The sequence below is a fragment of the Guyparkeria sp. WRN-7 genome, assembly GCF_001641825.1.
In the GTDB taxonomy this organism is placed as follows: Bacteria; Pseudomonadota; Gammaproteobacteria; order Halothiobacillales; family Halothiobacillaceae; genus Guyparkeria.
Genome location: NZ_LRFH01000014.1, coordinates 1 through 57,141 on the forward strand (window position 1 = coordinate 1; position 57,141 = coordinate 57,141).

At 67.8% G+C, this 57,141-nt stretch carries 52 protein-coding genes (1 of these 52 only partly in view); 22 read left to right on the top strand and 30 right to left on the bottom strand.

The window, feature by feature from the left end:
• Positions 1-214: 214 nt before the first annotated feature.
• On the bottom strand, positions 215-1,390 hold the full coding sequence (gene tyrS / locus AWR35_RS04590) for a tyrosine--tRNA ligase (RefSeq protein ID WP_058574780.1): 1,176 nt from the start codon (positions 1,388-1,390) through the stop codon (positions 215-217).
• 114 nt (positions 1,391-1,504) lie between these two features.
• On the opposite strand from tyrS, the gene AWR35_RS04595 reads away from it, so the two are divergent.
• Both AWR35_RS04595 and AWR35_RS04600 read left to right on the top strand, forming a co-directional pair.
• Positions 1,505-3,079 carry a peptidoglycan DD-metalloendopeptidase family protein gene (locus AWR35_RS04595; protein ID WP_058574781.1) on the top strand — a complete coding sequence of 525 codons (1,575 nt, stop codon included), beginning with the start codon at positions 1,505-1,507 and terminating at the stop codon, positions 3,077-3,079.
• Positions 3,069-4,229 (top strand): anhydro-N-acetylmuramic acid kinase, encoded by a 1,161-nt coding sequence (locus AWR35_RS04600; protein ID WP_282096949.1) that lies wholly within the window; start codon positions 3,069-3,071, stop codon positions 4,227-4,229. The genes AWR35_RS04595 and AWR35_RS04600 overlap by 11 nt, the downstream gene beginning before the upstream one ends.
• 15 nt (positions 4,230-4,244) lie before the next feature.
• Here the strand turns inward: AWR35_RS04600 and AWR35_RS04605 are convergent, their stop codons facing one another.
• The 3 genes from AWR35_RS04605 to argC all read right to left on the bottom strand — a co-directional run bounded on the left by AWR35_RS04605 (position 4,245) and on the right by argC (position 6,990).
• The gene (locus AWR35_RS04605; RefSeq protein WP_058574782.1) at positions 4,245-5,399 is read right to left on the bottom strand and encodes a citrate synthase; all 1,155 of its coding nucleotides are present in this window, start codon (positions 5,397-5,399) and stop codon (positions 4,245-4,247) included.
• Positions 5,400-5,468: 69 nt separating this feature from the next.
• Positions 5,469-5,843, bottom strand: a complete 375-nt coding sequence (erpA, locus tag AWR35_RS04610; RefSeq protein WP_197408133.1) for an iron-sulfur cluster insertion protein ErpA — start codon at positions 5,841-5,843, stop codon at positions 5,469-5,471.
• 115 nt (positions 5,844-5,958) lie between these two features.
• Entirely contained in the window at positions 5,959-6,990 is a 1,032-nt protein-coding gene (gene argC, locus AWR35_RS04615; protein ID WP_058574783.1) for an N-acetyl-gamma-glutamyl-phosphate reductase, read from the bottom strand.
• Positions 6,991-7,156: 166 nt separating this feature from the next.
• On the opposite strand from argC, the gene AWR35_RS04620 reads away from it, so the two are divergent.
• The 5 genes from AWR35_RS04620 to AWR35_RS04640 all read left to right on the top strand — a co-directional run bounded on the left by AWR35_RS04620 (position 7,157) and on the right by AWR35_RS04640 (position 13,986).
• A complete protein-coding gene (locus AWR35_RS04620; protein WP_058574784.1) occupies positions 7,157-9,106 on the top strand; it encodes a chloride channel protein in 1,950 nt (649 codons plus the stop codon).
• A 91-nt stretch (positions 9,107-9,197) separates the two neighbouring features.
• On the top strand, positions 9,198-9,752 hold the full coding sequence (locus AWR35_RS04625; protein ID WP_058574785.1) for a TlpA disulfide reductase family protein: 555 nt from the start codon (positions 9,198-9,200) through the stop codon (positions 9,750-9,752).
• A gap of 112 nt (positions 9,753-9,864) precedes the next feature.
• Positions 9,865-10,623 carry a type I methionyl aminopeptidase gene (gene map / locus AWR35_RS04630; protein WP_058574786.1) on the top strand — a complete coding sequence of 253 codons (759 nt, stop codon included), beginning with the start codon at positions 9,865-9,867 and terminating at the stop codon, positions 10,621-10,623.
• Positions 10,624-10,627: 4 nt separating this feature from the next.
• Positions 10,628-13,324: a [protein-PII] uridylyltransferase gene (gene glnD / locus AWR35_RS04635; protein ID WP_058574787.1), complete on the top strand. Its 2,697-nt coding sequence runs from the start codon at positions 10,628-10,630 to the stop codon at positions 13,322-13,324.
• On the top strand, positions 13,321-13,986 hold the full coding sequence (locus AWR35_RS04640; RefSeq protein WP_066185076.1) for an RluA family pseudouridine synthase: 666 nt from the start codon (positions 13,321-13,323) through the stop codon (positions 13,984-13,986). Before glnD ends, AWR35_RS04640 begins: the two co-directional genes overlap by 4 nt.
• Here AWR35_RS04640 and AWR35_RS04645 read toward each other — a convergent pair.
• A complete protein-coding gene (locus tag AWR35_RS04645) occupies positions 13,983-14,375 on the bottom strand; it encodes a VOC family protein (protein ID WP_058574788.1) in 393 nt (130 codons plus the stop codon). The genes AWR35_RS04640 and AWR35_RS04645 overlap by 4 nt on opposite strands.
• Before the next feature lie 118 nt (positions 14,376-14,493).
• Between AWR35_RS04645 and dapC the strand changes: the two genes are divergently transcribed.
• Both dapC and dapD read left to right on the top strand, forming a co-directional pair.
• The gene (gene dapC, locus AWR35_RS04650; protein ID WP_058574789.1) at positions 14,494-15,702 is read left to right on the top strand and encodes a succinyldiaminopimelate transaminase; all 1,209 of its coding nucleotides are present in this window, start codon (positions 14,494-14,496) and stop codon (positions 15,700-15,702) included.
• A 166-nt stretch (positions 15,703-15,868) separates the two neighbouring features.
• Positions 15,869-16,693, top strand: coding sequence for a 2,3,4,5-tetrahydropyridine-2,6-dicarboxylate N-succinyltransferase (dapD, locus tag AWR35_RS04655; protein ID WP_197408158.1), 825 nt, complete (start codon positions 15,869-15,871; stop codon positions 16,691-16,693).
• 72 nt (positions 16,694-16,765) lie between these two features.
• On the opposite strand, the gene AWR35_RS04660 is transcribed toward dapD, so the two are convergent.
• Genes AWR35_RS04660 through phoB form a run of 3 tightly spaced genes read right to left on the bottom strand, consistent with a single transcriptional unit; the run spans position 16,766 to position 19,562 of the window.
• Positions 16,766-17,365 (bottom strand): class I SAM-dependent methyltransferase, encoded by a 600-nt coding sequence (locus tag AWR35_RS04660; RefSeq protein ID WP_058574791.1) that lies wholly within the window; start codon positions 17,363-17,365, stop codon positions 16,766-16,768.
• Between the two features lie 56 nt (positions 17,366-17,421).
• Positions 17,422-18,840: a phosphate regulon sensor histidine kinase PhoR gene (gene phoR / locus AWR35_RS04665; RefSeq protein ID WP_058574792.1), complete on the bottom strand. Its 1,419-nt coding sequence runs from the start codon at positions 18,838-18,840 to the stop codon at positions 17,422-17,424.
• 35 nt (positions 18,841-18,875) lie between these two features.
• Positions 18,876-19,562 carry a phosphate regulon transcriptional regulator PhoB gene (gene phoB / locus AWR35_RS04670; protein WP_058574793.1) on the bottom strand — a complete coding sequence of 229 codons (687 nt, stop codon included), beginning with the start codon at positions 19,560-19,562 and terminating at the stop codon, positions 18,876-18,878.
• Between the two features lie 167 nt (positions 19,563-19,729).
• On the opposite strand from phoB, the gene nadC reads away from it, so the two are divergent.
• Positions 19,730-20,566, top strand: a complete 837-nt coding sequence (nadC, locus tag AWR35_RS04675; RefSeq protein WP_058574794.1) for a carboxylating nicotinate-nucleotide diphosphorylase — start codon at positions 19,730-19,732, stop codon at positions 20,564-20,566.
• 15 nt (positions 20,567-20,581) lie between these two features.
• Here nadC and AWR35_RS04680 read toward each other — a convergent pair whose 3' ends face one another.
• Positions 20,582-20,908, bottom strand: a complete 327-nt coding sequence (locus AWR35_RS04680; protein WP_058574795.1) for a hypothetical protein — start codon at positions 20,906-20,908, stop codon at positions 20,582-20,584.
• 143 nt (positions 20,909-21,051) lie between these two features.
• Between AWR35_RS04680 and AWR35_RS04685 the strand changes: the two genes are divergently transcribed.
• Entirely contained in the window at positions 21,052-21,396 is a 345-nt protein-coding gene (locus AWR35_RS04685) for an ArsC family reductase (RefSeq protein WP_058574796.1), read from the top strand.
• Positions 21,393-22,547 carry a succinyl-diaminopimelate desuccinylase gene (gene dapE, locus AWR35_RS04690; protein ID WP_058574797.1) on the top strand — a complete coding sequence of 385 codons (1,155 nt, stop codon included), beginning with the start codon at positions 21,393-21,395 and terminating at the stop codon, positions 22,545-22,547. Before AWR35_RS04685 ends, dapE begins: the two co-directional genes overlap by 4 nt.
• Positions 22,548-22,594: 47 nt before the next feature.
• On the opposite strand, the gene proB is transcribed toward dapE, so the two are convergent.
• The 5 genes from proB to AWR35_RS04715 all read right to left on the bottom strand — a co-directional run bounded on the left by proB (position 22,595) and on the right by AWR35_RS04715 (position 27,029).
• Positions 22,595-23,713, bottom strand: coding sequence for a glutamate 5-kinase (proB, locus tag AWR35_RS04695; protein WP_058574798.1), 1,119 nt, complete (start codon positions 23,711-23,713; stop codon positions 22,595-22,597).
• Positions 23,714-23,715: 2 nt separating this feature from the next.
• Positions 23,716-24,786 (bottom strand): Obg family GTPase CgtA, encoded by a 1,071-nt coding sequence (gene cgtA, locus AWR35_RS04700; RefSeq protein WP_058574799.1) that lies wholly within the window; start codon positions 24,784-24,786, stop codon positions 23,716-23,718.
• A gap of 121 nt (positions 24,787-24,907) precedes the next feature.
• Entirely contained in the window at positions 24,908-25,165 is a 258-nt protein-coding gene (rpmA, locus tag AWR35_RS04705) for a 50S ribosomal protein L27 (protein ID WP_058574800.1), read from the bottom strand.
• Positions 25,166-25,197: 32 nt separating this feature from the next.
• A complete protein-coding gene (gene rplU / locus AWR35_RS04710) occupies positions 25,198-25,509 on the bottom strand; it encodes a 50S ribosomal protein L21 (RefSeq protein WP_058574801.1) in 312 nt (103 codons plus the stop codon).
• Positions 25,510-25,622: 113 nt separating this feature from the next.
• Positions 25,623-27,029 (bottom strand): hypothetical protein, encoded by a 1,407-nt coding sequence (locus AWR35_RS04715; protein WP_058574802.1) that lies wholly within the window; start codon positions 27,027-27,029, stop codon positions 25,623-25,625.
• A 326-nt stretch (positions 27,030-27,355) separates the two neighbouring features.
• Here AWR35_RS04715 and AWR35_RS04720 point away from each other — a divergent pair, with 326 nt between their 5' ends.
• From AWR35_RS04720 to AWR35_RS04740, 5 genes are all read left to right on the top strand, one after another.
• Positions 27,356-28,444, top strand: a complete 1,089-nt coding sequence (locus AWR35_RS04720; RefSeq protein WP_058574803.1) for a PQQ-dependent sugar dehydrogenase — start codon at positions 27,356-27,358, stop codon at positions 28,442-28,444.
• A 46-nt stretch (positions 28,445-28,490) separates the two neighbouring features.
• On the top strand, positions 28,491-28,832 hold the full coding sequence (locus tag AWR35_RS04725; protein ID WP_058574804.1) for a hypothetical protein: 342 nt from the start codon (positions 28,491-28,493) through the stop codon (positions 28,830-28,832).
• Positions 28,833-28,959: 127 nt separating this feature from the next.
• Complete coding sequence (locus AWR35_RS04730; RefSeq protein ID WP_058574805.1) at positions 28,960-30,204, top strand: TolC family protein; 1,245 nt, start codon at positions 28,960-28,962, stop codon at positions 30,202-30,204.
• Positions 30,201-31,943 (top strand): efflux RND transporter periplasmic adaptor subunit, encoded by a 1,743-nt coding sequence (locus AWR35_RS04735; RefSeq protein ID WP_058574806.1) that lies wholly within the window; start codon positions 30,201-30,203, stop codon positions 31,941-31,943. Before AWR35_RS04730 ends, AWR35_RS04735 begins: the two co-directional genes overlap by 4 nt.
• 12 nt (positions 31,944-31,955) lie before the next feature.
• Positions 31,956-35,231, top strand: coding sequence for an efflux RND transporter permease subunit (locus tag AWR35_RS04740; protein WP_058574807.1), 3,276 nt, complete (start codon positions 31,956-31,958; stop codon positions 35,229-35,231).
• A 73-nt stretch (positions 35,232-35,304) separates the two neighbouring features.
• Here the strand turns inward: AWR35_RS04740 and AWR35_RS04745 are convergent, their stop codons facing one another.
• The 6 genes from AWR35_RS04745 to AWR35_RS04770 all read right to left on the bottom strand — a co-directional run bounded on the left by AWR35_RS04745 (position 35,305) and on the right by AWR35_RS04770 (position 42,509).
• Positions 35,305-35,781: a DUF302 domain-containing protein gene (locus tag AWR35_RS04745; protein ID WP_082663914.1), complete on the bottom strand. Its 477-nt coding sequence runs from the start codon at positions 35,779-35,781 to the stop codon at positions 35,305-35,307.
• Between the two features lie 68 nt (positions 35,782-35,849).
• Complete coding sequence (locus tag AWR35_RS04750) at positions 35,850-37,487, bottom strand: FMN-binding glutamate synthase family protein (protein ID WP_058574808.1); 1,638 nt, start codon at positions 37,485-37,487, stop codon at positions 35,850-35,852.
• A gap of 107 nt (positions 37,488-37,594) precedes the next feature.
• Positions 37,595-39,145 (bottom strand): DNA recombination protein RmuC, encoded by a 1,551-nt coding sequence (gene rmuC, locus AWR35_RS04755; protein ID WP_156413935.1) that lies wholly within the window; start codon positions 39,143-39,145, stop codon positions 37,595-37,597.
• A complete protein-coding gene (gene ribF, locus AWR35_RS04760; RefSeq protein ID WP_058575243.1) occupies positions 39,142-40,137 on the bottom strand; it encodes a bifunctional riboflavin kinase/FAD synthetase in 996 nt (331 codons plus the stop codon). The genes rmuC and ribF overlap by 4 nt, the downstream gene beginning before the upstream one ends.
• Positions 40,138-40,169: 32 nt before the next feature.
• A complete protein-coding gene (gene murJ / locus AWR35_RS04765; protein WP_058574809.1) occupies positions 40,170-41,756 on the bottom strand; it encodes a murein biosynthesis integral membrane protein MurJ in 1,587 nt (528 codons plus the stop codon).
• 78 nt (positions 41,757-41,834) lie between these two features.
• The gene (locus tag AWR35_RS04770) at positions 41,835-42,509 is read right to left on the bottom strand and encodes an arylesterase (protein ID WP_058574810.1); all 675 of its coding nucleotides are present in this window, start codon (positions 42,507-42,509) and stop codon (positions 41,835-41,837) included.
• Between the two features lie 4 nt (positions 42,510-42,513).
• Here AWR35_RS04770 and AWR35_RS04775 point away from each other — a divergent pair, with 4 nt between their 5' ends.
• Positions 42,514-43,245, top strand: a complete 732-nt coding sequence (locus tag AWR35_RS04775) for an ATP-binding cassette domain-containing protein (protein ID WP_058574811.1) — start codon at positions 42,514-42,516, stop codon at positions 43,243-43,245.
• Positions 43,242-45,707: an FtsX-like permease family protein gene (locus AWR35_RS04780; protein ID WP_058574812.1), complete on the top strand. Its 2,466-nt coding sequence runs from the start codon at positions 43,242-43,244 to the stop codon at positions 45,705-45,707. The genes AWR35_RS04775 and AWR35_RS04780 overlap by 4 nt, the downstream gene beginning before the upstream one ends.
• A gap of 12 nt (positions 45,708-45,719) precedes the next feature.
• Here the strand turns inward: AWR35_RS04780 and AWR35_RS04785 are convergent, their stop codons facing one another.
• The 7 genes from AWR35_RS04785 to AWR35_RS04815 form a co-directional block, all read right to left on the bottom strand.
• Positions 45,720-46,463, bottom strand: coding sequence for a ParA family protein (locus AWR35_RS04785; protein WP_058574813.1), 744 nt, complete (start codon positions 46,461-46,463; stop codon positions 45,720-45,722).
• 89 nt (positions 46,464-46,552) lie between these two features.
• On the bottom strand, positions 46,553-47,998 hold the full coding sequence (ntrC, locus tag AWR35_RS04790) for a nitrogen regulation protein NR(I) (RefSeq protein ID WP_058574814.1): 1,446 nt from the start codon (positions 47,996-47,998) through the stop codon (positions 46,553-46,555).
• 7 nt (positions 47,999-48,005) lie between these two features.
• Positions 48,006-49,112, bottom strand: a complete 1,107-nt coding sequence (gene glnL, locus AWR35_RS04795; protein WP_058574815.1) for a nitrogen regulation protein NR(II) — start codon at positions 49,110-49,112, stop codon at positions 48,006-48,008.
• Positions 49,113-49,324: 212 nt separating this feature from the next.
• The gene (locus tag AWR35_RS04800) at positions 49,325-49,951 is read right to left on the bottom strand and encodes a DUF4124 domain-containing protein (RefSeq protein WP_058574816.1); all 627 of its coding nucleotides are present in this window, start codon (positions 49,949-49,951) and stop codon (positions 49,325-49,327) included.
• Positions 49,952-49,979: 28 nt separating this feature from the next.
• A complete protein-coding gene (locus AWR35_RS04805) occupies positions 49,980-51,173 on the bottom strand; it encodes a 5-(carboxyamino)imidazole ribonucleotide synthase (protein ID WP_197408134.1) in 1,194 nt (397 codons plus the stop codon).
• Positions 51,174-51,177: 4 nt separating this feature from the next.
• Positions 51,178-51,675: a 5-(carboxyamino)imidazole ribonucleotide mutase gene (gene purE / locus AWR35_RS04810; protein ID WP_058574817.1), complete on the bottom strand. Its 498-nt coding sequence runs from the start codon at positions 51,673-51,675 to the stop codon at positions 51,178-51,180.
• Entirely contained in the window at positions 51,672-52,088 is a 417-nt protein-coding gene (locus AWR35_RS04815) for a SirB2 family protein (RefSeq protein ID WP_058574818.1), read from the bottom strand. Before AWR35_RS04815 ends, purE begins: the two co-directional genes overlap by 4 nt.
• A 137-nt stretch (positions 52,089-52,225) precedes the next feature.
• Between AWR35_RS04815 and AWR35_RS04820 the strand changes: the two genes are divergently transcribed.
• Positions 52,226-52,894: an energy-coupling factor ABC transporter permease gene (locus tag AWR35_RS04820; RefSeq protein WP_058574819.1), complete on the top strand. Its 669-nt coding sequence runs from the start codon at positions 52,226-52,228 to the stop codon at positions 52,892-52,894.
• A 218-nt stretch (positions 52,895-53,112) separates the two neighbouring features.
• Positions 53,113-53,454, top strand: coding sequence for a c-type cytochrome (locus tag AWR35_RS04825; RefSeq protein WP_058574820.1), 342 nt, complete (start codon positions 53,113-53,115; stop codon positions 53,452-53,454).
• Between the two features lie 91 nt (positions 53,455-53,545).
• On the opposite strand, the gene fetB is transcribed toward AWR35_RS04825, so the two are convergent.
• From fetB to AWR35_RS04840, 3 genes are all read right to left on the bottom strand, one after another.
• Entirely contained in the window at positions 53,546-54,346 is an 801-nt protein-coding gene (gene fetB / locus AWR35_RS04830; protein WP_058574821.1) for an iron export ABC transporter permease subunit FetB, read from the bottom strand.
• Entirely contained in the window at positions 54,333-54,935 is a 603-nt protein-coding gene (locus AWR35_RS04835; protein ID WP_058574822.1) for an ATP-binding cassette domain-containing protein, read from the bottom strand. The genes fetB and AWR35_RS04835 overlap by 14 nt, the downstream gene beginning before the upstream one ends.
• Positions 54,936-55,039: 104 nt before the next feature.
• Positions 55,040-56,218: a c-type cytochrome gene (locus AWR35_RS04840; RefSeq protein WP_156413936.1), complete on the bottom strand. Its 1,179-nt coding sequence runs from the start codon at positions 56,216-56,218 to the stop codon at positions 55,040-55,042.
• A gap of 90 nt (positions 56,219-56,308) precedes the next feature.
• Between AWR35_RS04840 and recG the strand changes: the two genes are divergently transcribed.
• Positions 56,309-57,141, top strand: the start of a protein-coding gene (recG, locus tag AWR35_RS04845) for an ATP-dependent DNA helicase RecG (RefSeq protein ID WP_082663916.1). 1,294 nt of this gene lie beyond the right edge of the window; 833 of the gene's 2,127 nt are visible here — the first part of the coding sequence; it begins with the start codon at positions 56,309-56,311; its stop codon lies off the right edge, out of view.

The window sequence follows — 57,141 nt, forward strand, 5'->3', positions numbered from 1 at the left end:
CTTACGCTCGTCGTGTCACCTGTCAAGACCTGTTTTCGATCTTTTTTGGTGACTCCCGGTGCGGCGTTTTGCCGTCGGGAGGAGCGAGCATTCTACGCTCGCTGCAGCGTCCGTCAAGTGCTTTTTAATGCCTTTTTGGAGCTGCCCTCCGGGCGATGGCGCTTGGCCTGTGCCCCGTGAGGAGGAGCGCATCTTACGCGCTTTGGCGGGGGCGTCAACCCCCCGCGACGATGATTTTTGCCAGGCGCCGCTTACCCACCTGAACGACCGACTCGCCCGCCGGCAGGATCAACCCCCGATCGTCGACCCGCTCACCGTCGAGCTTCACCGCACCGGCCTTGATATGCCGAAAACCCTCGGAGTTCGACTGGATCAGCCCGGCCCGGTTGAGTGCCTCGACGATCGCCACCCCTTCCTCGAGCTGCACCTCGGGCATGTCGTCCGGCAGCTGCTTTTTCTGGAAGCGGGCGACGAAGGCATCGCGCGCCTTCTCGCCCGCGCCCTTGCCGTGGAACCGGTCAACCAGCTCCACCCCAAGCTCGAACTTGATGTCGCGCGGGTTGCGCCCGGCGTCCATTGCCTCGCGCAGGCGCGCGATCTCTTCTAAGGGGCGGAACGACAGCAACTCGAAGTAGCGCCACATCAGATCATCGGAAATGGACATGAGCTTGCCGAACTGCTCGTCGGCCGGCTCCTCGATGCCGATGTAGTTGTTGAGCGACTTCGACATCTTGTTGATGCCGTCGAGGCCCTCAAGGATCGGCACGGTCATGACGACCTGCGGCTTCTGGCCGTACTGCTTCTGCAGTTCGCGCCCGACCAGGAGATTGAACTTCTGATCGGTGCCGCCGAGCTCGACATCGGCCTCGAGCTCGACCGAGTCGAACCCCTGGATCAGCGGATAGAGGAATTCGTGCACCGCGATCGACCGGTTCTCGCTGTAACGCTTGTGAAAGTCATCGCGCTCGAGCATGCGGGCGACCGTATAACGACTCGCCAACTGGATCAGGTCGGCGGCACTCTTCTTCCCCATCCAGTCGGAGTTGAAGACGATGCGCGTCTTGTCGGGATCGAGAATGCGGAAGATCTGGCGCTCGTAGGTGCGCGCGTTCTCCTTCACAGCCTCCGGAGTGAGCGTGGGGCGGGTGGCATTCTTGCCGGTGGGATCACCGATCATGCCGGTGAAGTCACCGATCAGAAAGATGACCTCGTGACCGCGCTCCTGGAACTGGCGCAGCTTGTTGATCAACACCGTGTGCCCCAGATGGAGATCCGGCGCGGTCGGGTCAAAACCGGCCTTGATCCGCAGCGGCCGCCCTTCGGCCAGCCGCTCGACCAGCTCCTCGCGGACCAGCACCTCGTCGGTTCCCCGACACAACTCCGCCAGCATCTGCGCTTGCTCCTGAGACACGATTCACCCTTCCAAGAATTACGTTGAATGGCTGCTGAAAGCCGGTTATGTTACCGGTTTTACGCGATATTTTTCTGCCAGGTTTATACATCCATGCAACAGCGCCCTCTTTTCAACCGCAAGCGCCGGCCGACGCGCCTGATTCGGCGCACGCTTCTGGTCGGTCTCGGCACTTTCGCCCTGACCGCCGCCATCTGGCAGATCCTCCCCGAGGACGAGACGAACGCCGTTCAGACCAGACAGGGCAGCGCCGCCGGCAACGAGATCCCGCTGACGCTCGAGGCGATCGATGCCCCCCCCAGCCACGCAAGCCAATCGGCGACCGGCTCCAGCACCGCGGCCAAAGCGGGCAACGCGCCGAAACAACCGGCATCCGCCCAGACCGTGAGCCTGGAAAGCCGCCCCAACTTCGACATCCCGGGCAAGAAGGAGGCGCTCGAGGCGATCGAGCAGCCCGAAAAGAACACCGCGGCCATCGATGCGCCGAGCGCCGACGCCGCGATGCCGGAAGCAGATCCGATCGAGGAGCACACGGTCACCGTCCACTCCGGCGACACGCTCTCGACCATCTTCGAGAAGGCCGGGCTGGGCTACAGCGACGTACTGCGAGTACTGGACCTGGGTGACGATGCCAAGCGCCTCGAGCGCCTGCGTCCGGGCGAGACGCTCGTCCTGATGACCGACGAGGCAGACGAGTTCGCCGGGCTGAAATACGAGCTGGATGCCGAGAGCGAGCTCAACATCTTCCGTGACGACGCCGACAGCCTGGTCGCGAAGATCGACGCCCTGCCCAGCGAGAAACGACTGGTCTCGGCCGGAGGCACCATTCGCGGCTCGCTGTACCAGTCGGCGATTGCCACCGGCGTTCCGCCGGCCCAGGTGATGCAGCTCGCCGAGGTGTTCGGCTGGAAGGTCGACTTCCTGCGTGACGTCCGTGACGGCGACCAGTTCCGCCTGATCTACGAGGTGCGCGAGCGCGAGGGCGAACGGCTGGGCACCGGCCAAATCGTCGCCGCCGAGTACGTCAACCGCGGCGAGCGTTTCAAGGCGGTCCGCTACACCTCACCCGATGGCACCACCGGCTATTACGAGCCGGACGGCAGTAGTCTGGAGCGCGGGTTCCTGCGCTACCCGGTCGAGTTCTCGCGCATCAGCTCGAGCTTCAATCCCAAGCGGCTGCACCCGATTCACAACACGGTCCGCCCGCACAACGGCGTCGACCTGGCCGCGCCGACCGGCACCCCGATCAAGTCCGCCGCCACGGGTCGGGTCACCTTCGTCGGCTGGAAGCACGGCTACGGCAAGGTGGTCCAGGTTCGTCACGACAGCAAGAACGAAACGCTCTACGCCCACCTGTCGGGCTTCAAGGCCAACCTCAAGCGCGGCGTAAAGGTCGAAAAAGGCGCGACCATCGGCTACGTCGGCATGACCGGCGCGGCGACCGGCCCGCACCTGCACTACGAATTCCGCGTCCACGGCAAGCCACTCAACCCGCTTAAGGTCGAACTGCCGGAAGCCAAGCCGATCGCCTCCGCGAACCGTCAGGATTTCCTCAAGCAGACGCGCGATCCGCTCGATCAGCTTGCCCGCATCCAGATCGACGTCGAGGGTGAGCAGCCGGTCCACCTCGCGAGCAACGAGCGCACCGCCGACTCGAGTGGCGACTGATTCGCGCGCGACCAGCCCCGAGCTTTACATCGGGGCGATGACCGGGACGAGCATTGACGGGCTCGACCTCTGCCTCTGCGACTTCGCGTCCAGCCCGCGACTGGTGGCCCATCACCAGCAACCGCTGGACGAGCCGCTCGCCACCACCCTGCGACAGCTCGCCCGCGGCGACACGGCCGGGCCACAACCCGCCCCTGCCCATGACGCGATCGATCGGCTCGGCATCGCCGACCGGCAGCTCGCCGAAGCCGTGGCGGCCGGCGTGGAGCAACTGCTTGCGGCGGCCGGCGTGGCGGCAGCTGACGTACATGCCATCGGCTCACACGGACAGACCGTCCGCCACCGCCCGAACTGGGGCGCGGCGACCTTCACCCTGCAACTGGGCGACCCCAGCCGCATCGCCGAACTGACCGGCATCACGGTGGCTGCCGACTTCCGTCGCCGCGACATCGCCGCCGGCGGCCAGGGCGCACCACTCGCCCCGCCGGCCCACGCCGCGCTGTTCCCACCAGACGATGCCGGCCGGATCGTGATCAACCTCGGCGGCATCGCCAATGCCTCGATCCTGCAGGCCGGTGCCGAACCGCTCGGCTTCGACACCGGGCCGGCCAATACCCTGATGGATGCCTGGCACGCCCACCACCGACACGAACCCTTCGATCGCGACGGACGCTGGGCCGCCAGCGGGCGGGTCAACCTGTCGCTGCTCGAGGCACTGCTTGACGACCCGTTCTTCGCCGCCGACGCACCGAAGTCGACCGGGCCGGAGCACTTTCACCTCGACTGGCTCCGCACACGCGGCGGCCCGCAACTGAACGTGCTGCCGCCCGAGGACGTCCAGGCAACCCTGCTGGAACTGACGGTCGAAAGCATCGCCGGCGCCATCGCGCCGTGGCTGGAAGATCGACCGGAGATGCCGGTCACCCTCTGCGGCGGTGGCGCCTACAACCAGCAGCTGGTCGCGCGGCTGCGCGAGCGGCTGGGGACGTCGGTGGACAGCAGCGCGGCACTGGGGATCGCGCCGGAATGCGTCGAGGGTGCCGCCTTCGCCTGGCTGGCGCGGCAGCTGCTCAGTGGCAAGCCCGGCAACGCGCCGGCGGTGACCGGCGCGGCCGGGCCGCGGGTACTGGGTGGGATCTACCCCGCCTGACGGCGGGAGGGCCGATCAGCGAGCGCCGATCGAGCGGTATTCACGCGGGCTTTCGCCGACGTAAACCTGGGTGGGGCGGTAGATGCGGTTGTTCGCGATCTGCTCCTTCCAGTGCGCCAGCCAGCCGGCCGTGCGCGAGATGGCAAAGATCGGCGTGAACTGGTCGCGGGGGATGCCGAGCTCCGCGTAGAGCAGCCCCGAGTAGAAATCGACGTTCGGGTAGACGCCCTTGCCGGAAAGCCGCTCGGCCGCCTGCGTCTCGAGCTCGCGGGCAATCTCGTACAACGGCGAGAGCTGGCCGCCGCGGTGCTCGCGCAGCTGCTCGAGCAGCCCCTGCAGGATGTCCGCGCGCGGGTCCTTGACCTTGTACTCGCGGTGACCGAAGCCCCAGATCACTTCCTTGTTGGCAAGCTTGGCTTCCAGCCACGGCTCGACGTTCTCCACCGAGCCGATCTCGTCGAGCATGTTGAGCACCCGCTGGTTGGCGCCACCGTGCAGCGGGCCGGCCAGGGTGCCGATCGCCGAGGCCACCACCAGGTTGGGCGGCGCGAGGGTCGAGCCGCAGACGAGCGAGGCGAACGTCGAGGCGTTCAGCGTGTGCTCGGCATGCAGGATCAGGCAGGCGTCCATGATGCGCGCCTCGATCGGGTCCGGCTCGCGCTCGGTCATCATGTAGAGGAAGTTCTCCGCGTAGGAGAGATCCGCGCGCGGCTGGACCGGGTCGTCACCCTTGCGGATGTGCTCCCACATCGCCACCAGCGTCGACATGCTGGCGAGGATCTTGATGATCATCTGCTCGACGAACTCGCTGTCGGCGTTGACGCCGTTCGCCGTCATGCGCTCCTGACCCGGGTAGAACATGCCCAGGCTCGCCACGCAGGTCTGCAGGGCCTCCATCGGATGCCCGTCGATGGGCAGGAACTTCATGATGTCGCGGACGTTGTACTTCACGCGACGGTTGCGGCGCAGCTCGGCATCGAACTCCGCCAGCTCGAGCGCTGTCGGCAGGTCGCCGTGAATCAGCACCCACGCGGTTTCCTCGAACGTGCTCTGGCGGGCCAGATCCACGATGCGGTAGCCACGATAGGTCAGGAGACCGGCCTGACCGTCCAGATATGAAATGGCAGACTGCGCCGCCGGCACACCCTGCAAACCCGGTACGAAATCCATCGACAACGCCTTGTTAAAACCCTGGAAACGCAAGACGCGGGCACTGCCCGCGTCCTGACCCAAACGGAATCAGATCGAGAACGACGAACCGCAGCCGCAGGTGGTCGCGGCATTGGGGTTGCGGATCACGAACTGCGCGCCGGAGACGTCCTCCTTGTAGTCGATCTCCGCGCCCTCGAGATACTGGATGCTCATCGGATCGACCAGCAGGGTCACCCCGTTGCGCTCCACGGCCGTGTCGTCCGGCTGGGCCTCTTCCTCGAACATGAAGCCGTACTGAAAGCCCGAGCAGCCGCCGCCGGTGATGAACACGCGCAGCTTCAGACCGGGATTGCCTTCCTCCTCGATCAGAGACTGGACCTTGCGCGCCGCATTCTCGGTAAAGACCAGCGGCGTGGCGTCGGCGGCCGGTTCGGCCACCATGGTATCGGTTGCGTCAGCCATCGCGTTCACCTCAATCGATTGCGCGCCCGGTCGGCCGGGACCACCCCGCTCGACCGGCAAACCCACAGTCTATCAGACCATTGGCCGATTCATGTCAGCCTGCCAGGGCCCTCGCTCAGGGCGAGAGCGCGACCAGGTCCAGCCCGGCCGTTTCCGGGCAGCCGAGCATCAGGTTCATGTTCTGCACCGCCTGCCCGGCCGCCCCCTTGACCAGGTTGTCGATCACGCTCGACACCACCAGCATCGGCCCATCCAGCGGGCGATGCACGGCCATCCGGCAGAGGTTGTTGCCGCGTACGCTGCGGGTCTCCGGGTGGCTGTTCGGCGGCATCACGTCGACGAACGGCTCCTCGGCGTAGTAACGCTCGTAGCGCTGCTGCAGGTCGTCCGGCTCGCCTGCCAGGGGCAGATAGACGGTCGATTCGATGCCACGCACCATCGGCACCAGGTGCGGCACGAACGTCAGGCCGATCTCGCGCTCGGCCACCGCGGTCAGTGTCTGGCGGATCTCCGGCTGGTGGCGGTGACCGGCCGCGGCGTAGGTGCGCACGCTCTCGCCGGCCTCGGCCATCAGGGTGTGCACCGCCGCCGAACGGCCGGCACCGCTGGCGCCCGACTTGGTGTCGGCGACGATCCGGTCGTGCTCGACCCACTCGGCACCCATCACCGGCAGGATCGCCAGCGTGGTGGCGGTGACATGGCAGCCGGGATTCGCGACCAGCTGCGCCCCGCGGATCTCGTCGCGATAGAGCTCGGGCAACCCGTAGGCGGCCTGCGCGACCCAGTCGGGCGAGGCATGCTCCATGCCGTACCAGCGCGACCAGACATCCAGATCCTTGAGGCGGAAGTCGGCAGCCAGGTCGATCACCCGCACGCCCTGCTCGAGCAGCGCCGGCGCCTCGCGCATCGCGATGCCGTTGGGCGTGGCGAAGAACACCAGGTCGCAGGCCGCCAGATCCGCCTGCCCCGGCTCGCTGAAGACCAGGTCGGTATGGCCGCGCAGGCTCGGGTAGAGGTCATCGACCCGACGCCCCGCCTCGCCGCGGGAGGTCATGGCCACCACCTCGACGTCCGGGTGATGGGCCAACAGGCGCATCAACTCGACCCCGGTGTAACCGGTGCCGCCGACGATTCCGATCTTCTTCATTGCTTTGCTCGACTCCTGGTACGTGAGACCTCGGGTCGGGCGCCGCCGAGCGGGCGGCGGCGTTCGAACCCGGCCGGTAATCGTGGCATATTAGCAGGCCCGTGCGGCGTGCCATTCGTCGCGACCGACCGTTCATCGCTCTTTCTTCCTTCGGGAGGCCCGGCCCGTGACCGCTCTGCTCGCTCGCATCCAGGACTGGCTCGGCCGACCGTTGAGCCGGTTCATCGAGCGATTGCGGCTGCGACTGGCCCAGCCCGACGCGCTGCTGCAAGTCACGGTACTGGGCCTGCTCGCCGGCCTGGTCGCCGCCCTGATGGTGGTCGCCTTCCGCCTCGCCCTCGAAGGCCTGCAGGTCTACGGCCTCGGCCTGCCCGGCGCCGAACGCTACGAATCCCTGCCCGCCGAATGGCGGCTCCTGCTCCCCGTCGCCGGCGCCCTGCTGCTGGGGCTCGCCTTCCACATGCTCCCCTTCGGCATGCGCAACGTCGGCGTGGGCCACGTGATCATCCGCTTCCACCGCTTCGGCGCCAACCTGCCGTGGCAGAACGCCATCGTGCAGTTCTTCGCCGGGATCTGGGGGCTGCTGATCGGCCTGACCGGCGGGCGCGAAGGGCCGGGCATTCACCTGGGTGCGTTCGGCGGCAGCCTGATCGGCCACTCGCTCGGTCTGCCGAACAACAGCGTGCGTACCCTGTCGGGCTGCGGCGTGGCTGCCGCCATCTCGGCGGCCTTCAACACGCCACTGGCCGGGGTGATATTCGCCCTCGAGGTGGTGATCAAGCAGTACACGCTCGCCAGCTTCCTGCCGGTCATCCTCGCCTCCTCGATGGGCGCGCTGCTCGCGACCACCGTGTTCGGCCCGGAAACGGTGTTCAATATCGAGATCCATCACCAGATGTCGTTCTGGGAGGTGCCGACGCTGCTGGGCCTGGGGCTCGTGATCGGCGCGATGGCGGCCGGCTATATCCAGATCGTCGAGGGCACCATCGCCAGGAGCTGGAAGTGGCCGGTCTGGGCGCGCTTCACCGCCGCCGGCGTGGCCACGGGGTTGATCGGCCTGTGGGTGCCGGAGGTGCTTGGTATCGGCTATGACACCACGGCGCTGGTCGCCGCCGCCGAACTGACGCTCGGCGCCCTGCTGGTGGTGGCGCTGGCCAAGTGGCTGCTCGCAAGCATGACCGTCGGGCTGGGGTTGCCGGTGGGCACCATCGCCCCGATCCTGATGATCGGCGCCATGGTCGGCGGCACCCTCGGCAGCCTGCTCTACCACCTCGAACAGATCCCGCTGGCCGACGTCGCCTTCTATACCGTACTGGGCATGGGCGCGATGATGGGGGCGACCCTGCAGGCACCGCTCGCCGCACTGGCAGCCGTCCTGGAGCTGACCAGCGACACCGGCGCGATCCTGCCGGCGATGATCACCATCGTCGTCTCGGGGCTGGTCAGCCGCATGGTCTTCGGCAAGGACGCGCTCTACGACGCCATGCTGCGGGCCAACGACCAGCAGATGCCGGGGCCGTCACTATGGTTCAACGGCGACAACATCGGCGTCTCGAGCGTGATCGAACGCCGGGTCGCCGAGGTGGCCTGCCCCTGCAACCTCGCTCGCTTCGGGCAAGCGCTGGAGGACAAGCCGGCGTGGATCGTCCTGCGCGACGAGGAGCGCAACGCCATCGGGGTGATCCGCTACGCCCCGGCCCGCGCGGCCTACGACCACCTGTTCAACCAGGCACTGTTCGACGCACAGGCCGAGGCCGACCGGGCCGCCAAGGAGGACGAAGCCGAGACGCGGGCGACCGACGAGACGCCGCCAGCCGTCGAAGGCGCGCCCGAACCGGCCGCGGCCCAGACGGAGGAGACAGCGACGGGCGAGGAAGATGCCGAGGCCCTGGCCCAACGGGTGCGCGAGAACGTCATGCTCGACCCGGCCGACATCAGCGGCTTCTATCGCGCCGCCGACGTGGAGGTGGGCTACACGCTCACCCAGGCACAGCGCGTGATGCGCGAGCAGGATGTCGGCGTCCTGGTCGCCCGCCGCATGATCGGATCGAAGCAGGCACGCACGCTGGGCGTGATGACCGCGGCGATGCTCGAGCAGGCGATCGTCGAACGTTGACGCAACGCCTTCGGCCATCGAAACTTTGCCCGCGGCCACGGGTCCATTATTACCGGGCCGATGCCCGCTCACTGCCACACGAGGGTTCGACATGACGCATCGCAGCCACCACAGCCGAATCGACGACACCACCACCGGCATCGATGCCGGTCGTCGCCGCCTGCTGCTCGGCGGGACCGGCGCGCTGCTGTCGCTGGGGCTAGCCGGCTGCTTTTCCGAACCCAGCATCGCGCTCGAAGGCGTAACCGTGCAGGACCTCGACGGCAATCCGGTCGCCCTGGATTCGATCAAGGGCAAGCCCACCGTGATCACCTTCTGGGCAACCACCTGCCCGGGCTGCGTCAAGGAAATCCCCCATATCCAGGAACTGCACGACAAGTACGCCGACCGCGGCGTCAACGTGGTGGGACTGGCGATGAGCTACGACCCGCTCGACCAGATCAACGCCATGGTCGAGCAGAAGGACATGACCTACACCATCTGGCAGGACAAGAGCGGTCGCGGCGCCGAGGTCTTCGGCCCGGTGCGGGTCACGCCGACCTTCTTCATCCTCGACCGCGAGGCGCGGGTGGCCTACCAGAAGATCGGCCTGATCGACATGGACCGGGTCGAGGGGATCATCCAGGGCCTTATCGAGTCGGCGTAATCCTTCGCCCCGACGACGCCCCGCGAGCCGGGGCGTTTTTCGTTACACTGTGGGTCTTTGCGCGCCGCGGGATGCGGCGGCGAACACAGTCAGGGGAGCCCGTTTCCAGGTCATGAACATTTCCATCAAGACCCCCGAGGAAATCGAGAAGATCCGCATCGCCAGCCAGCTCGCCGCCGAGGTGCTGGTGCTGCTGCGCGAGCACGTGCGTGCCGGCGTGACCACCGGCGAGCTCAACGAGATCGCCCACAAGCACATCACCGAGGTGCAGGGCGGCACGCCGGCCACGCTCGGCTACCACGGCTTCCCCGCCTCCATCTGCACCTCGCTCAATCACCAGGTCTGCCACGGTATCCCGGCCGACAAGACCCTGCGCGACGGCGACATCCTCAATATCGACGTCACCGTGATCAAGGACGGCTGGCACGGCGACACCTCGGCGATGTACACGGTCGGCAAGCCGTCCGTGCGCGCCCAGCGCCTGATCGACGTCACTTACGAGGCGATGATGAAGGGCATCGAGACGGTGCGCCCCGACGCCACCCTTGGCGACATCGGCCACGCCATCCAGACGCATGCCGAGGCGAGCGGCTTTTCCGTGGTGCGCGAATACTGCGGTCACGGCATCGGCCGCAACTTCCACGAGGACCCGCAGGTGGTCCACTACGGCAAGCCCGGCGAGGGCGTGCGCCTCAAGGAAGGCATGGTGTTCACCATCGAGCCGATGATCAACGCCGGCAAGAAGGAGATCAAGCTGCTGGGCGACGGCTGGACGGTGGTCACCAAGGACCACTCCCTGTCCGCCCAGTGGGAGCACACGGTCGCCGTGACCAGCGACGGGGTCGACATCCTCACCCAGCCGCCCGCCTGATCCCATGCATCCTGCCCCTGAAGGCCGCTTCGCCGACCAGATCACCTTTCCCGCCGACCGACCACTCGCCCGCCAGCTCGAGGCGCTGAATCAGCACTGGGCCGACGCGCTGGCCGACGAGAACAGCGCGTGCGACTTCATCAACGAGGTCACCGCCCGGGTCGATAGCGCGCTGCGCGCCCTGTGGGACGACAAGCTGGCCGACACTCCCTGTGCGCTGGTGGCCGTCGGCGGCTACGGCCGCGGCGAGATGTTCGTCCACTCGGACATCGACATCATGGTGCTCACGCCGGACCACGCGCACGACGACGCGGTCCAGGCGTTCCTCTACACCCTGTGGGATACCGGCCTGTCGATCGGCTACGCGGTGCGCAGCCTCGATGAATGCCTCGAGGCCGCCGAGGACGCCACCGTCTACACCAGCCTGATCGAGTCCCGCCTGATCGCCGGCAACCGGGAACTGCTGACACGACTCGATGCGGCCATCCGCGACGACAACCGCTTCGATCCGGCCTGGTTCTTCGCCGAGAAGCTCGACGAACAGCAGGCCCGCTACGAGTCGCACGACAACGTCGGCACCAAGATCGAACCGCACATCAAGGAAGGCCCGGGTGGCCTGCGCGACCTGCACACCATCCGCTGGCTGGCCAACCGCATCGACGGCGCACCCACCCTTGCCGGCATGCACCGGGCCGAACTGCTGCGCGACGACGAGTTCCAGGCGCTGGCGCGTGCCGAGTCACTCCTGTTCCGCATCCGCATCGGGCTGCACGGCCTGGCCGAGCGTGCGGAGGAGCGCCTGCTGCTCACCCACCAGAAGACGCTCGCCGGTGCCTTCGGCTACCAGGGTGAGCAGGACGGCAACCTCGCGGTCGAGCGCTTCATGCAGCATTTCTTCCGCGCCACTATCGAGGTCGAGCGCCTCAACCAGCTCCTGATCCAGCGCTGGCGCGAACGGCTGCACCCGGAGATCCTCGAGCCGGTCGAGCCGCTCAACCCCCGCTTCATCATGCGCGGTCGGCTGATCGAGACCCGCGATGCGCAGGTGTTCATGCGCTCGCCTACCGCGATCCTCGAGCTGTTCCTGCTGCTGGCCGAACACCCGGAGCTCGAGGGCATGACGGCGGCGACCGCCCGCCAGCTGCGTGCCAACCTGTCGGTGATCGACGCCGGCTTCCGCGCCAACCGCCAGGCCAAGACCCTGTTCCTGCGGCTACTGCGGGCGGACCGCGGCGTCTACCTCGCGCTGCGCAACATGAACCTCACCCGGGTGCTGGCCGCCTACATCCCGGCATTCGCGCCGATCGTCGGCCTGATGCAGTTCGACCTTTTCCACGCCTACACGGTCGACACCCACACGTTGCTGGTGATCCGCAACCTGCGCCGGCCGGCCCTGCCCGAATACCGCGACGAGAACCCGACCGCCGCCGAGGCCTTCGCCCGCATTCCGCACCCCGAGGTGCTTTACCTGGTGGGTCTGTTCCATGACATCGCCAAGGGCCGCGGCGGCGATCACGCGGAGCTGGGGGCGGTCGACGCGCGCGAGTTTGCCCGCGAACACGGCCTGTCCCGCGCCGACATCGATCTGGTCGGCTGGCTGGTCGAGCAGCACCTGCTGCTGTCGTTCACCGCCCAACGCCAGGACATCGAGGACCCGGAAGTGATCCGGCGCTTCGCCGAGCAGGTGGGCACGCCGGAACGGCTCGACTACCTCTACCTGCTGACGGTGGCCGACATCCGCGCCACCAACCCGCAGTTGTGGAACTCCTGGCGCGACACGCTCTTGAAGCGCCTGTTCGAGCTTACCCACCAGCACTTCGCCGAAGGGGTGCGCTCCTCGGCACAGATCGTCCGCGAGACCCGCCGTGACGCCAATCGCCAGGGGTCGAGCGAGGGCATGGATGCCGGCAAGCTGGCCGCTTGGCTCTCCGGCATGCCGGAGGAATACTTCCTGCGCAACGAGATCGACAACATCCTGCGTCACTCGCGGGTGGCGGTCGACGCCGACCTGCCGGCACTGACGATCAACGACGACCCGCAGCACCAGGCGACGCAGATCCTGATCCTCGCCCAGAACCACCCGGCGCTGTTCGCCCACGTGGTCGCGGGCATCGACCGCGAGGGGCTCAACGTCCAGTCGGCCAACATCACGGTCATCCCGCGCCCGCTGGTCACCGAGAGTGGCCTGAATGCGGTCGACGATGAGGGCAATCGCGAGCAGCTGCCCGAATCCGAACTGATTCTGCTGGAGTTCTTCGTCCTCGACCGCGAGGGACATGCGGTCAGCGACCCCGGTGCCATCGAGGCGCTGCACGAACGACTCGAAGGCGTGATCCACCGCCCCGAGCGCGCCCTGTCGGTGACGCGCCGGCGCACCCCGGCCCAGCTCTCCAGCCTCGACGTCGACACGGAGGTGGAGTTCGTCGCCGACGTCGCCCGTGCCCGCACCATGATCCAGGTGCTGGCCAAGGACCGCCCCGGCCTGCTCGCCGACCTCTCCGACACGCTGTGGCGCATGGGGGCGATCCTGCTGCACGCGCGCATCGCCACGCTGGGCGAACGCGCCGAGGATGCCTTCTTCGTCGTGGACCAGAACGGCCACCCGATCAACGACCGCGACCACCAGCAGGCGATCGCCGAGGCGCTGATCCGCGCGGCCAAGGGCAGCCAGGGCCAGCAACAGGGCGAGAAGCAGGCATGAGCCCGATCGACCACACTGCAGCGGCAAACCAGCCGGTGGGCGACTGGGCGCTGCTCGACGAGCGACGCGACTTCCTGGTGGTGGCCAAACCCGAGCAGATGCTCTCGGTGCCCGGCATCGGTCCGGACAAGCAGGACTGCCTGATCACGCGGGTGCAGACGGAATTCCCGGAGGCGCGCATCGTCCACCGGCTCGACTGGGACACCTCGGGCCTGCTGGTGCTGGCACGCAATGCCCGCGCCCACTCGTTCCTCTCCAAGGCCTTCGCCGAGCGACGGGTGGACAAGACCTACGTGGCACTGATCGACACGCCACTGGAGCCTGCCGAAGGGCTGATCGACCTGCCGATCGGCAAGGACCCGGAGCGCCGGCCGCGCTATCGCATCGACCCGGAACGCGGCCGGCCGTCGCAAACGCGCTACCGCATGGCAGACAGCGACGAAACAGCCGCGCGGGTGATCCTCGAACCGATCACCGGCCGCTCGCACCAGCTACGCGTGCACCTGCTCGCCCAGGGGCGGCCGATCCAGGGCGATACGCTCTATCACCCCGAGGGCGGCCGCCACCGGCGCCTGATGCTGCACGCCACCCGGCTGGCCTTTCCCGACCCGGAGCATCCCACCGACCCCGCGGTCGACTACGAGCTCGACGCGCCGTTCTAACCAGCCCCCAGCAACTCGACGGCATTGCCGTCCGGGTCGCGGAAGAACAGCGCGTCCCGCCCCGAGCGTGAGCGGGTAAAGGCGATCCCGGCTTCGGCGAGACGCTCGGCGAAGGGCGCCGTTGCCGTCACCCGCAGGGCGAAGTGCCGGTCGCGCCCGCCGTGCTGCGGACGTCCGTCGCGCGGATCGGGATCCGGCAGCTCCAGCAGGTGCAGGGCCTGACCGCCGCCCAGCGACAGCCATGCCCCGGGGAAGCCGAGGTCGGGCCGGGGCAAGACGGCCAGGCCCAGCACCTCGGCGTAGAATCGGCAGGCCGCATCGGCATCGCCCACCAGCAGGCTCACATGGTCGATGCCGCAGACGTCGCGGCGGTTGTTGGCGTCACTCATCACGAACTCCCCGGTTCGGTTCTCGCAGCGATGGGACCGGCAGCCTATAATGCCCGGCCGCGCCGGGAAACCTCGGCGCGCATCCGCCGCCACTCCGCAAGATTCGACGACTTCCGGCATGAACTCCAACCTCGACCGACTGCACCCCTACCCCTTCGAGAAACTGGCCGAGCTCAAGGCCGGCGCCGAACCGCCGGCCGACCGCGCTCACATCCCGCTGTCGATCGGCGAGCCGCGCCATGCCCCGCCGGCGATCGTCCTCGACACCCTGCGCGAGGCCCTGCCGGAGATCGCCCGCTACCCGGCCACGAAGGGCGAACCGGCGCTGCGCGAGGCGATGGCCGGCTGGCTGAGCCGGCGCTTCAACCTGGCCGAGGGCCTGCTCGATCCGGAAGCCAACGTGCTGCCGGTCGCCGGCACCCGCGAGGCGCTGTTCGCCATCGCCCAGGCGGTGGTCGATCGCGACACCGGCGACCAGCCGCCGGTGGTGCTGATGCCCAACCCCTTCTACCAGATCTACGAAGGCGCGGCCCTGCTCGCCGGTGCCGAGCCCTACTACTACCCGACGCTGCCGGAAAACGGCTTCCTGCCGGATTTGGATGCCATCCCCGAATCGATCTGGCAACGTGCGCAGCTCCTGTACGTCTGCTCGCCGGGCAACCCCAGCGGGGCGGTGATCGATGCGCCGCGCTATCAGGACCTGCTGGCGAAGGCCGCCCGCCATGAGGTGGTCGTGGCCGCCGACGAGTGCTACTCCGAGATCTACTTCGACGAGTCCGAGCCGCCCACGGGCCTGCTCGAAGTGGCCGCTTCCCGAGGTGGCGAGACGCCGTTCGCGAACGTGGTCGTCTTCCACAGCCTGTCCAAGCGCTCCAACCTCCCGGGACTGCGCTCCGGGCTGGTGGCCGGGGATGCCGCCGTGCTCAAGCGCTTCCTGCGCTACCGCACCTACCAGGGCTGCGCCCTGCCGCTGCCGACCCAGCAGGCCAGCATCACGGCGTGGAACGACGAGGCGCACGTGCGCGCCAACCGCGGCTTCTACCGCGAGAAGTTCGACGCGGTGCTCGAACTCCTCGAGCCGGTCGCCGGCATCGAGGTGCGGCGGCCCGACGCCGGCTTCTACCTGTGGGCCGGGGTCGAGGGCGACGAACGCGACTTCGCCCGCCGCCTGTTCGCCGAACAGAACGTCACCGTGCTGCCGGGGCGCTTCCTCTCGCGCGAGACCGACGGGGTGAACCCGGGCGCGGGCTTCGTGCGCATGGCGCTGGTGGCCGAGCTCGAGGATTGCGTCGAGGCGGCCAAGCGGATTCGGACCATGCTGGGCTGACGCCCCCGGCGGTCGAAAGCGCATGGCACGCGCCCGGAGGGAGTCGTCACAACGTCACCGACGAACTGTTGTTACAATAACCGCCAGCAACGCATCCCTTTTCCCGGCCGGCCTGCACAGGTCGGCCGCTCGTTTTTCCAAGCATTTTCAGGAGCATCCGATGGACATCAATGCCATTCGCGACACCATCGAGTCGGCCTTTGAGCGCCGCGCCGAGATCAACCCGTCCAACGCCCCGGCCGACGTGGTCGAGGCGGTCGAGACCGCACTGGCCGGGCTGGACGACGGCTCGCTGCGCGTGGCCGAGCGCCGCGGCGTGGGGGACTGGCAGGTCAACGAGTGGCTCAAGAAGGCCGTGCTGCTGTCGTTCCGCCTGCGCAACAACGAGGTGGTCTCCGGCGGCGACGTGAACTACTTCGACAAGGTGCCGACCAAGTTCGCCGACTGGGACCAGGCACGCTTCGAGGCCGCCGGCATGCGCGTGGTGCCGAACGCCGTCGCCCGCCGCGGCAGCTTCATCGCCAAGAACACCGTCCTGATGCCCTCCTACACCAACATCGGCGCCTACGTCGACGAGGGCACCATGGTCGACACCTGGGCGACCGTCGGCTCCTGCGCCCAGATCGGCAAGAACGTGCACCTCTCCGGTGGCGTGGGCATCGGCGGCGTACTCGAGCCGCTGCAGGCCGCTCCGACCATCATCGAGGACAACTGCTTCATCGGCGCGCGCTCCGAGATCGTCGAGGGCGTGATCGTCGAGGAAGGCGCGGTGATCTCGATGGGCGTCTACATCGGTCAGTCGACCAAGATCTACGACCGCGAGACCGGCGAGATCCACTTCGGCCGCGTCCCGGCCGGCTCGGTGGTCGTCTCCGGCAGCCTGCCGTCGAAGGACGGCAAGTACAGCCTCTACTGCGCGGTGATCGTGAAGAAGGTGGACGAGAAGACCCGCAGCAAGGTCGGCATCAACGAGCTGCTGCGCGACGTGTAACCACAACCGGGACAACCGGCTGGTGACGAAAAAGGCCCGGGGGATCCCGGGCCTTTTTTTGTGCGCGGAGGATCAGTCGCCCCGCCGGCCCACGCCGTGGGTGACGAATCCCGGGCCGTTGTGACCAGGCCCCTCGTCGAGCAGCACCTTGCCCTCGGCGAGGATCAACCACTCGACCCCGGACAGGTCGTGAGCGAGATCGCTGGCACGCACCAGCATGTCGGCCCGTTTGGGCCCGCCGCTCTGGTAGGCCAGCTGGCGGGGGTGGAACAGTTCGACGATCAGCAGGCCACCCGGGCGCAGGGCCGCCACGGCCCGCCGGTAGACCTCGCGCCGCGCCTCCGGCTCGAAGTGCAGGTAGATCAGCACCACGGCGTCGAAACCGTCCTCCTCCCAGTCCCACTCGGTGAGATCGGCACAGTGGACGGCCAGACTGACGTCGCGCTCGTCGGCCAGCTGGCGGGCCTTGGCGCAGCCGACCGTCGAATAGTCGACCGTGGTGACGTCGAAGCCCTTGTCGGCCAGCCAGACGCCGTTGCGTCCCTCGCCGTCGCCCAGCACCAGCACGCGCGCCCCCGGCGTCAGACGATAGATCTGGCTGACCAGGAACTCGTTGGGATGGGTCCCGTAGAGGAAATCCACCTGGCCGTACTTCTCGTTCCAATCAATCATCGCCGTTCCAGGGTTCCGACATTGTTACGTCCGTGTGCAGGGAAGGAGGTCGCAGTCTAGCAGGCGGGCGCCGAGTCCGCGTCGGCCGGGAAGATCACGCGAAAGCAGCTGCCCTTGCCGGGCGTGCTTTCGATCGCCAGACGGGCGGAGTGGCGAAGCGCGACGTGCTTGACGATTGCCAGCCCCAGGCCGGTGCCGCCACGCGAGCGCGAGCGACCGACGTCGATGCGGTAGAAGCGCTCGGTCAGGCGCGGAATGTGCCGCGCCTCGATGCCGATGCCCGAATCGCAGACCGAAAACACCGGCCGGCCCTGCTCATCGCGCGCCCAGCGCACCACCACGCGCCCGCCGGCCGGGGTGTACTTGATCGCGTTGAAGACCAGGTTCGAGAATGCCGACTGCAGTTCGCGCGGCACGCCCCACAGCCTCAGCCCGCCGTCCAGCCCCGACTCGATCACGTGCCCTTCCTCGCCGGAGATCAGGCGGGCGTCATTGAGGATCGGCTCGAGCAGCTGGCCGACATCGATCGGCTCGAACAGCTCGACGTCGGGCTGCGAGGTCTCCAGGCGCGAGAGCAGCAGCAGGTCCTCGACGATCCGCCGCATCCGATCGGCCTGCTGGTGCATGTTCGACAGGATGCGCAGCATCTGCGGGTCCTGTCCCTCGTCGGTATCGAGCAGGGTCTCGACGTAACCGGCAAGCACGGTCAGCGGCGTGCGCAGCTCGTGGGAGACGTTGGCGACGAAATCCTGCCGCACCCCCTGCAGGCGATGCAGGGCAGTCACGTCCCGGCCGATCAGCAGGTAGCGATCCGAGCCGTAGGGTTCGATGCGCAGGCTGAGGCTGCGGGTCTCGTCACCGGGCGCGGTGATCTCCAGCGGCGGGCGCTCGGGGCCCTGGGCGAGCCACGCGGTGAAGGCGGGAGCCCGCCAGAGATTGTCGACGCGCAGCCCGATGTCCGAGCGGCTGAAGCCGAGCATCTCGATCGCCGCCAGGTTGAGCCATTCGATCTGGCGGTCCTCGGTGAGGACCACCATGGCGTCCGGGACCGACATGGCCGAGTGGTGATAGCGCTTGAGCAGGCGCACCAGGCGGCGCTGACGGCGAAACCAGGCCCGGCGCAGTCGGCGCTGACGCGCCTGCACCAGCCCGGGCACGCCCCACACCCGGCGGCGATGCCAGCTCACCGGCAGGCTGCGCGCCAGATAGGCCAGCCGCACCAGCAGGCCCAGGGTGTAGACGCCCAGGCCGAAAGCCACCGCCCAGCCCCAGTGCGCATCCCAGCCAGCCGACTCGCCGACAATACCCGCCACCAGCGCCAGCAAGGCAGCAGCGGCCAGCAGCGCGACCTCCTCGCGCCAGGCGCGCAGGCGAGCCTGGGCCCGTCGGGCGGTCCGCGCCCGGGCACGGCGCTCGATCTGATCGCCCTCGCCGGGACGAGTGGCCAGCGGCAGTCTGGGGTCGGCCTGGTTCATCGACACCTCGTCGGTCGGCCCACGGGCCGGCGGGTTCAGTGCGCCGAGAGGCGGTAGCCGACTCCGCGCACGGTCTGGATCAGGCCATCATAACCGCTGGGCGCGAGCACCTTGCGCAGGCGCAGGATGTGCACGTCGACGGTGCGCTCCTCGACGTAGGCATTCTGCCCCCAGACACGGTCGAGCAACTGGGCGCGCGTGAAGACGCGGTCGGGGTGCTTCATGAAGAAGGCCAGCAGGCGGAATTCGGTCGGGCCGATGTCGATCGGTTCGTCCGCGGCCGTCACGCGGTAGCTTTCCTGGTCGAGCTTGAGCCCGGCCACGTCCAGCACCGGGTTTTCGGTCTCGGGCGACACCCGCCGCAGCACCGCCTTGATGCGCGCCATCAGTTCGCGCGGCGAGAACGGCTTGGTGACATAGTCGTCGGCGCCGGCCTCAAGGCCACTGACCTTGTCCTCCTCTTCGCCGCGCGCGGTGAGCATGACGATCGGCACGTCCTTGGTGAGCTCGTCACGCTTGATCCGGCGGGCGAACTCGATGCCGCTGGCACCCGGCAGCATCCAGTCGAGCAGGATCAGGTCGGGCTGACGGTCGGCAAGGCATTCATAGGCCTCCTGCACGTCACCGGCCTCCACCAGTTCGTAGCCCGCGCGTCCCAGCGCGAAAGCCACCATTTCGCGAATCGGCTTCTCGTCTTCGACAATCAGTATGGTCTTTTGCATCGATCCGTTCCGGCCACGGCCGGCCCTCGGGGAGTCATGGATGAGTCTCGATCGGCATTAGACGTCTTCACGATGACAACAACATGACAAGATGACAGCATGACGCCGCCGCGACCAGCGCAAACCCGCTAGAATAGCGCCCCTTGAGGCTCGAAACGGTGCCAAGCATGACCAAAGCCGACCCCGATATCGTCGCGCTCGACGTGACCCGCGCCCTGGACGAGGACATCGGCACGGGCGACGTCTCCGCCCAGCTGATCCCGGCCGACCAGACGGCCCACGCCCGCATCATCAGTCGAGAGCCGGCCGTGCTTTCCGGCATCGCCTGGGCAGATGCCGCCTTCCGACGGGTCTCGCCGAACGTGCGGATCGAATGGGCGGCGGCCGACGGTGACAGCCTGTTTCCCGAGCAGAGCCTGTGCCTGATCAGCGGACCGGCCCGCCCCATGCTGACCGCCGAGCGGGTCGCGCTCAATTTTCTGCAGACCCTGAGCGCGACCGCCACCGTCACCCGGCAGTTCGTCGAGGCGGTGGAGGGCACCGGGGCGCAGATCCTCGACACCCGCAAGACCCTGCCCGGCCTGCGCTACGCGCAGAAGAAGGCGGTCACGGACGGCGGCGGCATGAACCACCGCATGGGCCTGCACGACATGGTGATGCTCAAGGAGAATCACATCCGCGCCGCCGGCTCGATCACCGAAGCGGTGCGCGCTGCCGGCGTGATCGGCCGCGACCTGCCGCTGGAGGTGGAGGTGGAAACGCTCGAGCAGCTCGACGAGACCCTGGCTGCCGGCGTCAAGCGGGTGTTGCTGGACAACTTCTCGCTCGAGCAATTGGGCGAGGCGGTCGAGATCAACCGCGGTCGGGCCAAGCTCGAATCGTCCGGCAACGTCTCGCTGGAAACGGTGCGTGACGTCGCCGAAACCGGGGTGGACTACATTTCCATTGGCGCCCTGACCAAGCACGTCCAGGCGGTCGACCTGTCGATGCGCTTCGTCGACTGATTCGACCGGGGACCGTCAGTCAAACTGGTAGTACTCGTGATTGAGGTAGGCGGTGACGGCATCGACCTCTTCGTCGAACCACGGCAGACTGAAGTTGGTCGCACAGCCTTGGACCATGGTGCGCAGGCTTTCGTAATCGCTGATGTTGCCCGCTTCCGCGCGCGCCTCGAACCAGGCATCGTCATGCGGGACCATGTGGCACTCGGCACAGTGCCCGGCGAACAGGTCGCTGCCCCAGGAAATGTCCGACTCGGCGGCCACCGGCGAGGCCAGCAGAATGCCGGCGGCAAGGCTCAGTGCCTTGGTCGGGATTGATGTCGTTCGCGTCGTCCTGATCCACATGGCAATGCCACTCCGTCTTTGCTGCAATTCGCGTCTGGGCCGTGTTTGCCGGCCACAGCGAATTCGAGTGTAGGACGACGTCTTTGATAGGAAAATCAATTTTTCCTATGCCGAACAACAATTTTCACTTAAATGAGCTATCGATGATCACGGTCTACGGCATTCCCAACTGCAACAGCGTGAAGAAGGCACGCACCTGGCTCGACGAGCAGGGCCTGGCGTACACGTTTCACGACTTCAAGAAGGCAGGGCTGCCTGAGGAGCGACTGGATCACTGGTTGGAACGCTTCGGCTGGGAAACGGTGATCAACCGCCGCGGCACGAGCTGGCGCCGCCTGCCTGCCGCGGAACGCGAGGCGATGGATACCGCTCGCGCCCGCGAAGCGGCCATCGCCAACCCGAGCCTGATCAAACGCCCGGTCGTGGAAAGCGACGAGCAGATGCTGATCGGCTTCGATGCCGACAACTGGCAGGAGGCACTGGCATGACGGACTCGACCATCGATCTCGCCCGCGACCTGATCCGGCGTCCGTCAGTCACCCCGGATGACCGGGGCTGCCAGCCGCTGATCGTCGAGCGGATCGCCCCGCTGGGATTCGCGATCGAGTCGCTGCGCTTCGAGGAGGTGGACAACCTCTGGGCGGTGCATGGCCGGCAGGGTCCGCTGTTCGTCTTTGCCGGGCACACCGACGTGGTGCCGACCGGCGAGGCCTCGCGCTGGAGCTACCCACCGTTCGGCGCCGAGGTCCACGGCGGCCGACTCTACGGCCGCGGCGCCGCGGACATGAAGGGCTCGGTGGCCGCCTTCGTCACCGCCGTCGAGCGCTTCCTCGCCCGCCAGCCCGAACCGGCCTTCCGGCTGGGCTTTCTGATTACCAGCGACGAGGAAGGCCCGGCGCAGCACGGCACCAAGCGCGTGATGCAGTGGCTGCGCGAGAAGGGCATCTCGATCGACTGGTGCCTGGTGGGCGAGCCGTCGAGCCGGAATCGTCTCGGCGACGAGTTCAAGATCGGTCGACGCGGCTCGATCACCGGCAACCTCGTCATCGAGGGACGCCAGGGCCACGTCGCCTACCCGCATCTGGCGGACAACCCGGTGCACCGCGCGGCACCCTTCCTCGACGAGCTGGTGAACATCGAATGGGATCAGGGCAATGCCCACTTCCCGCCGTCAAGCCTGCAGATCGCCAACATCCACGCCGGCACCGGCGCGAACAACGTCATCCCCGGTGAGCTCGAGGTGCAGTTCAACCTGCGCTTCAACACCGAAACCTCGGTCGAGGGCATCAAGGCACGCGTCGCCGAGCTGCTCAAGCGCCACGGCCTGTCCTATCGGATCGACTGGCATCTGTCGGGCGAGCCGTTCCTGACCCGCGATGACGGCCCGATGGTCGGCGCGGTTGAACGGGCCGTCGATGACGTCCTGGGCAGCACGCCGACGCCATCGACAGCCGGCGGCACCTCGGACGGGCGCTTCATCGCTCCGACCGGCGCGCAGGTGATCGAGCTGGGACCGCTCAACGCCACCATTCACCAGATCGACGAGCACGTCGCCGTCGAGGATCTGAAGACCCTCTCGGCCATCTACGAGCGTCTGCTGGACGAACTGGATCGGGAAGCACGGCGTCTGGCCGAGTAAGACGGGTGCCCGGCGGTGGATACCGGGCGAGAATAGCGGCGAGGGTCCTAGAGCAGGACCAGGTTGTCGCGATGCACCAACTCGTTCTCCTCGCGATAGCCGATGATCTCGGCGATCTCCTGGCTCGAACAGCCCACCAGCCGCGCGGCATCGGCACTGGGGTAGTTGACCAGTCCACGAGCAAACTCGAGCCCCTCGGCATCGACGATCGACACCAGCTCGCCACGGGCGAACTGCCCCGATACCGCCGTCACGCCGACCGGCAACAGCGAGCGCCCCTGCTCGGCCACGGCTCGGGCGGCACCGGCATCGACCCGCAACTGGCCGCGCACCCGCAACTGACCGGCCAGCCACTGCTTGCGCGCCGCCAGCCGGTTGGTGGCCGGATGGAAATGCGTTCCCAGCGGCTCGCCCGCCGCCAGGCGGCAGAGCACGTCGGCCTCGCTGCCAGCGGCAACGATGGTGGCCGCCCCGGAGCGGGCGGCGCGCTTGGCGGCGAGCACCTTGGTGTACATGCCACCGCGACCTAGGCGCCCGCCTTCCGGCGAGGCCATGCCCTCGAGCGCGGCATCGCCGGCGGTCACCTCGGCGAGCAGCTTCGCGTCGGGCTGCTTGCGCGGGTCGGCCTCGAACAGCCCGGGCTGGTCGGTGAGGATCACGAGCATGTCGGCCTCGACCAGGTTGGCGACCAGCGCGGCCAGGGTGTCGTTGTCACCGAAGCGGATCTCGTCGGTGGCGACCGTGTCGTTCTCGTTGACCACGGGCACCACGCCCAGATCGAGCAGGGCGCGCAGGGTGCTGCGCGCATTGAGGTAGCGTTCGCGGTCGACCAGGTCCTCGTGGGTCAGCAGGATCTGCGCCGAGTGGGTGTCGAAGCGGGCCAGCCCCTCCGCGTACGCCTCGACCAGCCCCATCTGACCGACGGCGGCGGCCGCCTGCAGCTTGGGAAGGGACTCGGGGCGGTCTTCCCAGCCGAGCCGGGCCATGCCCTCGGCGACCGCCCCCGAGGTGACGATCACGATCTCGCGCCCCTCGCGCCGCAGCTCGGCGAGCTGACGCGCCCAGGCGGCGATTGCCTCCCGGTCGAGCCCGCGGCCGTCGCCGGTGACCATCGCCGAGCCGATCTTCACCACCCAGCGCTGGTAGCCCCTGACCTCGTCACGCATGCTCAGCCCTCCGTCGACCCCGAGCGGCCGCCCTGCTCCTCACGCTCGCGCGCCCACTCGGCCTCAAGGTACTCGAGTATCGCCCAGACCAGAGGCTGCGTGCCGGTCTTGTCGAGCGCGCTGATGGCAAATACGGGCCCGTCGAGGCCGATCTCGTCGGCGAAACGACGCTTGAGTGCCTCGATGTTCGCCTCGCGTTCCTCTTCCAGCCAGACGTCGATCTTGTTGAGCACCAGCCAGCGCGGCCGTTCGGCGAGCGAGACGTCGTACTTCTCGAGCTCTTCCTCGATCGCCGCAACGCTCTCGACCGGGTCGACCTCGTCGTAGGGGGCCACGTCGACCACGTGCAGCAGCAGGTTGGTGCGCGCCAGGTGCTTGAGAAAGCGGATGCCGAGCCCGGCACCCTCGGCCGCGCCCTCGATCAGGCCGGGAATGTCGGCGACCACGAAGCTGCGGTGCGGCTCGGGCGCGACCACGCCCAGATTGGGGTAGAGCGTGGTGAACGGGTAGTTGGCCACCTTGGGGCGGGCGTGCGAGATCGCACGGATCAGGGTCGACTTGCCGGCATTCGGCTGGCCGAGCAGACCGACGTCCGCCAGCACCTTGAGCTCGAGGCGCAGGCGGCGATCGTCGCCGGGGGTGCCGTCGGTCTTCTGCCGCGGCGCACGGTTGACCGAGCTCTTGAAGCGCGTGTTGCCCAGACCGTGCCAGCCGCCCTTGGCAACCAGCAGCTCGGCGCCGGCCTCGACCACCTCGCCGATCACCTCGCCGGTGTCCTCGTCGTGCACCACGGTGCCCAACGGGACGTGGACGTGCAGGTCGTGCCCCTTCTTGCCGGTCATGTTGCGCCCGGCACCGTTCCGGCCGCGCTCGGCCTCGTAGTGGCGCTGGAAGCGGAAGTCGGCCAGCGTGTTGAGATTCTGATCACCGATCAGGTAGACCGATCCGCCATCGCCGCCATCGCCGCCGTCCGGCCCGCCGTAGGGCACATACTTCTCGCGGCGAAAGCTCACCACGCCATTGCCGCCGTCGCCGGCCTTGACCTTGATGGTGGCTTCATCGACAAATTTCACGACACGATCCCCGCAATTTCCCGCCCGAACGGGCCACAAACACGAAAGCCCCGCACGCAGGCGGGGCTCAGACGGCAGTCACCGGCCAGCCGGGCTGACCGTCGACTTACATCGCGCCAGCTTAGGCCGACTCGATGCTGACGAAACGGCGGCTCTTCGGACCCTTGGTCTCGAACTTCACCTGGCCGTCGGTCAGGGCGAACAGGGTGTAGTCGCGGCCGACGCCCACGTTGCTGCCGGCGTGGAACTTGGTGCCACGCTGACGAACGATGATGCTGCCCGCGGAGACGGATTCGCCACCGAAGCGCTTCACGCCGAGGCGCTTGCTTTCACTGTCGCGACCGTTCCGGGTAGAGCCCGCTGCTTTTTTATGTGCCATGGTTCAAGTCTCCTGGTCTGGATACCGGGCGCTTAGGCGCTGATACCGGTGATCTTGATTTCGGTGTAGGCCTGACGATGGCCCTGACGCTTCATGTGGTGCTTGCGGCGGCGGAACTTGATGATGTCCACCTTCTTGCCGCGACCCTGGCCGACGATCTCGGCGGTGACGCTCGCGCCATCAACGGTGGGGGTGCCCACCTTGATGTCAGAGCCGTCGCCGACCATCAAAACCTGATCCAGCGTCACGGTGCTGCCGGCTTCGCCAGAGAGCTTCTCGACGCGCACCTTGCTGCCTTGCTCGACGCGGTACTGCTTACCGCCGGTAACGACCACTGCGTACATGCTGTAAAACCCGAATGTTTATGCGTAAAAGGGCTGGCGACACAGAGGCATCGCCAGCCGGCGTTGTTTGAAGGCGCGCAATCTTAGCGACCCGCGCCAGACACGTCAAGGGCTTATGCCTCGACTTCCGCGGCGTCGATCACCTTGAGGCCGCTGTCGGCCTGCATCGCCGCGTACTCGTCCTCGAAGAAGAACTTCTCCTCGCCGAAGGCGGGCGTCAGCTCGTTGAGCCAGGTGGCCTCCTCGTCGTACTTGGCGAAGAACGGCCGCTGCACCCAGTCCGGATTGCGTCCCTGGACGAAGCGCAGAACGAAGACCTTCTCGCCGTGGATCTCGGCCACGCCCTGCACCTCGACCTTGCCCGGACCGGCGGACATGGACGGTCCGCGCGCGGTGCGCGCGAGCCCCGAGACCTTCTTCATCGCGTCGCGGTAGATGCGGTGCGCCTCGGCGAGCGGCACCTCGAAGCGGTACTTCGCGCCGGTGTCCCGCTCGACGAACATGTAGTACGGGATCATCCCCAGGCGCACCTGCTCGCGCCACATGCGAGCCCAGACCTCGCCCGAGTCGTTGATGTGCTTGATCAGCGGGCTCTGGGTGCGGATCTCGGCACCGGTCGCCCGGATGCGCTTGACCGCTTCGCGGAAGATGGGGTTTTCCATCTCCTGGTAGTGATTGATGTGCGCCATCACGGCGACGTGCTTGCCGGACTCGACCAGCCGCTCGAACAGTCCCAAGAGCTCGTCGGCGTCCTTGTCGGTGACGAAGCGGTACGGCCAGAACGACAGCGCCTTGGTGCCGATGCGCACGGTCTGCACGTGCTCGAGACGCGGATCGAGCAGCCCCTCGAGGTACGGCGCCAGGTGCTTGGTCTTCATCACCATCGGGTCGCCGCCGGTCATCAGGAGGTCGGTCAGGTCGGGGTGCACGGCGAGGTAGTCGAGCAGCTGGCCGGCCTCCTTGGAGGCGATCTTGAGGTCCTTGTCGCCGACGAACTGCGCCCAGCGGAAGCAGAAGGTGCAGTAGCTGTGGCAGGTCTGCCCCTGGCTGGGGAAGAACAGCGCCGTCTCGCGGTACTTGTGCTGCACGCCCTCGACCGTCTCGCCGTTGACCTCGGGGAGGTTCATCTCCATCTGCCCGGCCGGGTGCGGGTTGAGCTTGTGCCGCAGCTTCCAGGCCAGCGCGGTGATCTCTTCCTTGGGCGCCTCGCGACGGTGCAGCTCGGCCATTTCCTCGTACATCTCGGGGCTGAGCATGTCGCGCTGCGGGAAGGTCAGGGCGAAGATCGGGTCGTCCGGGGCACGGTCCCAGTCGATCAGGTTCTCGATGACGTAGTTGTTGACGCGAAACGGCAGGACGCTCGCGACCACCTTCATCTCGAACAGCGCCTCCTCGCCAAGTCGCTTGAGCGGCTCGATCTTGTCGAGGTGCCGGTCGGTGAAGACCTGCAGCTTGGGCGGCTGCCCGTCCTGCGTACCCTGCTGGGTCCCGGAGATGGTTCGCTTGGCAACAGTCGTCATAAAACCTCGTCTGGTGCACATGGATTGGGGCCGTGCCGCCCACAAGGCCGGCGAATTCTAGCCCATTTCCCGAGAAAAACAACTGCTTATGCTTGTGCAGCCGAAGCATTCGCCGGCCTGGCATCACCGGGATGGCGGCATACGCGACAAGGAATCAACCACTTCGACCCTGAACCGATGCTCGACACCCGTCACCGGCTGATCACCCTGCACTGGGGGATTCGACCGGCTGCACTTCAGCTTCTTCAGCCCCCCCCTGCTTGCCTGAGATACGGAACGGCATCACCTAAGCTCGGCCGTAACCCTCTCACCAGGTGGAATTCGCCATGCCCCTGTCCCGCATCCTGCTGGCCGCCATCCTGCCGATCGCCGGTATTCTGCCGCTGCATGCCGCGCCGACGGTGGATACGATCGCCGAGGGCCTTCACCATCCCTGGGCATTGAGCTTCCTGCCGGACGGCGACCTGCTGATAACCGAGCGCCGCGGGCGGCTGTGGCGCATCGACCCCGTCTCGGGCACACGCGCAGAGATCGGAGGTACTCCTGGGGTCGAACACCGCAACCAGGGCGGCCTGCTGGACGTGGCACTCCATCCCGGCTTCGCCGACAACCGCTGGGTCTACCTCACCTGGGCCGGCCGCTGCGATGGGGGCAACGCCACCCATCTGGGGCGCGGCCGCCTGCAGGGCGACCGCCTGGTCGACTTCGAGACCCTGTTCGTCGCCACGCCCTGTGTCGACTCCGGCGTGCATTTCGGCTCGCGACTGGCCTTCGATCCGGACGGCTACCTGTACATGACGGTGGGCGAACGCGGCGAGCGACAGCGGGCACAGGACCTCGATGATCACAACGGCTCGGTGCTTCGGCTGCACGACGACGGGCGCATTCCGAAGGACAACCCCTTCGTCGACCGGGCGGACGCCATGCCGGCGATCTACAGCTACGGCCACCGCAACCCGCAAGGCATGGCCGTCCATCCCCGCACCGGGCGGGTATGGATCCACGAACACGGCCCTCGCGGTGGCGACGAGATCAACCTGCCCGTCGCCGGCGGCAACTTCGGCTGGCCGATCCAGACCTACGGGCGGGAATACTATGGCCCTGAGATCGCCCCGGACGAGGTGGAGGGCGTGATCGGCCCCGTCCACCAATGGACACCCTCGATCGCCCCGTCTGGCATGGCCTTCCACGATCACCCGGGCCAGCCCGACTGGCAGGGCAGTCTGTTCCTCGGCGCCCTGGCCCACCGCCACCTCGTGCGCCTGCAAATGGACGGGACGACCGTGGTGAAGGAGTCACGCTGGCTCGCCGAGCGCGAGTGGCGCATCCGCGATGTCGAAGTGGGGCCGGAGGGAACCCTGTGGGTGATCACCGATCACAGTAACGGTCGCCTGCTGCGACTGGCGCCACCATGACGAGCACTTGCGTCATGTCCGAACCCGCTCTACAGTCCAACGCGTTATGACGTTCGCACGCCTGGTCACTCTGCTGCTCGCTCTCTGGACACCGTACAACGCGGTGACCGCCGGCGTGGCCATGCTCGACTGCCCGATGGACGACCTGGTCTCGAGCCAGGCCGATCAGGCCGAGTCCTGCCCGAGCCATGCGGCCAGCCAGCCGAACGACGACGTGGCCGACTGCGACCATTGCGGCAGCTGCGCCCTGCTCGGCGGCATTTCCGTACCCACCGCCCTGAAGTCTGCCATCGTGCCGCCGCCGCAACTGGCACCGGACACCGGCATGACCGACCAGGTGGCGCCGGGCATCCCCAGCAACCCGTTTCGCCCTCCCCTCTCGGCCTGATCGGCCGAGTCCCGACCGGGCACACGTTCCAACGAACTGACCGCCCACGGCGCACGTCCACCGTGCCCGGTTCATCGCTCGGCTGATCCAGCTTTCCGCTGACGTCCAATCAACCGAGGAACCGACAATGAACCTGTCATTGACCTATCTGCCGTTACTGGCGCTGCTGCCTGCGCTGATCGCGGTCGCGCCGGCCGGCGCCGAGCCCAGCGAGGGCCTCCTGACCCTGCAGGCAGCCGAACGGGCCGCCCGACAGCAGGACGAGGGCCTGAAGGCGGCCGAATATCGCCGCGAGGGCCTTGCCGCCGAGGCCGAGGCGGCCGACGAATTGCCCGACCCGCGCCTGTCGGTGGCGTTGCAGAACGTCCCCACCGACAACTACAGCCTGAGCGACTCGCCGATGACCCAGACGGTGGTGACGCTCTCGCAGACCCTGCCGCCGGGCGACACCCTGATCCACCAGGCCGAGGCGGCCAACGCGCGGGTCTCCGGCCAGCAGGCCGCCGTGGCGACCGCCGACCGGATGCTGCACCGCGAGGTCCGCCGCCTGTGGCTGGACGTCTATCGCCAGGAAACGCTCTCCCGGCTGCTCGAACAGGAGCAGCGCCTCTACCGCGAACTGCTCGACAGCGCCAACACCGCCTACCAGGTCGGCGAGGCCGGCGGCAGCGATCTGGTCCGACTGCAGACACGGCTGTCTCGCATCGCCGACGCCCTCGATCGTCGCCGTGGCGAGGCCGAGGCCGCTCGGGCGCGCCTGGCCCGCTGGGCCGGCGAAGCGGCCTTCCTCCCCCTGCCGGACGACCTGCCCGAGGTGCTCCGCGACACCCCCGACGGGTCGATCGACCGCCAGCCGGAACTCGAGCAACTGCGGGCCGAGCTTGCCGCCGCCCGGGCCCGGGTGGATGTGGCCGAAGAGCAGTTCGCCCCCGAGGTGGGCGTCAAGGTCGGCTACGGCCTGCGTGCCGGCAGCGAGCCCAATACCCTCTCCGCCGGCGTGAGCGTCAGCCTGCCGATCTTCAGCGAGCGCCGTCAGTCGCCGCGGCTGCGTGGCGCGCAGCGATCGGCCCAGGCCGCCCAGCTGGAGCTGGCCAAGCGCGCCCGCGACCTGGCCGCCCAGGCCGACGGCATCCGCGCCCGGCTCGCCGCGCTCGACCGGCGCATCACCCGCTATCAGAACGACATCATCCCCGAGTTGCAGCAGGTCGCCGACATGATCCGCGGCGAAATCGGCGCCGGCCAGGGCGAGTTCGAGGCCCTGATCGAGGCCGAGCGCGCCGTGGTCGAGGCCCGACAGGAACAGCTGACCCTGCGCCTCGACCGTGCCGACCAACTGATCGACCTGCGCTATCTGCTGGAGACCAACGCATGAACCGTCACAACAAGATTCTTCGCATCGGCCTGCTCGGTACCGCACTGGTCACGCCGGCGGTACTGACCGGGCTCACCCCCGTTCTCACCCAGGCCGTGGCGGCCGACAACGTCGATCACTCGGGCCACGCTCACGCCCAGTCGAGCGACGGCAACGACACCGTCACCCGCTGGACCTGTCCGATGCACCCGCAGATCGTCGAGGAGGAGCCCGGCTCCTGTCCCATCTGCGGCATGGACCTGGTCGAGAAGGAATTCCCCGCCCAGGAGCAAACCGCCGACGCGGCCGGGGACGACATGAGCGACATGGACGCTGACGAGGGGCACACCCAGATGTCGAGCGCATCCGGCGCCGGTGAGACGGTCACCCGCTGGACCTGCCCCATGCACCCGCAGATCGTCGAGGAGGAGCCCGGCTCCTGTCCCATCTGCGGCATGGACCTGGTCGAGAAGGAATTCCCCGCCCAGGAAGCATCTGCCGAGACCGGCGGCATGGACGAGATGAGCGGCCAGGAGGGTCACGACCACGCCGCCAGCGCCAGCAGTGGTGGTGAAACCGTCACCCGCTGGACCTGCCCCATGCATCCGCAGATCATCGAGGAGGAGCCCGGCTCCTGCCCCATCTGCGGCATGGATCTGGTCGAGAAGGAGTACCCGGCCGCCGAGGTTGGCGCCGCCAGTGCCGAAAGCTCCGGCGGTGAAACGAGCCGTCCCAAGGCGCCCACCTTCCCGGCCGTCTCGGTCAGCCCGATCACCGTGCAGCACATGAACGTGGTGATCGAGCAGGCGAAAAAACGGCCGCTGACCGAGACCATTCGCACGGTCGGCACCGTCGGCTACGACGAGGACCTGCTCGCCCATGTCCACCCGCGGGCCAAGGGCTGGGTCGAACGGCTCAAGGTCGCCTCGGTCGGCGCGACCGTCGACAAGGGCGACGTGCTGTTCGAGTACTACTCCCCGGACATCGTCGCCGCCCAGCAGGACTACCTGGTCGCGCTGCGCCGCGGCATGAGCGACCTGATCGAGTCGTCGCGGGCCCGCCTCGAGCTGCTCGACGTGCCCGCATCGGTGATCGACACGGTCCGCCGGACACGCAAGGTGCAGCGCACCATCCCGCTGCTCGCCCCGCAGGACGGCTACGTCGCCGAGATCAACCTGCGCGAGGGGATGTACATCCAGCCGGGGCTCGACCTCTACACCATCGCCCGACGCGACCGCGTCTGGGTGAATGTCGACGTGCTCGAACGACGCATGCAGTCGGTCAGCGAGGGCCAGCAGGCGACCATGCGGGTCGATGGCATCCCGGGGCGCACCTTCGAGGGCACGGTCGATTTCGTCTACCCGGAACTCGATCCGCAGTCGCGCACCCTGCGCGTGCGCCTGGCCTTCGACAACGAGGACGGCCAGCTGCGGCCCAACCAGTTCGCCGAGGTAACGCTCACGCCGGAGAAGACCCCGCCGGTGCTCGCCGTGCCGGCCACCGCCATCATCCCGGCCCCGAGCGGGGCCCGCGTGGTGGTACGCACGGGCGAAGGCCGCTTCCGGCCGGTGGCCGTGGAGACCGGCGCCGAGGCGGGCGGCTACACCGAAATCGTCTCCGGTCTGGAACCGGGCGAACAGGTGGTCGCCTCGGGGCAGTTCCTGATCGACTCCGAGTCGAGTGTCCAGGCGGCCTTCTCGCGCCTGTCCGGTTCGGGTGACAGCTCGTCCTCGGGCGGCCAGTCCGGTCACCAGCACTAAGGGGAGGCAGAAATGATCGAACGCATCATCCATGCCTGCATTCGCTTCCGGGTGCTGGTCGTGCTGTTGTCCGTCCTGCTCGCCGCTATCGGCTGGGCAGCCTGGAAGGCCACGCCGCTGGACGCGATTCCGGATCTCTCGGATACGCAGGTGATCGTCAAGACCACCTTCCCGGGCCAGTCGCCGCAGGTGGTCCAGGACCAGGTGACCTATCCGCTGACCACGCGGCTGCTCGCCGTGCCCGGCTCGACGGCCGTGCGGGGCTACTCGTTCTTCGGCGACTCCTACATCTACGTCACCTTCAAGGAGGGCACCGATCTCTACTGGGCGCGCTCGCGGGTGCTGGAGTACCTCAACCAGGCCGCCGAGGACCTGCCGCAGGGGGTGACGCCCAAGCTGGGCCCGGATGCGACCGGCGTGGGCTGGGTGTTCCAGTACGCGCTCAATGATCCGACCGGGCAGCACGATCTGTCCGAGCTGACCACGCTGCAGAACTGGTTCCTCAAGTTCCAGCTCGAGTCGGTCGAGGGCGTGGCCGAGGTGGCCACCGTCGGCGGCATGGTCCGCGAGTACCAGATCATCGTCGATCCGCAGCGGCTGCGCGCCTTCAACGTCTCCATCAACCGGCTGCGCGAGGCGATCGCCCAGGCCAACCGCGAGGTCGGTGGCGGCGTGATCGAGCGCGGCGGCGCCGAGTACATGATCACCAGCCGCGGCTACCTCAAGTCCGCCGACGACATCGAGCAGATCCCGGTCGGCGTGACCGATTCGGGCACCCCGATCACGGTCCAGGATCTCGGCCGGGTCGAGGTCGGTCCGGCCGAGCGCCGTGGCGTGGCCGAACTCGACGGCAAGGGCGAAGTGGTCGGCGGCATCGTCGTGATGCGCAGCGGCGAGAACGCCCGCGAGGTGATCGGCGCGGTCAAGGAGAAGCTCGAGGACGTCAAGCCGGGCCTGCCCGACGGCGTCGAGGTGCTGACCACCTACGACCGCAGCGGCGTGATCGAACGTGCCGTCGCCTTCCTGGAGAAGAAGCTGGTCGAGGAGTTCCTGGTCGTCGCCCTGGTAAGCCTGGTGTTCCTGTTCCACCTGCGCTCGGCGCTCGTGGCGATCGTCAGCCTGCCGCTCGGCATCCTGACCGCCTTCATCGTCATGAACTGGCAGGGCATCAACGCGAACATCATGTCGCTCGGCGGCATCGCCATTGCCATCGGGGCGATGGTGGACGCGGCGATCGTCATGATCGAGAACGCCCACAAGCACCTGTCGCGCTACCGCGAGACCCACGGCCACGTTGCCGAGGGCGAGGTCCACTGGGGCCTGATCGCCAAGTCGGCCTCCGAGGTGGGCCCGGCGCTGTTCTTCTCGCTGTTGGTGATCACGCTGTCGTTCCTGCCGGTGTTCGCGCTGGAGGCGCAGGAGGGCCGCCTGTTCGCGCCGCTGGCCTACACCAAGACCTACGCGATGGCGGCGGCAGCCGGCCTGGCGGTCACGCTGATTCCGGTCCTGATGGGCTACTTCATCCGCGGGCGAATCCCGCCGGAGGAAAAGAACCCCATCAACCGTTTCCTGATCTGGGGCTACCGGCCGCTGCTCTCGGGCGCACTGCGCTTCCCGAAGACGGTGCTGGCACTTGCGTTCGTCGCGCTGATCTCGATGGTGCTGCCGTTCGCCGGCGTCTCGGGCTTCCTCGCCCCGCTCAAGTGGGGTGGCGATACCGACTGGCAGGCGAAGGTCACCGACTGGCAGTCCGGCCTCGAGGATCAGTGGGAAGACTGGTTCGACGGCGTACCCCGGCTGGCAAGCCTCGGCACGGGGCTAGGCTCGGAGTTCATGCCCCAGCTCGACGAGGGGGATCTCCTCTACATGCCGACCACCCTCCCGGGGCTGTCGGTGGGCGAGGCGCGCATCCTGCTGCAGCAGGTCGACAAGCTGATCAGCGAGGAACCCGAGGTCGAGCGTGTCTTCGGCAAGATCGGTCGCGCCGCCACGGCCACCGACCCGGCGCCTCTGACCATGATCGAGACCAGCATCACCTTGAAGCCGCGTGACCAGTGGCGCGAGGGCGTGACGCTGGACGACCTGATCGAGCGGCTGGACGACAAGGTCGACTTCCCCAGCCTCAACAACGCCTGGGTGATGCCGATCAAGACGCGCATCGACATGCAGACCACCGGCATCCAGACCCCGATCGGCATCAAGATCACCGGCTCGGATCTGGATGAAATCGAGGACGTCGGCAAGCAGGTCGAGACGGCACTCAAGACCCTGCCGGGCACCCGTAGCGCCTTCGCCGACCGCACATCGGACGGCCGCTACGTCGTGATTACCCCGGACCGCGAGAAGGCGGCCCGTTTCGGCCTGAACATCGGCGACATCCAGAAGGTGATCAGCCTGGCCGTCGGCGGGGTCAAGGTGACCGACACGGTCGAGGGGCTGGAGCGCTACCCGGTCAGCCTGCGCTATCCGCAGACCGACCGGCACTCGGTGCAGAAGCTGCGTGACCTGCCGATCGTCACGCCGAGTGGCTCGTCGGTTGCGCTCGGCCAGGTGGCCACGGTCGAGATCCAGTCCGGTCCGCCGGTGATCAAGTCGGAGAACAGCCGTCCGGCCGGCTTCGTCTTCGTCACCACCAGCGGCGTCGACCTGGGCGGCTACGTCGCCCGCGCCAAGGAGGTCCTCAAGGAGGAGGTCGACCTGCCGCCGGGCTACGCGATCGAGTGGGCCGGCCAGTACCGCTACATGGAGCGGGCCGCCGAGCGGCTCAAGCAGGTGGTGCCGCTGACGCTCGCGATCATCTTCGTGCTGCTGTACCTGACCTTCCGTCATGGCGGCAAGGCGGTGATGATCATGGCCAGCCTGCCCTTCGCCCTGATCGGCAGTTTCTGGCTGTTGTGGGCGCTGGGCTTCAACCTGTCGATCGCGGTGGCCGTGGGGCTGATCGCGCTGGCCGGCGTTGCCGCCGAATTCGGCGTGGTGATGCTGATCTACCTCGACCAGGCGATCGAGCGCTATCAGCGGGAGGGTCGGTTCAACAGCCGTGCCGATCTCAAGGAGGCGCTGATGGAAGGCGCCGTGCTGCGGGTTCGCCCCAAGGCGATGACCGTGGCGGTGATCCTCGGCGGCCTGATGCCGATCATGATCGGCCATGGCACCGGCTCGGAGGTGATGTCGCGCATCGCCGCGCCCATGGTCGGCGGCATGATCACCGCCCCGATCCTGTCGATGATCGTCCTGCCGGTGATCTACTGGCTTTGGCAGCGACGCAAACTGCCCGAGGCCGCCTAGATCAGGGCTGCCCACCCAAAACGAAAAAAGGCCGGGATATCCCGGCCTTTTCTTTTGCCTGCGTCAGGGCGAGTCAGTCGCCGGCCGCGGTATGCGCCAGGCCGTCGAGTGCCTGTTTCATCTTCGCCTGCACCGGCGCGGCGCAGTCGCCGATGCCGTGGCGTTCGACCAGGTACTCGGCCCGGTTATAGGCAATCCGGACCGTCTCGCCGTCCTGCCAGATCAGCATCTTCATGGGCAGGTCGATGGCCACGGTGGGCACGCACTTCATCAGCTGGGTGCCACCCAGCGGGTTGCCGAAGATCACCACCCGCGTCGGCGGCATGTCGAGATCGACGCTACGGGCATTGGCACGATGGTCGACCTGCGCCATCACGCCCATGCCCTTGGCCTCGATCGCCTCGACCAGGCGCTGCTCGGTTTCAGCGACGCCGAACCGACTGTCGACGATGGTCATGCCATCGCCCGCCAGCACGGCGGTCGGCGCCCACAGCGCCACCAGACCAACAGCGGCGGCTCGGCGAAAGGCACGTGCAATCAACACCTTCATGACATCCCTCCTGAGGTTGCGTGGCCTTCCAACACTAGCCCCTAGAGAGATGAACTGCCGAAGGTCAATCAGTCGCGTTCGACCGGTTGCTGCGATTCACGGATCTCGGTGAAGCAGGTCTCGGGGAGAAAGTTGTCCGCTCGCGCCTCGCGCAACTCGAGGGCATAGCGCTCGGGCGGATCATCGCCGAGAAAACAGCCCTTTTTCACGTAGGGGAATATCTCGTCATAACGACGAATCGCTTCCGGGCTGACCCGCCGGTAGAGGTGCGTGCGATTGAGTTCCTCGGGATGGCGCAAACCCGCGGAGGACAGCAGTTCGGCCGTCGCGGCGAGCGTACCTTCGTGGAAATAATGGACGCGCTCGGCCTTGTCGGGGACGACAAGGCCCCGGTACAGATCGGGGTTCTGCGTGGCCACGCCGGTAGGGCAGCGGTTGGTATTGCAGGTCAGCGACTGCACGCAGCCGAGCGCGAGCATCATGCCGCGCGCGCTGTTGCAGAGATCGGCGCCCAGGGCGAGATTCTTCACCAGGTGAAAGCCGGTGAAGATCTTGCCGGAGGCGATCACCCGGATGTGCTGGCGGATGCCGAAGCCGGTCAGGCTGTCGTCGACGAAGGCCACGGCTTCGCGCAGAGGCATGCCCACCGAATTGGTGTACTCGATCGGTGCCGCACCGGTGCCTCCCTCGCCACCGTCGACGGTGATGAAGTCCGGGTAGATGCCGCGCTCGACCATCGCCTTGCCGAGGGCAAGAAATTCGCTCTTGCGACCGATCGCGAGCTTGATCCCCACCGGCTTGCCGTCGCTGAGCTCACGCAGCCGCTCGATGAAATCGATCAGCCCCAGCGGCGAATCGAAGGTGGTGTGCGCGGGTGGGGAGTTGATGCGCGTACCGGCCGGCACGTCGCGAATCGCCGCGATCTCGGCGGTGTTCTTCTCGGCCGGCAGGATGCCGCCATGACCCGGCTTGGCGCCCTGCGAGATCTTGAGCTCGATCATCTTCACCACCGGCCGGACAGCCTTCTCGCGGAAGGTCTCCGCGCAGAATCGCCCCCGATCGTCGCGACAACCGAAGTAGCCGGTACCAATCTGCCAGACGAGATCGCCGCCATGTTCGAGGTGGTGGGGGCTCAGGCCGCCCTCGCCGGTGTTGTGACTGAAACCGCCCAGCTGCGCACCGCGATTGAGGGCCTGGATCGCGGTAGGGCTGAGCGAGCCGTAACTCATGGCCGAGATATTGAGCACGCTGGCGGAGTACGGCTGCCGGCATTGCGGACCGCCGATGGTGACGCGCAGATCGGGGTCGATCTCCTCGACATCGATGGCCGCCATCGATTGGCCGAGCCATTCGTAGCCCAGCCGGTAGGTATCGACGCGCGTGCCGTAGGGAATGGTCTCGCTCTGCTGCTTGGCACGCTGGTAGACCACCGAGCGGAACATGCGGCTGATCGGCGTGCCGTCGGTATCCGACTCGAGCAGGTACTGACGGATGAACGGCCGCATCCGCTCGACCAGCCATCGGCCCCGGGCGACCAGCGGGAAATTGCGCCGCAGGGAGTGGCGCGACTGGCGCATGTCGTACAGACCCAGACCGATCAGAGGCAATGCCGGCAACAACAACCACCACAATGGCGGCCACCACAACCCGAGACCGACGATGACGGCAAGGGATACCGCGGCGATGACGAGAAAGCGCCGATGCATGCGAACGTCCTCCCTTCCGTTTACGCCCTGACCGCGACGGCGACACGACTCAGGAAAGGGTAGCTGTCACGCGGGCACCCTGCTCGTGCCGACGGGAAAGCCCGACGTCAGCGATCGCCGGAGGGGGTCTCGTCCTCGGCGGTCGGCTCGATCAGCTCGGCGGCCGACAGCGGCCGCGACTCCTGGGTGACCGGTTCGGGCGAGCCGATTTCCTTGTCGGCCGAGACGGTCTTGAGGTCGCGGAACTTGCGGGCGCTGGGCAGCACGCGTGACTCGAGCGAGCCCACCGCGCTGTTGTAGGCGTTGACCGCCTGGTTGAGGCTCTTGCCTACCTTGGACCAGTGATCCGAGAGCGTACCGATGCGCTCGTAGAGCTCCTTGCCCAGCGCGGCGACCTCGGCGGCGTTCTGCGCCATGGCCTCCTGGCGCCAGCCATAGGAGACGGCCTTCAAGAGCGCGATCAGCGTGGTGGGACTGGCCGGGATGACGCGGTTCTCGGCGCCGTACTCGATCAGCCCGGCATCCTCGGCCAGTGCCGCCGAGAAGAACGCCTCGCCGGGAACGAACAGCACCACGAATTCGGGACTGGGATCGAACTGGTCGAAGTAGCTCTTCTTCGCCAGCTGGCCGACGTGGGTGCGCACCTGGCGGGCATGATCGACCAGCGCGGCCTTGCGGGCATCCTCGTCCTGGGCCTCGACCGCGCGCAGGTAGGCATCCACCGGCGCCTTGGCGTCGACCACCACCTGGCGGCCACCGGGCAGGTGCACGATCAGGTCGGGACGCAGCCGACCACCCTCGGTGGTCTGGTTGACCTGCTCCTCGAAGTCGCAGTGCTCGAGCATGCCGGCCATCTCGACCACGCGCCGGAGCTGCAACTCGCCCCAGCGGCCGCGGGCCTGTGGCTGGCGCAGCGCCTTGACCAGGTCGGCGGTCTCGCGGTGCAGGCGCGGCAGGTGGGTCTGCAACAGGTCGTTGACCTGCTGGTTGAGCGCCGAATAGGCACTGGTGCGCGCGCGCTCCAGACCGTCGAGCTTGGTGTCGAACTTCTCCAGGCGCTCGCGAATCGGGCCGGTGAGCTGTTCGATCGCCTTGTGACGGGCAGAGAGATCGTCCTTGGCCTGGTGCTGGAAACGCTCGAGGTTCTCGCGGGCAAGCTTGAGGAACGATTCATTGTTGCGCGACAGCGCGTCGGCCGAGAGCCCCTTGAAGGCGTCCGCCAGCTTCTCGCGCGCCTCGTCGAGCAACTTCAATTTCTCGTTGGCGGCCTCCCGCTCGCGCTCGAGCCGCTCGGTGAGCTCGGCACGCTCTGCCTTGAGCGAAGCGGTGGTGGCGCGCTCGGCATCCAGCGCCGTCTGCGTCTCGCGCCGTTGCGCCTCGAGCGCCTCGCGCATCTCGACCAGGTGCGAACGCTCGGCCTCATGGCGCGCCTCGGCCGTGCGCGCCTCGCCCAGCTCCTCCCGGGCGGTGCGCAGTGCCTCGGTCTCGGCATCGAGCAAGGTTTCCAGGCGCTGGTTCTCGTCCGCCAGCCGCTGGCGCTCGCTGACCTCGCCACGCAGGCGGGCGGCCAGCCAGGCACTCGCCACCGCCGCGGTCAGCGCCACGGCGAACAGCGTCCAGGCAATCGGGTTGTCGATCAGCACGTCGATGGCCGTCACTTGCTCTCTCCTTCATCCACCGGCCAGGGTGTGCCCGCCCGGTACGTGTCTATGAGTCGGCGCGCCTCGTCGACGTCCGCCCGGATCTGTTCGACCAGGGCGTCGAGCGACTCGAAGCGTCGTTCGTCGCGGATGTCGGCGAGAAACTCCACCGTCACCAGTTCGCCGTAGAGGTCGCCGTCGAAATCCAGCACGAACACCTCGAGGCGCGCCTCACCGCCGTCGACGGTCGGGCGCGTGCCGATATTGGCCACCCCGTAACGCGGCCCGCCGTCGGTGCCGCTCATCCGCACCAGGAAGACACCACGCAGCGGCGACAGGCGGCGTCGCAAGGCGATATTGGCGGTGGGAAAACCCAGCTGGCGGCCGCGCTTGTCGCCGTGCATCACTCGCCCGCAGAGGAAGAACGGGTGACCCAGCAGCTGGGCGGCCGTCGCTACGTCGCGCACCTCGAGTGCGGCGCGCACCCGGGTCGAGGAGACGCGTTCGCCGTCGAGGGTGACGGTCACCGCCCGCTCGACGCCAAATCCCAGCTCCGACCCCATGCGCTCGAGCAACGTGAAGTCGCCGGCACGTCGGACGCCGAAACGGAAGTCGTCGCCGATCACCACGTGTCGGGCGCCCAGCGCCCCGATCAGCAGCTCCTTGACGAAGTTCGAAGCCGGCATGCCCGCCAGAGTCGCATTGAAAGGCATCAGCACCAGCCGGTCGACCACGTCCAGTGCCTCGAAGGCCTGGAAACGCTCACGCAGCCGGGTCAGCCGCGCCACCGGTGTGACGCCGTGGCGCTCGGCGAAGAACTCGCGCGGCAGCGGCTCGAAGATCACCACGGTAAGCGGCAGACCCAGCGAGCGGGCCTGCTCGGCGGCCTGAAGGATCACCGCCCGGTGGCCACGATGCACGCCGTCGAAGTTGCCGATCGTGACCACCGTGCCGGGCGCGTCGGCCGGCAGGCGGGGCGGCGTGCTGGGGGATAGTCGACTCAGCTGCATGCGGTTTCCATTCTCAGTCAGGATCGGCGCCATCACTGGCGCTCCGGCGGCACATGACGGTCGAAGGCGACCACCGCCAGCAGGCGGCGCGGCGTCTGCCCCAGTGCGGCGGCGGCCACCACGAAGATCGCCATGCCGAACGCGATCAGGCCAAGCACCGCGCCAAGACGCTCGAACCATGCCCAACCGGTCCAGACATCGGCCGCCGGACTGATCCACAACAGCAGGCCGGCCATCGCCAGCGCCGCCAGCGTGATCCGGCCGATGAAACGGCGCGTGCCGGGCTCCACCTGCCAGGCGCCCCGTCGGCGCAGGGTCCAGCCGAGCAACAGGGCGTTGACCCAGGCGGCCATCACCGTGGTCAACGCCAGCCCGACGTGGGCCAGATGCCCACCCAGCCAGAACATCCAGGGCAGTACCAGCAAGGCCTTGAATACCAGGTTCGCGATCACGGAGATCACCGCGATGCGCACCGGCGTGGCCGTGTCCTGGCGGGCGAAGAAGCCCGGCGCGAAGATCTTGATCAACAGGAACGCCGGCAGGCCCAGCGCGTAGGCCGTCATCGCCAGCGAGACCATCGCGGTGTCGCTCGGCGTGAAGGCATCGTACTGGAACAGGGTGGCCAGGATCGGCACCGACAGGCCGATCAGCCCGGCCATCGCCGGCACCCCGATCAACAGGGTCAGGCGCAGCGCGCCATTGACGGTGCGATTGTAGTCCTCGTCGCTACCGCGGGCGAAGGCCCGCGAGAGGGCCGGCAGGATCACCGTGCCGATCGCCACGCCGAACACCCCCAGCGGCAGCTCGACCAGCCGGTCGGAGTAGTACAGCCAACTGACCGAGCCGGCCACCAGCAGGGAGGCGAGGATGGTGTCGACCAGCAGATTGATCTGGGTGACCGAGGCGCCGAACATCGCCGGCAACATCAGCCGCAGGGTCTTCTTCACCCCGGGATGTGGCCCGATGCGCGGACGGGGCAGCAGCCCCAGCCGGGCGAGAAATGGCAGCAGGAAGAACAGCTGCAGAATGCCGGCGACGAACACACCCCAGGCCAGCGCCATCACCGGTTGCTCGAAGAACGGCGCGACGACCAGGGTGGCGGCGATCAGGCTCAGGTTCAGCCAGATCGGTGCGAGCGCCGGCATGGCGAAGCGGCCGAAGGCGTTGAGGCTGCTGGCGGCGAACGCCGTCAGCGAGATGAACAGCAGGTAGGGGAAGGTGATCAGCAGCATCCCCTCGGCCAGCTCGCGCTGGGCGGGGTCGTCGGTGAAACCCGGCGCAAACAGCAGAATCAGCAGCGGCGCCCCGGCCATGCCGAGGCCCACCACGACCACCAGCACCGCCGCCAGCGTGCCGAACATGTGATCGACGTAGTCCTTGAGCTCGGCACGCGTGCCGGTCTCGCGGTACTCGGACAGCACCGGCACGAAGGCCTGCTGGAAGGCGCCCTCGGCGAACAGGCGGCGCAGGAAGTTGGGGATCTTGAAGACGACGAAGAAGGCATCCATCGCCGCACTGGCGCCGAACACCCGCGCGAGCAGCATGTCGCGCACGAAGCCGAGCACCCGCGAGATCATCGTCATCCCGCCGAAGGCCGCGCTGCTCTTCCAGATGCTCATGCGGCATTCACCACTCGGGTGGGGTCATCCTGGTTTGCCAACCGATTCATCCGTGGAAGCGTCCCGTCCATAATCCCGTCATTGATCCGTTTCGGGTCGATCACTCAGCCCCCAGAGCGGCGCGACCACCTCCCAGACATTCTCCAGCACCTGCTTCTGCCCCTCGGCATTCGGATGCAGGCCGTCGTCGAGCATCGAGTCGCGGTCGTCGGCCGCCCCTTCCAGAAGGAAAGACAACCCCGGCAGGTCGTTCTCGTCGATCAGGCGTGCGTACATCGCGGCGAAGGGGTCGGCGTACGCCGGGCCGTAGTTCGTCGGCAGCATGATACCGAGCAGCACCACCTCGGCGCCGTGGGCCTCGGCGCGGTCGATGAGTGTCTGCAGATTGGCCTCGATCACGTTCAGCGGCAGCCCGCGCAGGCCGTCGTTGGCGCCCAGCTCGAGCAGCACCCAGTCGTAGTCGCCGGTCTCGAGCACCTCGGGCAGACGCGTGATCCCGCCCGAGGTGGTCTCGCCGCTGGCCGAGGCGTTGGTCACATCGAACCGGCCCGGTGCCCGCGCCTCCAACCGCTCGCGCAGCAACGCGACCCAGCCCTCGCTCACCGGCAGCTTGTAGGCTGCCGAGAGCGAATCACCGAACACCAGCACCTGGGTGGTGGATGCAGCTGGGGTGTCGTCACCTATACTCGCGCCGACTCCGAAACACAGCAGCAACAGCCCGGCAATGCCTGCCGGCCAGCGACGTCCGAGCATTCCCATGTCCTCTTCGAAAACTCCCCGCGACGACAGCCAGCCGATCCTGACCGTCGAGGGCGTGACGCAGACCGTGCGCACGCCCGAACCGCTCACCATTGTGCATGAGGCCTCACTGCAAATCTTCCCCGGCGAGGCCGTCGCGCTGGTCGGCCCGTCGGGGGCGGGCAAGTCGACGCTGCTGGCCCTGATGGCCGGGCTGGACACGCCCAGTGCCGGGCGGATCCGGCTGGCGGGCGAGCCGCTGGAGAACCTGGACGAAGACGGCCGTGCCGCGGTGCGCGCCGGCCGGGTGGGTTTCGTCTTCCAGTCCTTCCAGCTGATCGATGGGCTCAACGCGCTGGAAAACGTCGCCCTGCCGCTGGAACTGGCCGGTGAGCGCGGCGCCGAGGCGCGGGCCCGCGAGGCGCTGGTCGAGGTCGGGCTGGGCGAGCGGCTGGCCCACATGCCCCGCCAGCTATCCGGTGGCGAGCAGCAGCGGGTGGCACTGGCGCGCGCCTTCGTCATCGAGCCGGACATCCTGTTCGCCGACGAGCCCACCGGCTCGCTGGACACCGCCACCGGCGAGCACGTCATCGACCTGCTCTTCCGCCTGCGCGAACGCCACCGCACCACGCTGATGCTGGTCACCCACGACCCGGCCCTGGCTGCCCGCTGCGATCGGGGCTTCGAGGTCAACGCCGGCCGGGTAAGCGACTGGCAGCCGGACCCGGACGCCCTGCGAGGCGCGACATGACGCCCGGCACAGCGACCAACATCCGACTGGCCTGGCAGGGACTGGTCCGCGAGGTACAGAGCGGGCTGCTCACCCCGATGCTTCTCGCCCTGCTGGTGGCCGTCTCGGCGGTGACGGCGGTGGGTTTCTTCGTCGACCGCGTCGACGGGGCGATGCGCGCGCAGGCCGCCCAGTTCCTCGCCGCCGACGCCCGGGTGGAGTCACCCGATCCGCTCGACGAGTGGGCCGCGACGGCCCAGGATCTGGGGCTACTCACCAGCCAGCACGTCACTTTCCCCACCGTGGTGCTCGCCGGGCAGCAGAGCCAACTGGTCGGCCTCAAGGCGGTCGACGGCGCCTATCCGCTGCGTGGCGACCTGCGCATCGACGACGGCGGGGCGGTAAACACGGTCGACCACGGACCATCCCCGGGGCAGGTCTGGATCGCCCGCCGCGCCCTGCTCTCGCTGGACACGGCGATCGGCGAGTCCATCGCGGTGGGACAGACGAGCCTCGAGATTGCCGCCGTGCTCGAACGCGAGCCGGACGTCGGCAACATCTTCGCCCAGGCCGCGCCACGGCTGATGATCCACCGCGACGACCTGGCCGCCACGGGGCTGGTGACCGATACCAGCCGCGTCGAGTATGCGCTGCTGCTGGCGAGCGATGCCGGCGACCGCGATGCCCGGCTGGACGCCTTCGCCGACCGGCTACCGGACCGACTGCGGATCGAGCGCCCCGAATCGAGCCAACCCGCCTTCGAGACCGCCTTCGACCGTGCCGCGCGCTTTCTCGGTCTCGCCTCGGTAGTCGCCGTGCTGCTCGCCGGTGCCGCCCTGGTGATCGCCGCGCGGCACTACAACCGCGTCCAGCAGGGAGCGGCGGCCCTGATGCGTGCCATGGGCGCCTCATCGAAGCAGATCGGGGCGATCTATCGCTGGCGCCTGCTGATGCTGGCGCTGCTGGCGGCCATCCCGGGCATCATGATCGGGGCGCTCACCCAGCTGCTGCTCGCCGACCTGATGGCCCAAGTGCTGGACGTCGACCTGCCGCCGCCCAGCCTGAGCCCGGTGGCGCTGGGGCTGGCCGTTGCCCTGGTCGCCCTGTTCGGTTTCGCCCTGCCGAGCCTGGTACAGCTCAAGCACACCCCGCCCCTGCGGGTGCTGGTCGAACATGCAGTCGCACCCAGCCCCGCCGCGACCCTGCTGTTCGGCGCGGGGCTGGGCGCGATCACGCTGCTGGTCTGGTTCCAGGCCCGCGATGCCGCGCTGACCCTGTGGGTGCTGGTCGGACTGGGGGCCAGCCTGCTGGTCTTTCTCGCCGTGGCCTGGCTGCTGGTGACGATGCTGCGCCGCTGGCCGGCGCGGGGCGTCGCCCGCTTCGGGCTGGCGCGCATGGCCCGCGCCCGCTGGTCTTCCGCCACGCAGATCGCCGCCCTAGCGCTGGGCGTGACCGCCGTGCTGTTGCTCTCGGTGGTCCGTTCGGACCTGATCGACGCCTGGGAGCGCCAGATCCCGGCCGATGCGCCCAACATCTTCGCCATCAACATCCAGCCGCAACAGGTGGACGGCATGCGCGCCTTCCTCGACCGCGCCGGGATCGAGAACGCGGGTTTCTACCCGATGGTGCGCGCCCGCTGGACGCAGATGGACGACGCGCCGGTCGACAAGGCGCGCTACGAGGGCCGCGCCCACCGGCTGGCGACCCGCGAGTTCAATCTCTCCGTGGGCGCGGAGGCGGCCGCCCACAACCGCGTGGTTGCCGGTGACCTGGACGCGGAGGGCTTCTCCGTGGAGGAAGGCATCGCCGAGACGCTCGGCTGGTCGCTGGGCGACCGGCTGACCTTCACCGTCGACGGCCGCGAGGTGAGCGGCGCGATCACCTCGCTCCGCGCGGTCGACTGGGATTCGATGCGGCCGAACTTCTTCGTTATCGCCAGCCCGTCGCTGATGGACGGGGTCGCCGCGCAGTACATCACCAGCTTCCATTTCCCCGACGGGGCGCCGCAGACGCAAGTCGACCTGTTGCGCGAGTTCCCGACGGTGACGCTGTTCGACGTCTCGCGGATCCTCGACGAGGTACGCACGCTGATCGATCGCGCCAGCCAGGCGGTGGAGTACGTGTTCGCCTTCACGCTGGCCGCAGGACTGGTGGTGCTGCTGGCCGCCTTCGGCGCGAGCGAGCGCCAACGCATTCATGACGCCGCCGTCCTGCGGGTGATGGGCGCGAGTCGCGGCAAGGTGATCGCCGCGCTGTGGATCGAATTCCTCGCCCTGGGGCTGCTGGTGGGACTGCTGGCGGCCGTCGCTGCCATGACCGTCGGCGCCACGCTCTCGGCGCGGGTGTTCGACCTGCCGCTGGCGCTCAATCCGGCGCTGCTGCCCTGGGGACTGGGTGCCGGGCTGCTGCTCGCCGCGCTGGTCACGCCGCTGCTCGCTCGCCGCATGACGCGGGTACCGCCGGCAAGGGCGCTACGCCGCTAGCGCCGCAACGGCTCAGGCAAACAGCGCGTCGATCTCCTCCCACAGCGCGCGGTAGGCCTGATTGGCCGGATGGCGCGGCTCGCGGTAGACGCTGGGCTGCTGGTCCTCGCCCATGCGCTCGATCACCGAGGCGTAGGGGATTTCCGTTTCCAGCAGTTCGGGGATGTCGTGGCGATGGCGTTCGCCGAACTCTCGATGCATGCGCCGGCGGCGATCCACCAGTCCGAGGTACGCATGCAATCGTTCCGGGTGGATCTTGCGCTCGGCCAGGTGCTGCTTGAGCTGGTACCAGGTGCGTTCGGAGAGATGCGTGGGCACCATCGGCACCAGCACCAGATCGGCGGCGCGCAGGACGTTGTCCGCCAGCAGCGACAGTCCGGGCGGGGCGTCGATCCAGATCTCCTCGAACTGCTCGGCCAGCGGGTCGAGCAGCTTGGCGAGCCGGTAGCCGGCATCCTTCTTGTCGGCCAGGTGGTGCTCGATCGCCTGCTGTCCGGGCAACGCCGGCAGGATCCAGAGATGGTTATGAATGGTGGGACGAACGGCCTTGGCAATGCCCTTGGCCTTGAGGAGTTTCTTCACCGGCCGCTCGGCAGTGGGCTCGGCCTGCAGGTACCACGAGGCGGCACGTTGCGGGTCGAGATCCCAGACCAGCACCCGCCGACCGGCGGCCGCCGACAGCGCGGCGAGATTGACCGTCGAGGCGGTCTTGCCCACCCCGCCCTTGACTGAATACAGCGCGACCGTCTGGGCCATGCGACTCCCTGCTCCTGCCTCTGGTTAGCCTGCCGGCGAGCATAGCACCGGGTCGGGCCAAATCTTGTGACAGGAGGCGGGCAACCGCGTCAGTGTTCGCCCAGCTCCTTGAGCTTGCGGGTCACGGTGTTGCGCCCCCAGCCGATCAGGGCCGCGGCCTTCTGCTTGTGGCCGCCGGTGTAGGCGAGCGCCGCCTGCAGCAGGGTGCGCTCGAAGGCCGGGCCGGCGGTGGCGAGCAGGTCCTCGTCACCGGCCTTCAGCCGTGCCTCGGCCCAACGCGACAGATCGCTGGTCCAGCGCGACAGCAACTGGTCGTCGCCCTCGCCGCCGGCCTCGCCAGCCGTGCCCTGACGGACCGTATCGGGCAGGTCGTCGAGGCCGATCTCGTTGCCCGGGGCCATCACCGTCAGCCAGCGGGCGATGTTCTCCAGCTCGCGGACGTTGCCCGGCCAGGGGTACTCGGAGAGGCGCGCCTCGGCCGCCCGGGTGAGTGCCTTGACCGGCACACCCAGCTCCTCGGCGGCGCGGGCGAGGAAGAACCGCATCAACTGCGGGATGTCCTCGACCCGCTCGCGCAGGGAGGGCAGCTTGAGGCGGATGACGTTGAGGCGGTGATAGAGATCCTCGCGGAACCGCCCATCCTTGACCAGGTCCTCGAGCCGCTGGTGGGTCGCGGCGATCACGCGCACGTCGCTCTGGATCAGCGAGGTGCCGCCGACACGGTAGAAATGCCCGTCCGAGAGCACCCGCAGCAGGCGGGTCTGCAACTCGAGCGGCATGTCGCCGATCTCGTCGAGGAACAGCGTGCCGCCCTGGGCCTGCTCGAAGCGGCCGCGACGCTGCGTGGCCGCGCCGGTGAAGGCTCCCTTCTCGTGGCCGAACAGCTCGGATTCCAGCAGGTCCTTGGGAATCGCCGCGGTATTGAGGGCGACGAACGGTCCGTCGCGGCGCTGGCTGTGCCGGTGCAGGGCGCGGGCGACCAGTTCCTTGCCGGTACCGGACTCGCCGTTGATCAGCACGGTCACCGACGAGCGCGCCAGCCGGCCGATGGCACGGAAGATCTCCTGCATGGCCGGGGCGTTGCCGATCAGCTCGGAGCCGGATTCGGCCTCCTCTGGCACGGCCGCCTTCTGTGCCCGCTCGCGGGAGGCGTCGTAGGCGCGCTCGGCCAACCGCACGGCCTCGTCGATGTCGAACGGCTTGGCGAGATAGTCGAAGGCGCCCTTCTCGAACGCGCCGACCGCACTCTCCAGATCGGAATGAGCCGTCATGATCACCACCGGGATCTCCGGGTGTTCGTCGGCCAGACGGGTAAGGAAACTCAGCCCGTCCTCGCCCGGCATGCGGATGTCGGAGAAGATCACATCGGGCGCGTCGCCACGGTCGAGACGGGCCTGGGCACCGGCCACCTCGTCGAAGGACTCCACGGCGAAATCGGTAGTGGCCAGGGCACGTTCCAGGACCCAGCGAATGGCCTGGTCGTCATCGATCACCCACAGGCGTGGGGCTGTCGGCTTGTCGGCAGGGGATTGCATGTCAGGTCTACTCGTTCGAAAAATCGGATGACAACCCGCCCGGCGGATCGTCCGGATGGATCGGCAGGATCAGGGAGAAACGGGTCACACGGCGCATGGGCACGAACTCGATCATGCCCTGATGGCGTTCGGCGATGGTCTGCGCCAGCGACAGCCCCAGGCCGCTGCCACCGGGCCGGCCGCTGACCATGGGCAGGAATAGGGTCTCCACCAGTTCCTTGGGCACGCCCGGGCCGTTGTCCTCGACATCGATGCGCACTGCCAGGCGGTGGCGCTTGCCGTGGACGGTGAACTGACGCAGCACCCGGGTGCGAAAGGTCAGTCTGGGGTTGGGGGTCTCGCCCTCGCGCATGGCCTGAACGGCATTGCGGGCGAGATTGAGCAGCACCTGCACCAGCTGGTCGCGATCGGCCCAGACGTCCGGCAGGCTGGGATCGTAGTCGAGCTTCCAGTCGAGCGGCTTGTCGCCGGCCTCGATGCGCAGCAGCTGGCGCACCTGCTCGAGGGGTTCGTGGACGTTGACCCACTCGAAGTTCGGCTTGTCGATGGGCCCCAGCATCCGATCGATCAGCCCGCGCAGCCGGTCGGTCTCCTGCAGGATGATGCGGGTGTACTCGGTGAGCCGGTCGTCGGGCAGCTCGCGCTCGAGCAGCTGGGCGGCCCCGCGCACGCCACCGAGCGGGTTCTTCAGCTCGTGAGCCAGCCCGCGCATCATCTGCCGGGTGGTCATCTGCAGGGAATTGATGCGCGCATCGCGGGAGATGCGCAGGTGGCGCTCGATGTCGTTGAGCTCCAGCATCACCCGCGCACCGGGGTACTCGGGGCGCGGCGTGATCGCGCAGTCGGCGACCCGGACCAGCTCGTGGGCGAGCACCAGCTCCACCTCGCGCAGCGTCATCACCTGGCTGGTGGAAAGCGCTTCGCGGATGGTGTCGACCAGCAGCGAATTGGCCTCGAAGACCGCGTCGAAACCGGACTTCAGCGCCGCCGTGTAACTGGTGCCCAGAAACTGCTCGGCGGCCGAATTGAGATAGATCGGCCGGTTACGCTCGTCGAGCACCACGATCGCGGTGTTGAGGGTATCGGCAAGGCGCGGCTCGGTTCTGGGCTTCATGCACTGCTCCACCGGACTAGGGCGGCCGGCAGGGCGCTCCTGCCGGGCGGGTGGCTGTTTTTGGTGCAATTAGCGTGCCCGGCCGGACGGCACGGCGCAAAAACCGGGAAAACGCGCCCCACAGCGGTTCAACGAGACTCCAGAAAGAGACTCCGCTTAGAGGAATGTGCCAAATGCACCCTATCAGTGCATCAAGATAGTCCACCGCTCCCTTATTGTGCAGGCGTGATCAGCTGGAAACGCACCGGAGCACTCTCAAGGAGCACGTCACCATTGCGGCGAATCTGGGCCACCAGCTCATGTCGACCGGAAGCGAGACCGTTGACCAGGTGACGCCGCCCGGTGGACTCCTGCACCCGCGGCCGACCGTCGACCAGGATGAACACCCGGTCGTCGCGCTGCAGCCCGGGCTGGATCGCAAGCTCGATCGTGATGCTGCCGTGGGGACGGCTGGCGACCTCGCCGTCGACCGGCTCGGTGATCGCCAGGTGCTGATACGGAGCCGGCTCGCTGGACGCGTCCGGCGACGGGGACGGCTCGGCCGCTGCCCCGGAGGGCGTGTCCGCCGATGTGCCGGACGAGGGGTCCGGCGTCGTCTGCGACGACTCCGGCGAGCCCGGTTCCGGCAGTTCGACCGGCTCCATGGGGATGACCGGCGCCGACTCGACCTCGTGCACCTTCGCGCCGGCAACCGGCTCGTCGGTGAACACCGTCTCGCCGGCGCTGTTGGTGTACTGATAGACCTTGGCGGCGGAACCCGGCATGACCACGCCCATCAGCGCGATCAGGCCCAGCGGCCAGGCCAGCAGGCGGGGATTCCTTCCGGTGACGTCGGGCATGATTCCTTCCCTCGACGGTGAGAGCGGCTTAGTCGCCGGGCGGCGTGATCAGGCCGCGTAGCCGGTCGAGCCGCGATTCGAGCGCGGTGTCGTCCGGGGCGGTGACGGTCACGTGGCCGAGCTTGCGCCCCGGTCGCGGTGTCTTGCCGTAATCGTGCCAGCTGGTACCCGGCACGGCCATCACGGCCATCGGGTCGGGCAGACGGCCGACCAGGTTGAGCATGGCGACCTCGCCCAGCGGGTCGGTATCGCCCAGAGGCCACCCCAGCAGCGCGCGGAGGTGGTTCTCGAACTGCGAGGTGCGCGCCCCGCCCAGGCTCCAGTGGCCGCTGTTGTGCACGCGCGGCGCCATCTCGTTGATCACCAGCCGGCCATCGACGACGAAGAACTCGATCGTCAGTGCGCCGACATAGTCGAGCTTCTCCAGCACCAGACCGGCCGCGCGTTCGGCCTCTGCCTGCAGCGGGTCACCCCGGTGGGCGGTGGTCTGCCAGAGAATGCCGTGGCGATGGACGTTGGTGACCAGCGGGTAGACGCGCTGCTCGCCGCTGCGACTGCGCACGGCAACGATCGAGACCTCGCGTTCGAACGACTGCATCTTCTCCAGTACCGCCGGCACCCCGCCGATGGCCTCCCAGGCGGAAGCGGCCTCGCCGGGATTGCCCGGCCCGCCCTCGTGGGCGGCGTGGGCCGGGTCGGCCAGGCGCACCTGACCCTTGCCGTCGTAGCCGAAACGCCGCGTCTTGAGGATCGAGGCACCACCGAGATGCGCCACGCCCTGGACGATGTCGCGCACCGAGTCGACCTGCACCCAAGGGGCAACCGTCAGACCCAGCCCTTCGAAGAACTGTTTCTCCTCGAGTCGGTCCTGGGCAACGGCCAGCGCCGCCGTTCCGGGCATCAGGCAGTTGCGCGCCGCGACACGCTCGGCGGAGGCCTGCGGGACGTTCTCGAACTCCAGCGTGACCACGTCGCATTCGACGGCCAGACGTTCGAGCGCCTCGGCGTCATCGAACTCGGCGCGGATGTGCCGACCGACCGAGGCGGCCGGCGGCTCGAATGCCGGATCGAGAAAGGTGAACCGGTGGCCCATGGCCACCCCGGCCAGACCCAGCATCTGGCCCAGCTGGCCACCGCCGATCACGCCGATGTGCAGACCCGCGGGCTCGCCGGTGCGGCCCTCGACACGCGGCACCTCGCACTGATTCTCGACGCCAGCCATCGATTCAGTCCTCGCCCGGCTCGGGCTTGTCGAGCACCGCCTGGGTCTGGCGCTCGCGCCAGGCATCCAGACGCCCGGCCAGGGCCTCGTCGTTGTTCGCCAGCGTCGCGGCGGCCAGCAGCGCGGCATTGATGGCCCCGGAGCGGCCGATCGCGAGCGTGCCCACCGGCACGCCGGCCGGCATCTGCACGATCGACAGCAGCGAATCCATGCCCGAAAGGGCCTTGGACTGCACGGGCACACCGAACACCGGCAGGCGAGTCTTGGCCGCCACCATGCCTGGCAGGTGCGCGGCACCTCCGGCACCGGCGATGATGATCTTCAGCCCCCGGCCGACGGCCGACTCGGCATAGTCGAACAGCTTGTCGGGCGTGCGGTGCGCGGAGACCACCTCCTTCTCGAAGGGAATCTCCAGCGCCTCGAGCGTCTCGCAGGCATGGCTCATGGTCTCCCAGTCGGACTGGGACCCCATGATCACGCCAACCAGCGGTTGCGCACTCATACGCCGGTCACCATGGCCGGCAGGACGTCCTGCAGTTGCGGGTGCGTGTTCGCCACACCCACCGCCGCGATGTACAGGAACACCAGGATGGCGAGGATCCAGGCGCTGGCCCGCATGCCGCGGGTCTTGCCGAAGCGCATCGCCACCAGCCCCAGGCCGATGTAGACGACCAGGCCGACGATCTTGACGGTCAGGAACTGCGGGTGGACGCCGTTGCTCCAGAAGAGCAGCCAAGCGGCGACCAGGGCGCTGACCAGCAGGACGGTATCGACGACGTGCGGCGTGATCTTCACCCACTTCTTCTTCAGCATCGACGAGCCGGCGAGCATCCAGCCGCCGCGCACGACGAAACCGAGCAGCGACAGCACGGCCGCCAGGGCGTGCAGGTGAATCCAGAACGAGGCTTGAGCCATGGGGCAATCTTCCCGATTGATATGTCCGTGGTGACCGCGAAATCGCGGAAAGAGGCAAGCATAAATCATCGGCGCCCACCCCCCAAGGTCGCTACACTGGGCTTTCCCTCGCACCGAGATCGACACGAGGTGTCGCCATGCAGCTACCCAACCACCTGGTTTCCCTGCCCATTGCCGTGATTGGCTGGCTGATCGCAGTTGTCAGCGTGGCCTGGGCGGTGCGCGCGGCGCCCTGGTCCGCCTTGCGCGCCGAGCCTGCCCGTTTCAATCTGGTGGGGCTGGCCGGACTGTTCCTGCTCGGCATGTGGTCGCTCAAGGCCACGCTGATGCCGGGACTGACGCTGCACTTTCTCGGCGCGGCCACCGCGACGCTCGTGATCGGTCTGGAGCTGACGCTGATCGCCGGCCTGATCGCCGCCATCGTGCTGCCGCTGGCGTTCGGCGGCGGCCTGGCGATCGCCGGCTGGCACTTCGTCCTCGCGGCACTGCTGCCGGCACTGATCACCTACGCCATCACGCGGGGCTCGCAGCGCTGGATGCCGCCGAACTTCTTCATCTACCTGTTCATCGGCGTGTTCCTCTCGGCGGTGCTGGGCGTAATCGCCCACGGCACCGGCACCGCACTGCTGGTCATGGCCATGGGGCTCTACGATGCCGACATCGTCTGGAACAACTATCTGCGCATCCTGCCGCTGCTGGCATTCCCGGAAGGGGTGATCAACGGCATGATCATGACCGCGCTGGCACTGGTGATCCCGCAGTGGGTGATTTCCTTCGACGATCATTTCTACATCGACGGGCGCTAGGCACCGGCAGCGCCGGTCGCCCCCGGGATTGCGACCTGCCGCTGCAGTTTGCAAGATGCAACTCGCGCACGAGTTATCAGTCAGAGCTTGGGCAGCTAAGCATCTGTTTATGAAGGGCGCCCGATCCCCTTCCGGATGGCATGGATCCTGCTAATCCACTCCCCAGCCGAGCAGGAGTGAGCTCGGACAATTAAGACACGAGATATCAGGAGTTCCCCATGAAAAAACTGACCGCGATCGCATTCGCTTCGGGTCTGGCCGTTGCCTCCATGCAGGCCATGGCTGCCGACGCCACCGCCGGCAAGAAGCTCTACGAGCAGAGCTGCGCGTCCTGCCACGGCATGAAGGCCGAAGGCCAGGGCATGTTCCCGAAGCTGGCCGGCAAGAGCGCCGAGCGCATCTCCACCGCCCTGACCCACTACAAGAACGGCGATCAGGCCGCTCTGAAGGAAATGGACGGCAACATCGGCGGCTCCAACTACGCCATCATGGCGCCGAACGCCGCCGGCCTGTCGCAGAGCGACATCGAGAACCTGGGCGCCTTCATCGGCAGCCTCTGATCTCGCAGCCGACCCGGCACCCAACAAAAAGCCCGGACCGATTGGTCCGGGCTTTTTTGTGCCCGACGAAACAGCGGACCCTGATGGAGGCTCAGCGCCCGCTACGCAACCGGTCGAGCCGAAGCCGGTCACGGGCATCGAACAGCCGGCGCGCCCCCAGCTGCACCGCCACCAGCGAGCCGAAGCCGGTCGCCGCGGCGATCAGGAACATGATCAGGATCTGGTACTTGACCGCCTCGATCGGGGGCGAGCCGGCAAGGATCTGGCCGGTCATCATCCCCGGCAGGCTGATCACCCCGGCCGCCGCCAGCATGTTGAGGGTCGGGATCAGACCAGCACGCATCGAGTCCGAACGCAGCTCGGCGGTGGCATCGCGCACCGAGTGCCCCAGCACCAGCCGCGCCTCGATTTCGCGACGGCTCTGCCAGGCGGTCTGGGTGAGGTTGTTCAGCGCCAGTCCAATCCCGGTCATGGTGTTGCCGAGGATCATCCCCAGCAGCGGGATGGCGTACTGCGGCGTGTACCAGGGGTCGGTCTCGATCATGAAGGTCAGGGCGAGCACGGTCACGATCAGCGCCGTGGCGCTCATCGCCGCGAGACCAATGCCGTAGCCGTGCCAGCCGCGGATGGCGCGCTTCTGCCGTGCGACCACCTCGTAACCCGCCAGCCCCATCATCACCATCGCGATCAGGGCGATCCAGGGCAGGGTGGCGGCATCGAAGACCGCCTCGAGGATCACGCCCACCAGCAGCAGCTGCAGCACCATCCGCACGCTGTTGAACGCCAGGGTACGGAACAGACCCAGCCCCAGCAGCACCTGGACCACCCCCAGCGCCAGGACCAGTCCGGCCGCCAGCGCCAGATCGAACGGGGTGAGGCTATACAGATTCATGCAACACCCCTCCCTCGGGTTTCATCTCCAGCCAGCGACGCGCGTGGGCACGCACCTCCTCCGGGTTGTGGCTGATCCACACGGCGGCCGCGCCGTGCTCACGCACATAGCCCAGCAGCACCTCGGCCATTGCCGACGCGTTGTCGCGATCCAGATTGGCGGTGGGCTCGTCGAGCAACAGCACCCGCGGCATCAACACCAGGGCGCGCAGTACGGCCAGTCGCTGACGCTCGCCGGAGGAAAGGCGGTCGACCGGCGACTCCCACAAGGCAGCACGCAACCTGAGACGCTCCCACCAGTCATCGGACGGCCGACCGGGGAAATGCTCGGCCACCGTATCGGCCCACCAACCGGACTCTGCCGGCACCAGCCCGACCTGCCGTCGCCACTCGGTCGCCGGCATGGCCTGCTGCTCGGCACCGTCCAGCCAGACCTCACCGTCATGCGGCGACAGGTCCGCCAGCGCACGCAGCAACTGGCTCTTGCCGACCCCGGACTCACCCTGCACCGTCAGCACCTCGCCGGCCTCCAATGAAAAGGAGACCGGCGGCACGTGCTGCCCCTGCAGGCCCTTCACCTCGAACAACATGCGAATCCCCCGTTGAAAGCAGGCAGCCCGCAAACAAAACGCCGGCCCTGGGGCCGGCGTCTGTGCCTGTGTCGGGCCACCGCGAGGTGGCCGTCGGGCGAGCTTTACTCGCCGCCTTCTTCCAGTGTCGCGATGTACGCGGCCAGACCCTTGATGTCCTCGTCGGTGAGGTGCTTGGCCTGCGGGATCATCGCGTAGGAGTTCGGACCCATTTCCTGGCCCTTGCGGTAGATCTTCAGCAGGCTGGCGGCCTGATCCATGCCCATGCCGGCCAGCTTCGGCGCGTTGAAGAGCTCGCCGCCCTCGCCGTTCTCGCCATGGCAGATCGCGCAGTTGGAGAACAGGGCCTCGCCGTGCTTGACGACCGACTCGCCCACGATGACCGGCTCGGCCGGCTTCTTCTCTGCCTTGGCCTGCTCGCCACCGGCGGATGCGCCACCGCCGTTGGTGCCACCGAACTCGTCGGCGATGTAGACCGACAGGTTGGCGATCTGATCGTCAGACAGGTTGGCCGCGTTCGGCGCCATGGTGCCGTAACGGTCACCCAGGCCAACCGACTTCAGGTACTCCTGGTCACCCTCGCGGTAAGCGATCAGCTTCTTCTGCACCTTGGCCGCGTCCATGCCGGTCAGGACCGGGAAGGCACCGCCCTGGCCCTTGCCGTCCGCACCGTGACAGGCGGCACAGGCAGCGTAGGCCTGCTTGCCAGCAGCGACGTCGCCGTCAACGGCACCGCCGCCATTGCCGCCGGCTGCAGCCGAGCCGCCGGCACCGCCACCGAAGGCGTCGCCGATGTAGGCGGCCAGGTCGGCGATGTCCTCGTCGGACAGGCCGGAGGCGTTCGGCGCCATGGTGCCGTAACGGTCACCCAGACCGACCGACTTCAGGTACTCCTGGTCACCCTCGCGGTAGGCAGTCAGCTTCTTCTCCGCCTCGTCGGCCGGGATGCCGGTCAGTACCGGGAAGGCGCCGCCCTGACCCTTGCCGTCCGCGCCGTGGCACGCCGCGCAGCTTGCATACTTCTGCTTGCCGGCGGCAATGTCACCACCGGAGCCGCCCGCGGCACCGCCCTGGTCGGCCGACCCGCCGGTCGACTCGGCCTTGGCCGTCTTGGTGGCTTCTTTGCTTTCCGGATTCTCGACCACTTCACCGACGAGCGAGTTTTCCTCGGCGGTATTGACGAGCGCGTTCACCAGATAGAACACGGCGACCAGCATGAGGAGTGCCGAGACGAAGCCAACCAGCTTCGACATCGGGTCGACCTTGGGGGTATGTTGAGCCACGAGAGTCCTCCAGAATCTTTATCGTTTTAGCCAGCGCAACGGCGCGTAGTATATCGGCAAAAAACAGCATTTGACAGGATCGCGGCCTGCATGTCTCCCCCCGCCTCGAAAAAAAACCGCACAACCGGCAGGGCTACCGGCGCAAAGCGCGCCAGAAAGGGCCCGACGGGGCTGACATCACCGGTCGCCGAGCTGCCGGGCGTCGGCCCGAAGGTCGCCGAAAAACTCGCACGACTGTCCATCGAGACGGTCGGGGATCTGCTCTGGCACCAGCCGTTGCGCTACGAGGACCGTGGCACAAAACAGGCGCTTTCGCCGCAACATGTCGGCGAGTCGGCCCTGTTCGAGGTGCGGATCAACGAGGTCCGGCCGCTGTTTCGCGGCAAGGCACGGCTGGTCTGTCAGGCCGTGGGCGAGGGACCGGCTGGCCCCACCTCACTCACGATCTGGTTCTTCGGCCGCTACGGGCCCACCCCGCAGGCCGGCCGGACGTACCTGCTGTTTGGCGAGTTGCAGCAGGGCCCTCACGGGCTGGAGATGGCGCAGCCGGAGCTGGTCACGCCGAGCCAAATCGGCCACATCCGCCCGGTCTACCCGGCCACCGAGGGTGTGGCCCAGCCCAAGCTGCGCCAGCTGATGGAAGCCGCCCTCGAGATCGCGGTGCGCGAGCTTAGCGACCCGCTGCCCGCCGCCATCCGCGAGGCGCGCGGCTGGCCACCGCTGATGAAGGCATTGCAGCGCATCCACCTCCCTAAGCGCCGCGATGGCGTCCCGACCCGCAGCGAGCCGGCCTTCCAGCGGCTGATCACCGAGGAGCTTTCCACCCACATCCTCGCCCTGCGCCAACGACGCGCGGTCACCCGCGAAGTGGCCGCCCCGGCGATCCCGCCGCAGGCGCACCTGTTCGATGCACTCCTCGACCA

Coding starts and splice junctions, on each gene's coding strand:
- ntrC (WP_058574814.1), bottom strand. CDS start 47,998: ATGCAATCCCCTGCCGACAAGCCGACAGCCCCACGCCTGTGGGTGATC.
- AWR35_RS04775 (WP_058574811.1), top strand. CDS start 42,514: ATGTCCTCTTCGAAAACTCCCCGCGACGACAGCCAGCCGATCCTGACC.
- AWR35_RS04685 (WP_058574796.1), top strand. CDS start 21,052: ATGATCACGGTCTACGGCATTCCCAACTGCAACAGCGTGAAGAAGGCA.
- AWR35_RS04680 (WP_058574795.1), bottom strand. CDS start 20,908: ATGTGGATCAGGACGACGCGAACGACATCAATCCCGACCAAGGCACTG.
- dapE (WP_058574797.1), top strand. CDS start 21,393: ATGACGGACTCGACCATCGATCTCGCCCGCGACCTGATCCGGCGTCCG.
- AWR35_RS04745 (WP_082663914.1), bottom strand. CDS start 35,781: ATGAAGGTGTTGATTGCACGTGCCTTTCGCCGAGCCGCCGCTGTTGGT.
- rpmA (WP_058574800.1), bottom strand. CDS start 25,165: ATGGCACATAAAAAAGCAGCGGGCTCTACCCGGAACGGTCGCGACAGT.
- AWR35_RS04735 (WP_058574806.1), top strand. CDS start 30,201: ATGAACCGTCACAACAAGATTCTTCGCATCGGCCTGCTCGGTACCGCA.
- rplU (WP_058574801.1), bottom strand. CDS start 25,509: ATGTACGCAGTGGTCGTTACCGGCGGTAAGCAGTACCGCGTCGAGCAA.
- phoR (WP_058574792.1), bottom strand. CDS start 18,840: ATGAACCAGGCCGACCCCAGACTGCCGCTGGCCACTCGTCCCGGCGAG.
- AWR35_RS04815 (WP_058574818.1), bottom strand. CDS start 52,088: ATGGCTCAAGCCTCGTTCTGGATTCACCTGCACGCCCTGGCGGCCGTG.
- AWR35_RS04780 (WP_058574812.1), top strand. CDS start 43,242: ATGACGCCCGGCACAGCGACCAACATCCGACTGGCCTGGCAGGGACTG.
- erpA (WP_197408133.1), bottom strand. CDS start 5,843: ATGGCTGACGCAACCGATACCATGGTGGCCGAACCGGCCGCCGACGCC.
- glnL (WP_058574815.1), bottom strand. CDS start 49,112: ATGAAGCCCAGAACCGAGCCGCGCCTTGCCGATACCCTCAACACCGCG.
- AWR35_RS04820 (WP_058574819.1), top strand. CDS start 52,226: ATGCAGCTACCCAACCACCTGGTTTCCCTGCCCATTGCCGTGATTGGC.
- tyrS (WP_058574780.1), bottom strand. CDS start 1,390: ATGCTGGCGGAGTTGTGTCGGGGAACCGACGAGGTGCTGGTCCGCGAG.
- AWR35_RS04660 (WP_058574791.1), bottom strand. CDS start 17,365: ATGATTGATTGGAACGAGAAGTACGGCCAGGTGGATTTCCTCTACGGG.
- AWR35_RS04785 (WP_058574813.1), bottom strand. CDS start 46,463: ATGGCCCAGACGGTCGCGCTGTATTCAGTCAAGGGCGGGGTGGGCAAG.
- AWR35_RS04750 (WP_058574808.1), bottom strand. CDS start 37,487: ATGCATCGGCGCTTTCTCGTCATCGCCGCGGTATCCCTTGCCGTCATC.
- AWR35_RS04720 (WP_058574803.1), top strand. CDS start 27,356: ATGCCCCTGTCCCGCATCCTGCTGGCCGCCATCCTGCCGATCGCCGGT.
- AWR35_RS04595 (WP_058574781.1), top strand. CDS start 1,505: ATGCAACAGCGCCCTCTTTTCAACCGCAAGCGCCGGCCGACGCGCCTG.
- argC (WP_058574783.1), bottom strand. CDS start 6,990: ATGAAGAAGATCGGAATCGTCGGCGGCACCGGTTACACCGGGGTCGAG.
- AWR35_RS04730 (WP_058574805.1), top strand. CDS start 28,960: ATGAACCTGTCATTGACCTATCTGCCGTTACTGGCGCTGCTGCCTGCG.
- AWR35_RS04825 (WP_058574820.1), top strand. CDS start 53,113: ATGAAAAAACTGACCGCGATCGCATTCGCTTCGGGTCTGGCCGTTGCC.
- AWR35_RS04645 (WP_058574788.1), bottom strand. CDS start 14,375: ATGAGTGACGCCAACAACCGCCGCGACGTCTGCGGCATCGACCATGTG.
- AWR35_RS04715 (WP_058574802.1), bottom strand. CDS start 27,029: ATGACGACTGTTGCCAAGCGAACCATCTCCGGGACCCAGCAGGGTACG.
- dapC (WP_058574789.1), top strand. CDS start 14,494: ATGAACTCCAACCTCGACCGACTGCACCCCTACCCCTTCGAGAAACTG.
- AWR35_RS04640 (WP_066185076.1), top strand. CDS start 13,321: ATGAGCCCGATCGACCACACTGCAGCGGCAAACCAGCCGGTGGGCGAC.
- AWR35_RS04805 (WP_197408134.1), bottom strand. CDS start 51,173: ATGGCTGGCGTCGAGAATCAGTGCGAGGTGCCGCGTGTCGAGGGCCGC.
- AWR35_RS04770 (WP_058574810.1), bottom strand. CDS start 42,509: ATGCTCGGACGTCGCTGGCCGGCAGGCATTGCCGGGCTGTTGCTGCTG.
- AWR35_RS04605 (WP_058574782.1), bottom strand. CDS start 5,399: ATGGATTTCGTACCGGGTTTGCAGGGTGTGCCGGCGGCGCAGTCTGCC.
- AWR35_RS04725 (WP_058574804.1), top strand. CDS start 28,491: ATGACGTTCGCACGCCTGGTCACTCTGCTGCTCGCTCTCTGGACACCG.
- phoB (WP_058574793.1), bottom strand. CDS start 19,562: ATGCAAAAGACCATACTGATTGTCGAAGACGAGAAGCCGATTCGCGAA.
- ribF (WP_058575243.1), bottom strand. CDS start 40,137: ATGCAGCTGAGTCGACTATCCCCCAGCACGCCGCCCCGCCTGCCGGCC.
- nadC (WP_058574794.1), top strand. CDS start 19,730: ATGACCAAAGCCGACCCCGATATCGTCGCGCTCGACGTGACCCGCGCC.
- glnD (WP_058574787.1), top strand. CDS start 10,628: ATGCATCCTGCCCCTGAAGGCCGCTTCGCCGACCAGATCACCTTTCCC.
- murJ (WP_058574809.1), bottom strand. CDS start 41,756: ATGAGCATCTGGAAGAGCAGCGCGGCCTTCGGCGGGATGACGATGATC.
- fetB (WP_058574821.1), bottom strand. CDS start 54,346: ATGAATCTGTATAGCCTCACCCCGTTCGATCTGGCGCTGGCGGCCGGA.
- AWR35_RS04800 (WP_058574816.1), bottom strand. CDS start 49,951: ATGCCCGACGTCACCGGAAGGAATCCCCGCCTGCTGGCCTGGCCGCTG.
- purE (WP_058574817.1), bottom strand. CDS start 51,675: ATGAGTGCGCAACCGCTGGTTGGCGTGATCATGGGGTCCCAGTCCGAC.
- AWR35_RS04740 (WP_058574807.1), top strand. CDS start 31,956: ATGATCGAACGCATCATCCATGCCTGCATTCGCTTCCGGGTGCTGGTC.
- proB (WP_058574798.1), bottom strand. CDS start 23,713: ATGCGTGACGAGGTCAGGGGCTACCAGCGCTGGGTGGTGAAGATCGGC.
- map (WP_058574786.1), top strand. CDS start 9,865: ATGAACATTTCCATCAAGACCCCCGAGGAAATCGAGAAGATCCGCATC.
- AWR35_RS04625 (WP_058574785.1), top strand. CDS start 9,198: ATGACGCATCGCAGCCACCACAGCCGAATCGACGACACCACCACCGGC.
- AWR35_RS04835 (WP_058574822.1), bottom strand. CDS start 54,935: ATGTTGTTCGAGGTGAAGGGCCTGCAGGGGCAGCACGTGCCGCCGGTC.